This window comes from Bacillus sp. FJAT-29790 (assembly GCF_019039215.1).
Taxonomy (GTDB): domain Bacteria; phylum Bacillota; class Bacilli; order Bacillales; family Cytobacillaceae; genus Cytobacillus.
This window is the reverse complement of sequence record NZ_JAHNZZ010000006.1, coordinates 1-57671: the sequence shown is the minus strand read 5'-3', so window position 1 is coordinate 57671 and position 57671 is coordinate 1. Positions and strand designations below refer to the sequence as shown.

Annotated in this window: 47 protein-coding genes, 2 tRNA genes, 1 pseudogene and 1 riboswitch; of the genes and pseudogenes, 11 read left to right on the top strand and 39 right to left on the bottom strand. The window is 36.9% G+C overall.

The window, feature by feature from the left end; translation table 11 throughout:
• Window positions 1–7: 7 nt before the first annotated feature.
• The 7 genes from BGM26_RS20685 to acnA form a co-directional block, all read right to left on the bottom strand.
• Window positions 8–958: an ABC transporter permease gene (locus tag BGM26_RS20685; protein WP_217042180.1), complete on the bottom strand. Its 951-nt coding sequence runs from the start codon at window positions 956–958 to the stop codon at window positions 8–10.
• Between the two features lie 111 nt (window positions 959–1069).
• Window positions 1070–2632 (bottom strand): ABC transporter substrate-binding protein, encoded by a 1563-nt coding sequence (locus tag BGM26_RS20680; RefSeq protein WP_217042179.1) that lies wholly within the window; start codon window positions 2630–2632, stop codon window positions 1070–1072.
• A gap of 402 nt (window positions 2633–3034) precedes the next feature.
• Window positions 3035–3742, bottom strand: coding sequence for a response regulator (locus BGM26_RS20675; RefSeq protein WP_217042178.1), 708 nt, complete (start codon window positions 3740–3742; stop codon window positions 3035–3037).
• On the bottom strand, window positions 3730–5388 hold the full coding sequence (locus BGM26_RS20670; RefSeq protein ID WP_217042177.1) for an ATP-binding protein: 1659 nt from the start codon (window positions 5386–5388) through the stop codon (window positions 3730–3732). Before BGM26_RS20670 ends, BGM26_RS20675 begins: the two co-directional genes overlap by 13 nt.
• Before the next feature lie 383 nt (window positions 5389–5771).
• Window positions 5772–7103, bottom strand: coding sequence for an MFS transporter (locus BGM26_RS20665; RefSeq protein ID WP_217042176.1), 1332 nt, complete (start codon window positions 7101–7103; stop codon window positions 5772–5774).
• A 61-nt stretch (window positions 7104–7164) separates the two neighbouring features.
• Window positions 7165–8265 carry a lactonase family protein gene (locus BGM26_RS20660; protein ID WP_217042175.1) on the bottom strand — a complete coding sequence of 367 codons (1101 nt, stop codon included), beginning with the start codon at window positions 8263–8265 and terminating at the stop codon, window positions 7165–7167.
• Window positions 8266–8326: 61 nt separating this feature from the next.
• Window positions 8327–11029 (bottom strand): aconitate hydratase AcnA, encoded by a 2703-nt coding sequence (gene acnA / locus BGM26_RS20655; protein WP_217042174.1) that lies wholly within the window; start codon window positions 11027–11029, stop codon window positions 8327–8329.
• Between the two features lie 172 nt (window positions 11030–11201).
• Between acnA and BGM26_RS20650 the strand changes: the two genes are divergently transcribed.
• Complete coding sequence (locus BGM26_RS20650) at window positions 11202–12059, top strand: LysR family transcriptional regulator (protein ID WP_217042173.1); 858 nt, start codon at window positions 11202–11204, stop codon at window positions 12057–12059.
• A gap of 35 nt (window positions 12060–12094) precedes the next feature.
• Here the strand turns inward: BGM26_RS20650 and BGM26_RS20645 are convergent, their stop codons facing one another.
• Window positions 12095–12706 carry an RraA family protein gene (locus BGM26_RS20645; RefSeq protein ID WP_217042172.1) on the bottom strand — a complete coding sequence of 204 codons (612 nt, stop codon included), beginning with the start codon at window positions 12704–12706 and terminating at the stop codon, window positions 12095–12097.
• 370 nt (window positions 12707–13076) lie between these two features.
• Between BGM26_RS20645 and BGM26_RS20640 the strand changes: the two genes are divergently transcribed.
• On the top strand, window positions 13077–13463 hold the full coding sequence (locus tag BGM26_RS20640) for a BlaI/MecI/CopY family transcriptional regulator (protein ID WP_217042171.1): 387 nt from the start codon (window positions 13077–13079) through the stop codon (window positions 13461–13463).
• A gap of 17 nt (window positions 13464–13480) precedes the next feature.
• Window positions 13481–15313 (top strand): M56 family metallopeptidase, encoded by a 1833-nt coding sequence (locus tag BGM26_RS20635; protein ID WP_217042170.1) that lies wholly within the window; start codon window positions 13481–13483, stop codon window positions 15311–15313.
• A gap of 227 nt (window positions 15314–15540) precedes the next feature.
• On the opposite strand, the gene BGM26_RS20630 is transcribed toward BGM26_RS20635, so the two are convergent.
• From BGM26_RS20630 to BGM26_RS20610, 5 genes are all read right to left on the bottom strand, one after another.
• Window positions 15541–15828, bottom strand: a complete 288-nt coding sequence (locus BGM26_RS20630; RefSeq protein ID WP_217042169.1) for a hypothetical protein — start codon at window positions 15826–15828, stop codon at window positions 15541–15543.
• Between the two features lie 5 nt (window positions 15829–15833).
• Window positions 15834–16229, bottom strand: coding sequence for an SHOCT-like domain-containing protein (locus BGM26_RS20625; RefSeq protein ID WP_217042168.1), 396 nt, complete (start codon window positions 16227–16229; stop codon window positions 15834–15836).
• Between the two features lie 14 nt (window positions 16230–16243).
• The gene (locus BGM26_RS20620) at window positions 16244–16606 is read right to left on the bottom strand and encodes a DUF2089 domain-containing protein (RefSeq protein ID WP_217042167.1); all 363 of its coding nucleotides are present in this window, start codon (window positions 16604–16606) and stop codon (window positions 16244–16246) included.
• 461 nt (window positions 16607–17067) lie between these two features.
• Window positions 17068–18372, bottom strand: coding sequence for a sensor histidine kinase (locus BGM26_RS20615; protein ID WP_217042166.1), 1305 nt, complete (start codon window positions 18370–18372; stop codon window positions 17068–17070).
• 1 nt (window position 18373) lies between these two features.
• Window positions 18374–19060, bottom strand: a complete 687-nt coding sequence (locus BGM26_RS20610; protein WP_217042165.1) for a response regulator transcription factor — start codon at window positions 19058–19060, stop codon at window positions 18374–18376.
• Window positions 19061–19762: 702 nt separating this feature from the next.
• On the opposite strand from BGM26_RS20610, the gene BGM26_RS20605 reads away from it, so the two are divergent.
• Window positions 19763–19978: a hypothetical protein gene (locus BGM26_RS20605; protein ID WP_217042164.1), complete on the top strand. Its 216-nt coding sequence runs from the start codon at window positions 19763–19765 to the stop codon at window positions 19976–19978.
• Between the two features lie 92 nt (window positions 19979–20070).
• Here BGM26_RS20605 and BGM26_RS20600 read toward each other — a convergent pair whose 3' ends face one another.
• Complete coding sequence (locus BGM26_RS20600) at window positions 20071–20217, bottom strand: hypothetical protein (RefSeq protein WP_217042163.1); 147 nt, start codon at window positions 20215–20217, stop codon at window positions 20071–20073.
• A gap of 111 nt (window positions 20218–20328) precedes the next feature.
• Between BGM26_RS20600 and BGM26_RS20595 the strand changes: the two genes are divergently transcribed.
• Together BGM26_RS20595 and BGM26_RS20590 are read left to right on the top strand one after the other, a co-directional pair.
• Complete coding sequence (locus BGM26_RS20595; protein ID WP_217042162.1) at window positions 20329–20532, top strand: S-layer homology domain-containing protein; 204 nt, start codon at window positions 20329–20331, stop codon at window positions 20530–20532.
• A 24-nt stretch (window positions 20533–20556) separates the two neighbouring features.
• Window positions 20557–20958, top strand: a complete 402-nt coding sequence (locus BGM26_RS20590; RefSeq protein ID WP_217042161.1) for an S-layer homology domain-containing protein — start codon at window positions 20557–20559, stop codon at window positions 20956–20958.
• Window positions 20959–21366: 408 nt separating this feature from the next.
• Here the strand turns inward: BGM26_RS20590 and BGM26_RS20585 are convergent, their stop codons facing one another.
• From BGM26_RS20585 to BGM26_RS20550, 8 genes are all read right to left on the bottom strand, one after another.
• Window positions 21367–21813 (bottom strand): hypothetical protein, encoded by a 447-nt coding sequence (locus tag BGM26_RS20585; protein ID WP_217042160.1) that lies wholly within the window; start codon window positions 21811–21813, stop codon window positions 21367–21369.
• A 1661-nt stretch (window positions 21814–23474) separates the two neighbouring features.
• The gene (locus BGM26_RS20580) at window positions 23475–24182 is read right to left on the bottom strand and encodes a hypothetical protein (protein ID WP_217042159.1); all 708 of its coding nucleotides are present in this window, start codon (window positions 24180–24182) and stop codon (window positions 23475–23477) included.
• Between the two features lie 606 nt (window positions 24183–24788).
• A complete protein-coding gene (locus BGM26_RS20575; RefSeq protein ID WP_217042158.1) occupies window positions 24789–25748 on the bottom strand; it encodes an ABC transporter permease in 960 nt (319 codons plus the stop codon).
• Window positions 25748–26899 carry an ABC transporter permease gene (locus BGM26_RS20570; RefSeq protein WP_217042157.1) on the bottom strand — a complete coding sequence of 384 codons (1152 nt, stop codon included), beginning with the start codon at window positions 26897–26899 and terminating at the stop codon, window positions 25748–25750. The genes BGM26_RS20575 and BGM26_RS20570 overlap by 1 nt, the downstream gene beginning before the upstream one ends.
• Window positions 26892–28424, bottom strand: a complete 1533-nt coding sequence (locus BGM26_RS20565) for an ABC transporter ATP-binding protein (RefSeq protein ID WP_217042156.1) — start codon at window positions 28422–28424, stop codon at window positions 26892–26894. Before BGM26_RS20565 ends, BGM26_RS20570 begins: the two co-directional genes overlap by 8 nt.
• A 117-nt stretch (window positions 28425–28541) precedes the next feature.
• Entirely contained in the window at window positions 28542–29696 is a 1155-nt protein-coding gene (locus tag BGM26_RS20560) for a BMP family lipoprotein (RefSeq protein WP_217042155.1), read from the bottom strand.
• A gap of 126 nt (window positions 29697–29822) precedes the next feature.
• A riboswitch (purine riboswitch) is annotated at window positions 29823–29924 on the bottom strand.
• A gap of 333 nt (window positions 29925–30257) precedes the next feature.
• A complete protein-coding gene (locus BGM26_RS20555; protein WP_254119832.1) occupies window positions 30258–31169 on the bottom strand; it encodes an LCP family glycopolymer transferase in 912 nt (303 codons plus the stop codon).
• A gap of 64 nt (window positions 31170–31233) precedes the next feature.
• A complete protein-coding gene (locus tag BGM26_RS20550; protein ID WP_217042153.1) occupies window positions 31234–32733 on the bottom strand; it encodes a glycosyltransferase family 2 protein in 1500 nt (499 codons plus the stop codon).
• Between the two features lie 689 nt (window positions 32734–33422).
• Here BGM26_RS20550 and BGM26_RS20545 point away from each other — a divergent pair.
• A complete protein-coding gene (locus BGM26_RS20545) occupies window positions 33423–35339 on the top strand; it encodes a gamma-glutamyltransferase (protein ID WP_217042152.1) in 1917 nt (638 codons plus the stop codon).
• 347 nt (window positions 35340–35686) lie between these two features.
• Here the strand turns inward: BGM26_RS20545 and BGM26_RS20540 are convergent, their stop codons facing one another.
• The 3 genes from BGM26_RS20540 to BGM26_RS22085 form a co-directional block, all read right to left on the bottom strand.
• Window positions 35687–36340 carry a 4'-phosphopantetheinyl transferase family protein gene (locus tag BGM26_RS20540; RefSeq protein WP_217042151.1) on the bottom strand — a complete coding sequence of 218 codons (654 nt, stop codon included), beginning with the start codon at window positions 36338–36340 and terminating at the stop codon, window positions 35687–35689.
• A 29-nt stretch (window positions 36341–36369) separates the two neighbouring features.
• A complete protein-coding gene (locus BGM26_RS20535; protein WP_217042150.1) occupies window positions 36370–39918 on the bottom strand; it encodes a non-ribosomal peptide synthetase in 3549 nt (1182 codons plus the stop codon).
• 221 nt (window positions 39919–40139) lie between these two features.
• Entirely contained in the window at window positions 40140–40931 is a 792-nt protein-coding gene (locus tag BGM26_RS22085; protein WP_483297832.1) for a methyl-accepting chemotaxis protein, read from the bottom strand.
• Between the two features lie 1492 nt (window positions 40932–42423).
• On the opposite strand from BGM26_RS22085, the pseudogene BGM26_RS22080 reads away from it, so the two are divergent.
• Window positions 42424–42606: pseudogene (locus BGM26_RS22080) on the top strand (tyrosine-type recombinase/integrase); the annotation flags it as partial.
• Between the two features lie 363 nt (window positions 42607–42969).
• On the opposite strand, the gene BGM26_RS20525 reads toward BGM26_RS22080, so the two are convergent.
• The 6 genes from BGM26_RS20525 to groES all read right to left on the bottom strand — a co-directional run bounded on the left by BGM26_RS20525 (window position 42970) and on the right by groES (window position 49753).
• Window positions 42970–43248, bottom strand: coding sequence for a Rossmann-fold NAD(P)-binding domain-containing protein (locus BGM26_RS20525; RefSeq protein ID WP_367949378.1), 279 nt, complete (start codon window positions 43246–43248; stop codon window positions 42970–42972).
• Window positions 43249–43496: 248 nt separating this feature from the next.
• Entirely contained in the window at window positions 43497–44852 is a 1356-nt protein-coding gene (locus BGM26_RS20520) for a D-serine ammonia-lyase (protein ID WP_217042148.1), read from the bottom strand.
• Between the two features lie 49 nt (window positions 44853–44901).
• A complete protein-coding gene (locus BGM26_RS20515; protein ID WP_254119830.1) occupies window positions 44902–46251 on the bottom strand; it encodes a GntT/GntP/DsdX family permease in 1350 nt (449 codons plus the stop codon).
• A gap of 444 nt (window positions 46252–46695) precedes the next feature.
• The gene (locus BGM26_RS20510; protein ID WP_254119828.1) at window positions 46696–47253 is read right to left on the bottom strand and encodes a helix-turn-helix domain-containing protein; all 558 of its coding nucleotides are present in this window, start codon (window positions 47251–47253) and stop codon (window positions 46696–46698) included.
• A gap of 525 nt (window positions 47254–47778) precedes the next feature.
• Complete coding sequence (gene groL, locus BGM26_RS20505; protein ID WP_217042146.1) at window positions 47779–49407, bottom strand: chaperonin GroEL; 1629 nt, start codon at window positions 49405–49407, stop codon at window positions 47779–47781.
• Between the two features lie 61 nt (window positions 49408–49468).
• The gene (gene groES, locus BGM26_RS20500; RefSeq protein ID WP_217042145.1) at window positions 49469–49753 is read right to left on the bottom strand and encodes a co-chaperone GroES; all 285 of its coding nucleotides are present in this window, start codon (window positions 49751–49753) and stop codon (window positions 49469–49471) included.
• Between the two features lie 317 nt (window positions 49754–50070).
• On the opposite strand from groES, the gene BGM26_RS20495 reads away from it, so the two are divergent.
• On the top strand, window positions 50071–50796 hold the full coding sequence (locus tag BGM26_RS20495; protein WP_217042144.1) for a CPBP family intramembrane glutamic endopeptidase: 726 nt from the start codon (window positions 50071–50073) through the stop codon (window positions 50794–50796).
• Entirely contained in the window at window positions 50793–50999 is a 207-nt protein-coding gene (locus tag BGM26_RS20490) for a YdiK family protein (RefSeq protein WP_217042143.1), read from the top strand. Before BGM26_RS20495 ends, BGM26_RS20490 begins: the two co-directional genes overlap by 4 nt.
• Before the next feature lie 45 nt (window positions 51000–51044).
• Here BGM26_RS20490 and BGM26_RS20485 read toward each other — a convergent pair whose 3' ends face one another.
• Both BGM26_RS20485 and moaC read right to left on the bottom strand, forming a co-directional pair.
• Window positions 51045–51692, bottom strand: coding sequence for a redox-sensing transcriptional repressor Rex (locus BGM26_RS20485; RefSeq protein WP_217042142.1), 648 nt, complete (start codon window positions 51690–51692; stop codon window positions 51045–51047).
• A 30-nt stretch (window positions 51693–51722) separates the two neighbouring features.
• Entirely contained in the window at window positions 51723–52211 is a 489-nt protein-coding gene (moaC, locus tag BGM26_RS20480; protein WP_217042141.1) for a cyclic pyranopterin monophosphate synthase MoaC, read from the bottom strand.
• 120 nt (window positions 52212–52331) lie between these two features.
• Between moaC and BGM26_RS20475 the strand changes: the two genes are divergently transcribed.
• Entirely contained in the window at window positions 52332–54257 is a 1926-nt protein-coding gene (locus BGM26_RS20475) for an ABC-F family ATP-binding cassette domain-containing protein (protein WP_217042140.1), read from the top strand.
• A gap of 234 nt (window positions 54258–54491) precedes the next feature.
• On the opposite strand, the gene tsaD is transcribed toward BGM26_RS20475, so the two are convergent.
• The 6 genes from tsaD to BGM26_RS20445 form a co-directional block, all read right to left on the bottom strand.
• Window positions 54492–55514: a tRNA (adenosine(37)-N6)-threonylcarbamoyltransferase complex transferase subunit TsaD gene (gene tsaD / locus BGM26_RS20470; protein ID WP_217042222.1), complete on the bottom strand. Its 1023-nt coding sequence runs from the start codon at window positions 55512–55514 to the stop codon at window positions 54492–54494.
• On the bottom strand, window positions 55514–55963 hold the full coding sequence (gene rimI / locus BGM26_RS20465) for a ribosomal protein S18-alanine N-acetyltransferase (RefSeq protein ID WP_217042139.1): 450 nt from the start codon (window positions 55961–55963) through the stop codon (window positions 55514–55516). Before rimI ends, tsaD begins: the two co-directional genes overlap by 1 nt.
• A 115-nt stretch (window positions 55964–56078) precedes the next feature.
• On the bottom strand, window positions 56079–56780 hold the full coding sequence (gene tsaB, locus BGM26_RS20460) for a tRNA (adenosine(37)-N6)-threonylcarbamoyltransferase complex dimerization subunit type 1 TsaB (protein WP_217042138.1): 702 nt from the start codon (window positions 56778–56780) through the stop codon (window positions 56079–56081).
• A complete protein-coding gene (gene tsaE, locus BGM26_RS20455; RefSeq protein WP_217042137.1) occupies window positions 56777–57232 on the bottom strand; it encodes a tRNA (adenosine(37)-N6)-threonylcarbamoyltransferase complex ATPase subunit type 1 TsaE in 456 nt (151 codons plus the stop codon). The genes tsaB and tsaE overlap by 4 nt, the downstream gene beginning before the upstream one ends.
• A 195-nt stretch (window positions 57233–57427) precedes the next feature.
• Window positions 57428–57504, bottom strand: a tRNA-Asp gene (locus BGM26_RS20450).
• 3 nt (window positions 57505–57507) lie between these two features.
• A tRNA-Met gene (locus BGM26_RS20445) sits at window positions 57508–57581 on the bottom strand.
• Window positions 57582–57671 lie beyond the last annotated feature (90 nt).

The following is a 57671-nucleotide window of genomic DNA, read 5'->3' as shown; positions in this document are numbered from 1 at the left end:
TATGCGTTTATTTTTCTGCCAATCTAACACGTGGATCAATGATTCCATAAAGAATATCAATGACTAGGTTTAACATCACATACACAAATGTCACGAAAAGCACAATTCCCTGTATCACCGTATAATCTCGTTTTGAAACCGAATTAATGATTAGCGATCCAATACCAGGGATATTAAAAATGGTTTCTGTTACAACTGCTCCAGTTACTAAGCCACCAAAAGTAATACCGATAACTGTCAGAATCGGAAGAAAGGCATTCTGTAAAGCATGGTTGTATATGACTCTTCTTTCTACTACGCCTTTTGCTCTGGCCATTTTAATATAGTTCGTATTTAGTACTTCCAACATCGAAGATCTTGTCATTCGGGCAATCAAAGCGGCTTGAATGGAACCTAATGAAATGGCTGGCATGATTAAATACTTAAGGTGATTCCATATTCCACTCTCTAGTGGCCGGTATCCAGCTACAGGTAACCATTGTAGCTTTACGCCAATTAGTAATACTAAAAACAACGCGAGTAGAAAGCTAGGTATGGCCATTCCTAATAATGAGAACCCCATTACCGTTTGATCAGTAGCTGTACCTCTCTTAATTGCTGCAATAATTCCAAATGGAATAGCAATACACAGGGCAACTATTTCAGCTAGGATTGCGAGGGACAATGTTGGACCAATATGACTTATTATTGCTTCGTTAACTGACATATGCATATGATAAGATGAGCCTAAATCCCCCACCACAGCCTTTTTAATCCAGGTCCAATATTGCTCATAGACTGGTTTATCTAATCCAAGCTGTGTTCTAGCACTGGCAATTTGTTCTTCCGTTGCTTCCTCACCAAGCATATAGGTTGTTGGATCACCAGGGGTGAGATGGATAATAGAAAAGATGACAATTGATACAATAAATAATACTGGAATTAAGGAGAACAAGCGCTTTATAATATAAGACCACATGAGAGATTACCTCCTTTTAAACGTAATAACGGTGTGATGAATTTAATTAAAAAGATAACGCCATGTCTATTAAAATAAACGATAAACCTGGCGTTATCTTGTCCAGAATAATTATTTAGAATTTGAAACGTTCCAGAAAATAAGACCATCTACATCTTCTAAATGTGAGAGTGATTTACGTGATGCAAATAACATATCCCCATCCCCCATTTTAATAGCAGGTTTATAATCTAAGAACCAAGTCTGTAATTCATCATAATACCCTCGTGCTTCTTCTAGTGATGGCGCTTGACGAATCTTTGCAGTGATTGCTTCTAACTCCTCGCTATTTGTCCAGCCTACATAGTCTGGTCTTGTCCATACAAGAGAAGTCGGTTCTACTTTTCCTTTATTTGTAATTATCGTAATATCGAAGGCATCCGGATCATTTCGGCGTTCAGAAAATGTTGGCCAATCGTAAACTTCTAATTTTACGTTAACCCCAGCCTTTTTTAACTGCTCTTGTACAACAATAGAAGCATTATACATATGGTCATAGTCTCTTGATGTCATTAAACGAATTTCTTCGCCGTTGTAACCAGCTTCTTTAAATAACTTTTTTGAAAGTTCTACATCTTGGAAACCATAGTCATCTTTCCCAATGTCGGTATTCCATTGTGTTTCCTGATTAGCCAACATGACATGGTGATTCGTCTTATAATAGTCGGGATTGACGAAAGCTGCTTTTAACACGTCTTCTTTATTTACTGCTGCAGCCAATGCTTCCCGTGCTAGTTTATTTGTAAAAAGACCTTCTTTTTTATTGAAATATAATAGCAACAGTTCCCTTGGGACACTATTCAACTCAACATCCTTGCTGCTAAGGATCTGATCTACGTTATCAATCGGAAGCTCCATAACTGCATCATATTCTCCTGATAAAATCCCCGCAACACGAGTGGATGAATCAGGAACAAATAAAATATAAAGATCATCTACAAGTGCTTCTCTTTTTCCTGCTAAACCATCTCCAGCTTCTTCACGACTCGAGTAATCATCGAATTTCGTTAAATGAATTTGTTGATTTTGTTTCCATTCCTTAAATTGAAATGGACCTGTACCGATATACTCGGTTACTTTTTCTTTTTCATCTTTTCCTTCAAGAATTGCAGCAGGCATGATACTAGGAGATTCTCCCCCGGAATAAGCAAGAACTAGCGTTGCAGTTGATGTCGGCTGCGCCATTTCCAATTGAACTGTATACTCATCGATTTCTTTGAAATTTGCTCCTTTAAATGTTTCTTTTCCAGAACTAGAAACATTAATCCAACGATTCATTGAAGCAACAACATCGGCAGCTTTCATTTCTTCGCCATTATGAAATTTAACTCCCTTACGCAAGTTAAATTCGATTACTTTACCATCCTCTTTATACGATTCTACAAGCATCGGCTGAATTTCACCGTTAGAGTCAAAAGTAAGAAGGGTTTCAAAAATATTTCTTGCGATATTTGAAGATATTGTCGTTGTATTAACATGCGTATCCAATGTTGGTGGCTCTGAAGGTACTGCTACTCTCAATTCTCCGCCTTTTATTTCCTTTTCGGTTTTATCCCCAGCTGCCTCCTCACTCGAACACCCGATAAGAGCAATTAACATAACACTAAACAATAACGCGTATTTAAATAATTTCATTCTAGTTCCCCCTTTATCCATTTATTTTTCAGCTTACAGTTACTAAAATCAGCGTTTTAGCCTCAAGTACGGTATTGGTTACCTTTCCCGGTAATTCTATGAAACTAGTAAATTCACTTCAGATTAAGTAGGTTAATTCATGAAGGCGGTTACATTTTCTTCGCAAAAAGTCTTAGCATCAAAATAAAACATTTTTTATTAGACTTGTTGGTTTTCCAAAACAATAGGGGAAAAGTCTTATCGCACTCCTTTTTTGGTGTTCATTTACGGAAGACCACTCATAATCATCACACTCATCCCTCTATTCTGACATTTTTATATATTCAGTAATTTATCATTAGTTTGTTGGTTAAAAAAAGATTATATAATTAAAAACAGTAATGATCATTGTGATCGTTTTGTTCATTTTGTCCACTGCATATATCTTCGCTCTGGCCGTCCGATATCACCATATTTAAGTTGGGCTTCCGCTTCTTTTATTGATACTAAGTATTCTAAATATCGCCTAGCTGTCGAACGGCTAACACCTACTTCATTGCCAGCATTCAGGGCGGTCACTCCTGATTCGCCGCCCGCCCGCAAGATATTTTTTATTTTTTCTAATGTGAACTTGTCGATTCCTTTTGGGATCATTTCTTCTGAAGAAGCTTCCGTCTCCGGCAATGATTGTAATCCTGTCAGTCGGTCGATTTCTTCCTGTTCAAGTTCTTCTCTCGATGCTAGAAGCGTACGCTGTTCACTGAACCTCTCCAATGTCTGTTCAAAACGGACGAAATCTGCAGGTTTGACAATATAATCGAAAATGCCGCCTCGCAGTGTTTCGGCAATCGTCGCCACTTCCTTTGCCGCAGTTATCATGATGATATCAATTTCATTGAACTCTTTCCGTAGCTGCCAAAATAAATTCAATCCTTCTACGTCTGGAATATAGACATCCAATAAAATGAGGTGGGGTAAAGTCGTATTGTTCCGTAAATAGGCTAAAGCCTCTTCGCCCGTTTTCACTACATCTAGGACAGTAAATCCATTTATCCGATTAACAAACTGACGGTTAATATCAGCTATTCTAAAATCATCTTCCACAATTAACACTTGAATCATTTCACGCATTTCTGTGTCTCCTCCTTGGGTATAGAAACAACAAAGCAAGCTCCGTTAAGCTCTCCTTCCTCTAAATAGAGGGCTCCATTCACTTCGGAAATCAACTGTTTCGTCAAAGCGAGTCCGAAACCACGGTGAACACCTTCCTTTAAAGAAAACCCTTGTTCGAAGATTTTGTTTGAAATCTCTTCCGGTATTCCTTCCCCAGAATCCTCGATTTCAAAAATAATATCATTGCCGATATCCGTAAAAAAAATAGAAATTTTACGATTTAAGGCAGATCTATTTTTCACCGCATCCACCGCATTATCAATAAGGTTACCCACAGCGGTTAACAACGCTTTACTCTGTTTTTCACATAATTGACTTTCTAGGACGCTATCTGAATCGATTGATAAATCAATGCCGAGCTCATTTGCCTGATTTAACTTGCCTAATAAAAGACCACTCACCAACGGATCAGACACTTTCTGTATTAAAAGACGAATCCAATTTTTTTGTAAGTTACTTTCCTTTTGAATATAATCGATGACTTCCTCTCTCTTTCCTAACTGCAGTAAACCGAGTATTGTATATAACTTATTTGAAAATTCATGTGTTTGGGCACGTAAAGCATTTGCATACTGTTTAACCCGAGCCAATTCCTTCGACAACAACTCGATTTCGGCTTTATTCCGTAAAGTCGAGACAGTTCCTATAAACGTATGTTCAAAATAGATCGGAACTGAGTTGACAAAAACAATTTGATTGCCTATCATCATTTCCTTATTGGATTGCCCATTTATGTTATTCAGGTACTCGGCCAAATCGGTTGTTAGTGACACCTCTTGGATCGTTTTCCCCAAATAATTCTCAGGTGAAGTTTCCTCATTAAATAATAATTGCTGGGCAGCAGCATTCATCGTCGTAATGATCCCATATTGATTTAACGCAATGATCCCTTCATGAGCCGATTTTAGAATTGTTTCTTTTTGGAATAACAAATGTGCTATTTCCTCAGGTTCCATCCCGAATAACACTTTTTTAATATACGATGCAATGACAACTGCTCCGATGATTGCGACTCCGGCAATGAACAACAAGACAAACCATAACTGATTTTTGTAATTGCGAATTAAACTTTGTATATCAGCAGCTAAAAAACCGACTGAAACAACACCGACAATCTTTCCTTCCAAATAAACAGGCACTTTCGCCCTTAGGGAACTGCCTAACGAGCCTTCTGCTTTTGAAACATACGATTCACCGTAAACTAATGCCCTTACATTGTCTCCCCCTACCATTTTCTTTCCGATATGATCTGCCATCGGATGGGAGTACCGGATTTCTTCCATGTTTCCGACAACGATAAACTCAGCCCCCGTCGTTTCTTTGATTGGTGCAATGATTGGATCAATAATCGATGCAGGGTCCTCATCGGTAAATGCCTTAGCCAATTCAGGAATTCGCGCGACACTATTAGCAACGCCCAGAGCTCGGTCCCCCATTTGGGTTTCAAGCGAGTCAGATATGAAATAATCGACGAAAAGCCCGATAACAGCAACAATTGCAATAATTAAAATACCAATGAGCAGAATCATTTTCATTTTCAAATTAATGGTTACGTTAGGTTTGATATGAGGGTTCTTTATGTCACTCTTCTGAAAATTAATCATAGTGAAATATCTCCTTATATTTAAATCACTAGTGTAGCATTAAATAATGCGAGGAATTGAGCAATTACGAAATATTCACAATTTCGAAAATAGACTTTAAGTCTTTTTTCCACTTCGCATTATATTAAGTCTACTTTTAAATGATTAATTTTCCACTCTAAATCTTTCATTCTTTTAAATCTATGATCTAATTAATCCCATTCCACTTTGTGCATAATACCCCCATTTTGATAGCACGAACGGTGCCTGACACTATGTCTAGAAGGAAGCTTCATATAGTGTTTCATTGAAAGGAAAATAATTTGTCACTCCCCCTCCAATTCAGATTCAAGCTTGATTCGAATATCGAAAATCGGCCTCATCCGATTTTTGGGACAGCCCACTCAGACTTGCTTCTCAGCTGCTGCATGCACTTGTGCTTTCTTCTCTACCTTTATTTCATTCGTTTTCATAAAGAAAACCATCAGAAAAGATATTAGTAATAATGCACTTAAAAAAAATAACCCTATCTTTGCATCGCCCGTTCCATCTTTTATAAGACCAATCGTATAAGGCCCTACAAAACCGCCTAAATTCCCAATTGAATTGATAGAGGCTATAGCAATGGCCGCAGTAGACTGCGTTAAAAACAAAGACGGTAAAGCCCAAAACGGTGCTTTAAAACTATACATTCCTGTTAGTGAAACTGTGATCAACGCAATTGCCATGTATGGATTACTTGTAAGCCCGGCACCAACTAATCCAATTGCTGCTATAAAAAGCGGAATGGCCGAATGAAGCCGTCTTTCACCTTTACTGTCAGACCGGCGAGACCAATATAACATCCCAATAGTAGCCCCAATATAAGGGATCATAGCAATTAAGCCAATCTGCATATTCGTTGTAACACCTGAAAAACCTTTAATAATTTGAGGCATCCAGTATCCCACACCAAGACTGCCCGTTTGATAAACAAAATAAATAAATGAGAGAAAGAGCACCTTAGGATTGGTTATAGCTTTCAAAATACCAAGTTGTTTTACATTTTTTCTTGATTCCCTCTCCTTTTTTAACTCTCCTACTAACCACTCTTTTTCTTTGGTATTTAACCATTTCGCATTTTCTGGGCGCTCTGTTAAATAAAATAAAGTTATAATCCCAAGTACTACTGCTGGAAGCCCCTCCAATATAAACATCCAACGCCATCCAGCGAAATCCATCCAATGAATGTAATCCATAATCCAAGTAGAAAGCGGGGCCCCAATAATGTATGAAACTGGAATTGCCGCTGTAAATAACCCAATTGTCGTAGCCTGTTCTTTTGACCTAAACCAATACGTAAAATAAAGGATAATTCCCGGGAAGAACCCAGCTTCAGCTACGCCAAGTAAAAATCTCAAAATATACAAATGCATTGCATTTTGTACAAACCCCGTTGCAACTGCTAATATCCCCCATGTAATGAGAATTCTAGCAATCCAAACCCGGGCGCCAAAACGTTGCATCATGACGTTACTTGGTACCTCAAATAAGAAATACCCGATGAAAAAAATACCGGAAGCAAATCCAAATACTTTACTGCTTAGCGCCAAATCCGCATTCATTTCTAGTGCAGCATATCCCAGGTTTGCTCTATCAATATAGGAAATAATATAACAGATAAAAACAAACGGGATTATACGCCAAGTAACCTTTCGGATCGTTTTCTTTTCAATAAATATTTCTGCTTGGTTCATTCATTTCACTCCTTATTTTGTAGTAAGCGTTTACAAAAAAAAACGATAATATATCATAGACCTATAAGAGTAGAATGCACACCGGACTTCCCGTCCTTACTATATTTCCGGTAGGTATAAGTTTTCCGCTATTTTCATCTACTTTAAAATGCACGATCGTATCACTGTCTTCATTAGCAACGAAAAGGAATTGACCGAGTGAATCTATGGTAAAAAAGCGAGGGGTCTCGCCTAAAGTCGGTTCCCAGTTGACTAGGGAGAGTAGACCCGTTGTCTGATTTACACTGAAAATGGCTATATTGTCATGTCCGCGATTCGATACATAAACAAAGTTACCCGATGGTGCTACAACAACCTCAGCACATGTATTATCAATACTATCTTCCGGTACAGTCGATAGTATTTGTAAGGGTACTAGATGCCCTTTTTGCCTGTCAAAATGATACGTTGCAACAGTTGAATCTAGTTCATTCGCTAAATATACATAGGGTAAAGTTGGGTGGAAATCCACGTGTCTAGGCCCAGAACCTTTACGAGTATCCGCAAAAGTGGGATCATTTGCTATCAGTTTTCCATTAGCCGTATCAAGTGTATAAATATACAGTTTGTTGAATCCCAAGTCAGGTACGATAAAAAAGCGCCCCGTTGGATCCAAAGGGTTATGATGCGGGTGGGGTATACCTTGTTTGGCATATAGATTAGTCTCACTATCGTCCGGGCTGCCAGGAATTTCTACAAGATCACAAAATTCTGCTAGTGATCCGTCATCATTTATCGGGAGGACGGCTAATGTACCTGAAATATAATTTGAGACCACTATAAATTGATTAGTGGGATCTACAACTAAATGAACTGGATTTTTTCCGCCAGTGGATTGCTGATTGATAAAAACTAGCTCACCCGTTTTATTATTGATTTTATATGCACTTATCTTAGTGCAATCTCCATGAACTGTGTATAGAAAACTTCGATTGCGGTCAAAAGTTAAAAAGGAAGGATTAACAATATCCTTTAAGAGCTGAACATGGGTCCAAACCCCTGACTCTGGATTTATTCGAAATACGTTAATTCCTTCGCCCCGAGCATTGCGTTCCTTTGTTGTTCGACATCCCACGTAGGCAAATTTTACAGGACGTTCAGAATCAGAATTTCCGACAAACATTTTTCCACCCCATTTGGTTATCACTATTTGTTCTAATGAATATAACTCTTCCACTTTCTTATTAGGTACTCATCAATTGCCGTACCACTTTTTGCATAATACCCCCATTTTGATAGTATTCTACATCTACTACATTATCGAGACGTACAATGACATCGAAGGCAAACTGTGTTCCGTCCTCCCTTTCGGCTTTCATTTTGATCATCTCACCAGGCTGAATCTGATTAGACAAACCTGCCGTATGGAATATTTCTCTTCCTGTAATGCCTAAAGATTGTGCATTTTCTCCATTTGCAAATTGGAGCGGCAAAACGCCCATCCCTACTAAATTACTCCGATGAATTCGTTCAAAGCTTTCTGCGATGACCATTTTGACGCCGAGAAGCTGAACGCCTTTTGCAGCCCAGTCTCTTGAGCTTCCAGTTCCATATTCTTTTCCCGCAATAATTATGAGAGGCGTTCCATCCTCTTTATATCTAGAAGAAGCTTCATAGATCGATAGTGTTTCATTAGAAGGAAAATAATTCGTCACTCCCCCCTCCGAACCGGGTACAAGCTTGTTTCGAATACGGAGATTTGCCAATGCACCGCGAATCATGACATGATGATTACCGCGCCTTGATGGATAGGAGTTGAAATTTTTAGGATCGATCCCCTTTTCTCTCAAATAAACACCAGCCAAACTTTTCGCTGTGATAATACCCGATGGGGAAAGATGATCCGTTGTGACTGAGTCACCAAGAAAAGCCAATACCCTGGCCTTTTTAATATCTTTCATCGGGGAAGCTTTTTCAGTCAAGTCATGTAAAAAAGGTGGTTGCTGAATATATGTAGAAGAAGCTTCCCATTCAAATAACTGACCCTTAGGTATATGAATTTGATTCCAACTTTCATTTGCTTCATATACTTCTTGATAACGATTTTTAAAAAGTTCGGGACGAATAACATCTGCAATCCATTTTTGCACCTCGGCTGAAGAAGGCCAAATATCACGTAAATATACCGGTTTATATTGATGATCGATCCCAATCGGTTCAGCCGCAAAGTCAATATCAACTGTTCCTGCAAGTGCATAGGCAACGACAAGTGGGGGTGATGCCAAATAATTCGCCTTAATTTCCGGATGAACGCGCCCCTCAAAATTTCGATTTCCTGAAAGAATACTCGCTACGGTTAAATCATGTTGTTCAATCGCTTGGCTAGTCTCGGATGGAAGCGGGCCCGAATTGCCAATACACGTTGCACAACCATAACCCGCGATATAAAATCCTAGTTCTTCCAAGTAAGGTAACAGTCCCGATTCCTTTAAGTAATCTGTCACGACACGCGATCCAGGCGTTAATGAACTTTTAACGAATTGCGGATTTTTCAATCCTCTTTCTACTGCATTTTTTGCCAGTAGACCAGCCATCATTAAGACAGTTGGATTTGATGTATTTGTACAGCTTGTAATCGCCGCCAGTACAACAGATCCATTCGCAATATTGGTTTTTTCTCCATTTTCATGTACAACGGCTACTTCTTTTTTTAGCTGTTCATCGGAAAGTCCATAGCCCCCCTCTGAAATCGGCTTACGGACGATGTCGTGATAGGCTCTTTTCATATTCGTCAAGCCAATCCGGTCTTGGGGGCGTCTTGGCCCTGCGAGTGAAGTAGTGACTGTCGATAGATCTAGTTCAACAATTTCTGGATAATCGGGGGCCTGACTATTCTCCTCCATGAACATTCCTTGTGCCTTATAGTACGTTTCAATTACATTCAAATGTTCTTCACTTCGCCCAATCAGTTGCAAGTACCGGATCGTTTCACGATCAACTGGAAAGAATCCCATTGTCGCTCCATACTCGGGAGCCATATTCGCAACAGCCGCCCGGTCAGCTACGCTCATCGAATGAACGCCTGGTCCATAGAACTCCACAAACTTCCCAACTACGCCACGTTTTCGAAGCATATTCGTAATCGTTAACGCCAAATCTGTTGCTGTTACCCCTTCTGGTAGTGACCCGGTTAATTTAAACCCAAGTACTTCTGGAACAACGAAATACAAAGGTTGTCCTAGCATGGCAGCTTCCGCTTCGATTCCTCCCACTCCCCATGCAACAATTCCAAGACCATTAATCATCGTCGTATGTGAATCAGTTCCCACAAGAGAATCTGGATATAACATGGTTTGACCATCCATTTCTTTTGCAGTGACTACTGATGATAAATACTCCATATTAATTTGATGCATAATACCAGTTGCAGGTGGAACGACATGTAAATTATCAAACGCGTGCTGTGCCCAGCGAAGGAAACGAAACCTCTCCATATTTCGCTCCATGTTTAATTTTTCATTCAATTCCATCGCCTCTGGGCTTCCATGATAATCAACCGATACAGAATGATCTACAACAAGATCAACCGGAATTAACGGATTTACTTTTGAGACATCCCCGCCCTTATGGCTTATGGTCTCTCGCATTGCTGCAAGGTCCACTATAGCCGGAAGCCCCGTAGTGTCATGCAATAAAATACGGGCTGGTTTAAAAGGAACTTCTTCATTTTGATTGCGTTTAACCGTCCAATTAGCAAATTTTTCAATATGTTCTTCTGTAACAGTGCTCCCATCATATTTCCTAATAGCAGCTTCTAGCAGGACTTTTATTGAATAAGGCAACCTCTTTACCTTTCCACCGTCTTCCATTGTTTCAATTGGATAATATAGATATTCTTTTTCGTTAATCACTAATTTTGAAATTATATTTACTATATTTTTATTCACTTTGTTGTCCCCCCCCTAATTCGATGAAGTTTCTACAACTAGCTTAATGCATTTTCAATTTTTAGAAAAATAGTGTTATGGCATAGCTAATGATCCTCATTTTGAATGGACTTTTAGAAAATATTTCTATATGGTATATTGGGTGAAAATTCAATTATTAGGAGGAATGAATATGGATGAGAGGGATTGGCTTATTATTCATACTCTTTACCAAGAAAAAAACATTACGAACACCGGAAAAGCTTTATACATTTCCCAGCCAACGCTAACAAAGCGGTTACAACAAATTGAAACAGAATTAGGGGTAAAAGTTGTCAACCGCGGTGTAAAAGGGGTTCAATTCACACCCGAAGGCGAATATTTGGCAAAACGAGCAGCGGCACTTTTGGACACATTCCGTGAAATAAAGGAAGATGTCGACAATTTCAATCACTATATTGCTGGAACATTGCGCTTAGGGGTATCCAATTTTATCAGTAAATATAAACTTCCAGGATGGCTAACTGCATTTGAAAAACAATATCCAGACGTTGAGTTTCAAGTGGAAACCGGCTATAGCAAACAGATCAACCATCTAGCCTATAATCAAGATATTCATATTGGTTTTATAAGGGGTGATTATAATTGGCCTGAGGAAAAAGAGCTGTTATTTGAAGAATCTCTCTGCATCGCTTCTATTTACCCGATCGATCTAGAAGATCTGCCTAACCTACCAAGAATCGATTACCAAACTGACTTGCTTTATAAACATCTAACAGATAATTGGTGGGCAGAACGCTATTCACAGCCACCTCTGGTAAGAGTGACAATCGACCGCGGTGACACATGCAAAGAAATGGTCTTGAGTGGTCTCGGTTATGCCATACTGCCTTCTCTTTTTTTAAAGGATGTTCCGCATGTTTACCAAATCCCATTACAAACAAAAGAAGGCCTTCCCATCACACAAAAAACATGGATGATTTATCACAAAGATGCTGAAAAGCTTAATGTTGTGAAAGCATTTGTTGACTTTATAAAACATACAGCATAAGAAAAAGACAGGCATTTTCAAGGCCTGTCAATCTTTCACGATAAAAACTTATCTAAATATGCAATGACTTCTTCCTTATTTCCGGATACTTTCTCCGCTCTTTCACGATCTTTATCGACTTTTTCTAGCGACATTTTTAGTATTTTCTCTTCCATTGAACGAGGAATAACAACGACACCATCTGCATCGCCCACTACGATGTCGCCAGGTTGAACAGTTACACCGCCACAGGAAATGGGTATATTGATGGCACCTTCACCTGCTTTACCGCTTGCCGCAATTGTTGTCCCCTTGCAAAAAACAGGATAATTCAACATTTTTGCACCTATGATATCACGAATGACACCATCTACAATAACACCTTCAATGCCAAGTGTTTGCGCCATACCGAGAATAAAATCACCTGCAATAGCCCTGTAAGTATCCCCTTTTGCATCTATAACGAGTACATCGCCAGGCTGTGCTTCACGAATTGCTTTCAATACAACAAGGTTATCACCAACAGGCATTTTTACAGTTAATGCACGACCAGCTACCCGGTATTCTTCCTTTAAAGGTTTAATAGCTGCATCCATATTATCAAGACCATTTAATGCATCAGAAATACATGTTGTTGGAATCTCTTTGAACTGATCTACAATGCTCATTTTTTCTCTCCTCTATTACGGTTTTTTTTAGCCTCAAGTGCTTTTATTTGTATATTCATCTTACCAAGTATTCAACTCTATAAAAAATTGTAATAATTCATCGTTACCGATTCTAAATTTGAATAGTCTATTCCATTTAGTTATTTTTCATTTCCTAGTGGTAATTTGTAAAAATTCATACCTTGTTCAATACAAAAAAGACGGTGATTATAATAAATCCTCAAGGCCGGCTTGAACAAATTTTAGTATTATCTGTTGTTAATCAAACGTTTGATTAACAACTTAATATGTTAAAAAACAGTTGACAATCAGAGATTACATTTGTAATACTTAATATAAGATTACAAATGTAATATAGGAGAGACAATCAATGATGAAAGAGTTACCAAAAATATCTGAAGCTGAATTGGAAATCATGAAAGTTCTTTGGGCAAAATCCCCTCAAACAGCAAATGAAGTAATTGAAAAACTGGAGTCAACAATGGATTGGAATCCGAAAACAATTCGTACACTTATTAACAGATTAGTAAAAAAAGAAGCTGTTTCCTATCACCAAGATAAAGGGCGTATGTATGAATATTATCCTATCGTGTCGCAAGATCGATATTTACAAGTAGAAACAAAATCATTACTAAAACGTTTCAGTGGCGCGTCATTTAAACCTCTTCTTGTAAATTTTTTAAAAGAAGAAAAACTATCCTCAGAAGACATTAATGAGCTCAAACGCATTCTAGATGAGAAAGCTGAAGAAAATTAGAGGAAGGATAGGAAAAGATGATCGAGATTTTTGTAAACACTTATCTGCCTCGCTTTTTTGACTGGGTAGTAGAAACATCTATTATGGCAAGCATTCTCGTAGGTCTTATCATATTTGTTAAAGCCTTACTGAGAGACAAGCTAAACCCAAGGTGGCACTATCTATTATGGATGATTTTAATTGTGAGATTACTACTACCATGGTCACCAGATAGTTCCTATAGTATTTATTCAATCCTTTCATATGCTTATGAAACAACTGTTTCTGTTCAAGGTCCAACTGGTTCTACTTCAGAAAACGAACGCATGAAAGAAACAAATGGTATTTCTGAAGCAAAGATAATCACAGAAGAGGATAGGAACGCAGCTGTTAAGCTTCAAAAAACACTCAAGGGAAGTAATAGAGATGCAATTCGTATTGAGGAGCAAAAGAATAGATCCATTTCCTTTCATACTTTTGCTTTTTACATTTGGTTAGCGGGCGTTATTGTATTTGGCTTCGCAACCTATCTTGTAAATAGACGATTATACCGCTACATAAAGCGACAACCAGTTATGACGGATAGAAGGATTGCTAAAATTTTTGAGACCTGTAAAAAATCTATGTCAGTTCAGATGGATATCCCTCTGCTCCTAACTGGGGAAATATCGAGTCCAAAAGTTCATGGATGCTTTCGTCCAAGAATATTACTTTCAAGTGCGTATATCAGTCAGCTCACTGAGCAGCAGCTTCAACATATTTTTTATCATGAATTAGCCCACATTAAACGAAGGGATGTTGCTCTAAATTGGCTAATGCATAGTTTACTAATCTTAAACTGGTTTAACCCGATACTCTGGTATGCCTACTCTCGTATGCGGGAGGATCAGGAACTTGCATGTGATGCATTTGCTCTAACGTTTCTGGATGAAAAGGAACAAATTTCATATGGTCATACGATTATTAGCCTCTTAGAATACTACTCAAATCATTTCCAACTACCCAGTTTGGCGAATCTCAGTAGAAATAAAAAGACATTAAAGAGGAGAATTCTTATGATTAAAAAATTCCAAGAGAAATCGTATCGTTGGTCTGCAATTGGCCTCATTGCTGTAGTTGCTATTTCATTGCTATCCTTACCAAATGCACAGGCAGATAGATCAAATGAAAAACAAAAAGAACAAACGGCAGAAAAGGTAACAGTATCAAAAACCAAAAAAGCGGAAACAGAAGGACACAAAGTAGTAGTTGAGCCTTTATCTGATACTGATAAAGGTGAAGTGGCATCGGCAGCTTCTTTAGAATTGACTCAAGAACAAAAAGAAGAGTATTACAAGCAGTATGCAGAAATTATCGAGAAAGCAATAGATAAAAAAAGCGGTCTATCGACTGAATTAGTGCCGATCGAAGATTTTAAAGAATCAGATTGGCAGGAACCGCAAGCATTCGAAAAAAGGATTCAAGCAGGAGTGGAAGCGTTTTTAGCAACGGAACGAGAAACACTTGCCGCCGTGTCTACTGATTTAAAGCCTGCTGTAACCAATCCAAATGGCGAAACAACTAAAGCCAGGTATCTATATATTCCTGATATAGTAATTAAAATTGAAGTCACAGCAATATTTGATACACAGCTCGCTGAGGATAAGGGCCGTCAGTTATTCAGCAACGTGGATGCAATTTCGACAAAATTGGCTGGCAGTCTGGTTAACCGTGGCGCTAAGTGGGAGCAAACATTTCAGAAAGCTACAATACTAGACGGAGGACGAACATATCGCATCTACATTGAAGGAATTTTCGATTATAATGGCCTAACAACCGAAAAAGCTTTTACAATTGAATTCGACTGTGATGAATTTGGGAATATATATTGATAGTGTTTTTATTGAATGATCGGGTGCGTTCCTACAATAAGTGGGGACGCTTTTTAACTCAGCTAAAATGAAAAAAGACCTTCCACTAGTTTATTAAACTAATGAAAGACCTTCTTCTGAACTATTTTTTTAGTAGAAAAAGGGGATATCCAGCATACCAGTTAAATCCCGCTTTCTTGGCAGCCCCATTTTTAAATAGCCAATTCGCCTAGACTAACAATTTAGCTCTATAGCTTAACAACAATTTCAGTACCTTCTTTATCTTGAACTTCTACTATCGTCAGCCCTCTATATTGCTTTACAGCTTTAAGCAATGCCCTAATATCTTTACGATCAATAGATGTAGGAATCCAAGCCTTTTCTTTAACGTCCATATTGGATTTTTCGATCATTCGATGAATGAATGACCATATCATTCGTGAAGATATGACATAGACCCCTGTCCGCAATAGAAAATACGGTACCGGAACTGTTATTTGCTTATGATATTTTAGTTTGACCTTCACTTTGATCATCAGGCTCACTCAATTACAACTAACACTTTATCACCGTTTGCACTTGTAACATCAACGATTTGTCCAGATAATTCTTTTTCAATCGCTTCTAAAATCAGGTCAACATCTATGGTGTTAATATCCTTTACATACTTAGCGGATTCCGGAATGGCTGAAGCGATACTTAGTCCTGTTTTTAACGCTACTTTGATTAATCGTAGTGGCAGATTAACATTCACATTATCGCCTTTCTCAGATGAAACGCGAATTCTCAACATTCTATCCAAATAGTCCGTTTGCTTAGCCGTCGGTATAGCTGCTGCCTCTTTTTCTTTCAATACATGGATCAGTTCGGTTGCCTTTTCCGAGCCCAACTTCCCTTCTTGAACCATAGTCAATATTTTCGAAATATCTTCCTTCAAAACAAAGTCCCCCTTTACTCATCCTTTAAGATTTTTATTGCTTCCTCCGGAGTAATTTCACCCTTTTCAAGCATGGAGATGACTTTTCTCTCTTCTGTTTCGTTCTTCTTTTCTGTATACCCTAGAGCAGCGATGATGTCATTTAATTTTCCGCGTACAGTTGGATAAGAAATGCCTAACTCTTTTTCCACTTCCTTTATATTTCCGCGGCTTTTAAGGAATATTTCTATGAAGTAGTGCTGCTCTTTAGTGAGAGAAGCAAGTTTCGATAGTTCAAATTCGTTTTCAATCGTTGTATGACAATGTGTGCATTGCAATTTTGTAATTTTCAATGTATCGCTGCACACCGGACAAGTTGTAATTACCGGGTAAATCATAGCCCTCCCCCTTATTTATGTTATTTATATCATAATTAATAATTTTAAAATTGTAAACATATAAAGTTAAATATTTTAATTTCGATATTAAAAAGGTGAATTTTTATATATAAAAGTAATCAAACAACATTTTATTAAAAGGAAAGGCTGTTTTCGCGTATATTGTTGTTTTAACCTACAAAGTTTATCCGTTGATTTCCGCTACGGGCACTTGCTTTCCGCGTGGAGGGACGGGAGCCTCCTCGGCGTTACCGCCTGTGGGGTCTCCCGTTTCCTCTATTCCCGCAGGAGTCAAGTGCCCTCCGCTCCAATCAACTCAGATTATTAAATAAAAATCGCATTATTAAAGCAACAAACTTTACGAAAACAGCCCAAGGAAAAAAGAAGCTTCTCAAAAGTCTAAGACTAATGAGGAGCTCCCTTTTATTTGGTAACCCTATCAATTGATTTCTTTTTACTTATTAGAAAATGATCGTAAACGTAGTACTTTCATGTTCAATGCTTTCCGCGTAAATTTTGCCGCCCATTCTTTCAACAATGGCTTTTGCAATGGGCAATCCTAGACCATAGCCTCCGGAATCCTGAGTCCTCGCAGGGTCAGACCGATAAAAACGATCAAATACTTTGGCCAACATTTCTTTTGGTATTCCTTTGCCGCTATTTCGTATGGAAAACAGGGTTCGATTTTTCGATTTTTTTAAAACGATATCAATATGATGTTGTTCATCCGTATACTTAATTGCATTATCAAGTAAGATCATTATTACTTGTTTCCATTTTTCCGAATCGCCTTTGTATATCATATTCGATTCAACGGAATGGGCGAGCGTAATTCCTTTTTCAAATGCCACCGCTTCCATCATGACGATGACATCGTTAACGACATCACTCATATTAAAAGGAGTTGCTTCAATTTTTAAACTGGTATCCTCCGTTTTTGCTAATTCTAAAAGATGATTGACCAGCTTTCCCATTCGATCGGTTTCAATTTTAATATACTTCAACCATTTTCGTTGATGTTTAATCTTATCCTCTTGATGTTCTATTAGTACATCTGCATTCGCATTAATAATCGCAAGCGGAGTTTTAAATTCGTGGGATGCATCAGCTATAAATTGTTTTTGTTTATCCCAAGCTTCTGCAATTGGTTTGATTGCCCGATTGGCAAAATAAAGGCATATGGCGAAAATAATAAAAAGCATACCGATCCCAACAACTAAAAAAGTCATCAATAATTCCGAAAGCGTTTTAGCTGAATCGGTTACATCTAAAAAAGCCATTTGATAATTCGTTCCCGGTGTATTAATAATCGTTTTTTGGCCATTTTCACGAATAATAAAAGAACCCGTTAACGGTGTAATTTTATAAAGCCATTGCTTGCCCTCTAGCTTAATGACCGCATGATTTTTTTTATTTTGCCAAGCAAGTTCAGCAGCCTTTATATACGTGTCTTCTGTCATATCAATATAAGAAACGATTCTTAAAACGTTCCCTAGTGGATTCACAAGTATAGTAAAAGACAGGGAATATTCTGCTGGAATTCCCATAATAAGTTTTTCCTGTCGGATTGTATGATGTCCTTTAGGATCGGGTAAACTTAAAGATACACCACCAGGTCTTGAAGAAATAGATTGCAGTTTCGATTCATTTTCGATTTGAATTTTGTTGTATGTAGATACGTAAATAAATGTAAAAGCAGCGATCATTAACAACGAAATCATGGACATATTTAACAGAAGAAACCGATTTCGTAATGTTGTAAACATCTCATTTCACATCCTTCGCCATTTTTAACACATAGCCAACACCTCGTTTCGTTTGAATCATGACGTTTGAATGTAAATAATTCAATTTTTTTCGTAGAAACGAAATATACACTTCTACATGATTCGCTTCTGCTTCTGTATCATAGCCCCAAATTTTTTCAATGATTCGATCTTTTGAGCTAATATTCTCTTTTCTAATGAGCAACAATTCTAGAAGTTGACTTTCCTTTAATGTTAATTTGAGTTCCTTATTATTACATTCAAGGCTTAGCGTGTGGGGATTGAATGTAATGTCTCCATATTGCAAAATTCCGTCATTGACGAGTTTCAATTTCCTGCGGCCCAATGCCCGTAAACGAGCTAATAATTCTTCCGTCGGAAAAGGTTTAGCTACATAATCATCCGCACCACTATCTAGTCCCTGCACTTTATCTTCCGTTTCGCCTCTTGCCGTTAACAAGATAATCGGCGTTTCGATTTTATTTTTACGTAATTCTTTTAAAACACTAATCCCATCCATTTTAGGAAGCATAATATCTAGAATGATAATATCATAAATTCCCGTAAGTCCACAGTCGAGCCCCTCTTCTCCGTCATACACCACATCAACGCTATAATGATTTTTTTTCAACACTTGAGCGATTGCTTCCGCCATATATTTTTCATCTTCCACCATTAATATTCTCATTTGCTTGCATGCCTTCTTTTCTTTTTATCAATTTTGCGACTCTTTGGATTGAAACCTAAAAATCGTCTTCTGCTAAATGAAGAAAAATAAAGGAAAGGGAGCCAATAACAGCCCCCTATGCTCAATAAAATTTTGGTTCTTTTTTTATGCATCAACCGTTGGATTCATATTGCTCCAAGCTTCCCCGCCATCTGTTGAGAAATATTTTACTCCATCTTCTACCTTCACTAAGACACCATTTCCATCCGATAACGCTTCCCCATGCTTCATTAGAAATTTTCTACCTTTTTCCGGAAATTCCTGCAAACCTTCCGGGCGGGTTTCACTCCAAGTTTCGCCGCCGTCTGTGGAGTACAGTGGTGTGCCGTCTTCGATTTTCATTTGTACCTCTGTCCCATCATGAGTCTTAAATACTCCATCTTTAAAGTGAACATCTTTCAANAGTGTTGCCAAGAGTGAATAAAATGACTCATCTTTTTTACACAATTATACGGACTTAATCCTTCTATTGGACAGATTGCGGTGAAATATCATGGTCAAGGGCTTATTGAACGATGCAATTGGACCACTAACATTGAAATACTAAGTTCAACTGGGTCAATATGACAGAAATTGTGAAGTAATTGCTATAACACCAATACCCAAAGGAATGCGAGGTCATTCGGTGAAATGAAAGGACATTTTTTACAGAAGAGGTTGTACGTGCAAAAGGAAAAAATGCACTGTGGTTCCAAGTGGGCTTTTATCGTTGATATTGGACTGGATCCTGTAACCGGAAACAGAATGCAAAAGGTAAGTGAGGTTTTAAAACAAAGCAGGAAGCTGAAACAGCTGCTGCCCATTTTCATTCATGAGTTAAACCGAGGAACATATTTGGAAAAGGCAGATCACTCGTTTAGTGATTTCGCAAAAGAGTGACTTCCTATTTACATTGAAGCAAAAGTGTAAAGTCCGGAACGATTCGAATCCGTCTTCATGAGATCAATAAATTAATACTCTACTTTGCTGAGCTAAAACTTAAAGACAATACAGGAAAGAGCAGAGCTGCCTTTGACAAGTTTATGTAGTTGTTCCGCCACGTCGAATCCTTCTTTCATACTTACGTACTCAACTAGGATTCTATTAAAATCATGGTCTTCTAATTCACCTCTTAACATCTAATCCACTTATACGAATAGGAAGTTCTGAATCAATCTCAGCATACGATTCCTAATCAAGACCAGCTTTAACCCAATCAACAATAGGGACTCTCAAGGGGTATCGTAGGGTTGGAGCTGAGCCTGCAATCTTTAAGTGGTCAACTAGGGGATGGAACTTATCAACATAGTAATTTCCCAATCTATGTCAAATGGTCAAATGTTCATTCCAAAGATATTAATGATTCTCATTGGTCGATAAAGGAGATTTCTTATTTGGCTGATAAGGGAGTTATTCAAGGATATCCAGATGGGTATTTTAGACCAAACGACTAATTAACGAGATTGCAGGTTGCTTTAATGATTCAAAGAGAGAAGCAGTATAATACGAAAAACCGTCCTAATAGTAGGTTGCAAGACATTCCCGAAGAGCATCTAGCGCTCATAAACACACTAGTGGATGAAGGTATTTTTACCGACATCATTAAAAGCTCTAAATTTGAACCGTACAAGAAAGTTACAAGATCCGAAATGGCATCCATTCTGACCCGGGCCTACAATCTTACTGGGGTGACAAATAAGAACTTCACTGATGTTCCTTCGTCCCATTGGGCTCATCGTTATGTACAAGCTTTATTATTTAATGACATTACTACGGGGGTCAATCCAAAAGAATTCGCTCCAGATAAAGTGGTCACAAGAGAACAGTTTGCTGTTTTTATGGCGAGAATATTAGATTTTTCATTTCAATTGGAAAATTGAGAATAAGATAATAACCTTTTTTGAGGATAGTATTTCTGCTATCCTCTTTAAATTTACCGTTAAAGCGGTTCTCTTTTAAGTAAGCACCCAATCAAACAACGCATATGAACACGGGCACCTCCTAAAATTGATATATCAATTTTAGGAGGTACACCAAGAAATGAACACAATACCTTGTATCCCTTTTTTCCCCCGAAATTCCCTCCCAAAATCAGCCTTAATTTCACCTCATATTTTTGTTTCCCATTTTAAGATTTCATTGGAGCATGTATTTTGGTGAAGCCACTTATCAACACAGTCCTAAACCAAGCATTAGATAACGGGTACCAGGTACTCCTTGAATTCTGAATTGCGTTTGTACTTGGCACCCGACTTAAATTCATCATAAGAACCAATTCTACTTGATGATTACAACCAATATTTTTTATATTTCTTTGATTTAGTTTCCTTGGAGACAGCATTATAATCTGTAAGTATTGAAGGCAGCTTTTTCTTTTTTAAGTACTTTTCGTTAAGTATAATAACTTTCCCCTTCTCGTCGGTTGTATATTTTCGATAAACTGATTTATATTTTTCAAATGCAAAGTGACCTAATATATAAATGGGTAAGATAATGAACATAAGGATTACTAATTGTAGTAGCCAATTAACTTCATTCCCAATGATATAAATCGACATCACATAATGAACTACAAAAGAAACCATTAAGATAATAATCACATTACATATATGAAAAGCGAGCACATCTTTTTCTTCGCGAAACATTCGCTCTAGTTCATACTTGATAAAAAGTGTAATAAATACTGATATCACAATGGCAAAAAGGGAAACAAAATATGCAAGAACAGTGTACATTTTTTCCGCCCCTCGTTCTCATTAATGATTAAGACGCTTAAAGATCAACTCTTAGTTTTCGTTCCAATACAAAAATTATATTTTCATTGTAACACAAGAAACAAAAAAAGAGGCTTCCCACCAGTTAGATCAACCTATGAGAAGCACTCTTATATTTATCAGCCAGCAAAGTGAATATCTTTATACTGCTACACTAACCTTATTTTCAGCATCTTGACCCACTTGTACGAAAGAAATAAGAAAAAAGCTTCCCATAAGTTTTAAACTCATGAGAAACTTCACTTAAATCCTTTATGTCAGCAAAATGTTAGCATTTCAGTTTTCTTGTAAAGTAAACGCTTTCAAGTGGAGCTCGGACTAAAAACGCCACGTCCTAGTGAACAACTTCCTGTTGGCTTACATTATGCCGCCCATTTATCAAGGCATATAATATATGAAAACAGATTTAATAAAGATATTGATATTATAGTGTTTTCATCTTTTACTTAATATATTTCAAAACAGAAGATACTAAAGCTATGAGCAAAATTATAAGCATTAAGAATTTTAATTCTATATATAGTATGTCTACTTTCTTATTAGCAAAACAAATGGTTATTCAAATGCTGCTAATTTTTGTCGATATCTACTCATAATTTGTAGATATTTCCCGGGAATTTGTTGAAATTTGAAAAATAGTGTTTTCTTTTAATTTATTGGGGTAGAGAAGTGAATTTCAAATGTATCAGGTAACGCTATGAGCGGTACGATATCTGATTGAACAAAGATTCACGGATTGCCCTTTTTTAAGAACCTATATTCTTTTCACTCTAAAATGTGGCCATACTCTTGAACAGTGGGTGTTGCATTCCCACTTCCTTGGAAAAGAATGCTTGTTCATTAGATGTATATCATGTCGCATATCAGACTTCCTTTTCTTAAAGATGAAGGTTCTGGGGATTTAATTGCAAGGTATAGCGCCCAGCGATACGAATCAAAAAAAGAGCTTTCCAGCCCCCTTCTCGAGGAACACTATTAAGGACATGATGAACTGTTGGAGCCAGGAAACCTTTGTTTTTAACTGACACATATCGTTTATCCGTTGGATATCACTTCACACGTGGCACGAGTTCATTGGTTAATTCTAATCTTTCTTTTTGTTGATTCACAAGGTCTGTAGCTGTATTGCCAGCGACTTGTCAGTATCGGGTAACACTATAAGCACTACGATGTCGAATTGATCAAAGATACACGGATTACTCTCTTATAAGTACTTATATCCATTTCACTCTAAAATGTGACCATACTTTTGAACAGTGGGTGTTGCATTCCCACTTCCTTGGAAGAGAATGCCGTTCATCAGATGTATATCATGTCGCATATCAGACTTCCTTTTCATAAAGATGAGGGTTCTGGGGATTTAATTGCAAGGTATAGCGCCCAGCGATACGAAACAAAAAAAAAGAGCCGATCAACCCTTTCTTGAGGAACTCTATTAGGGATGACTCATGTTTTTATTGAGGTACTTAACCGCCTCAACTCCCATTTTATTCAATCAGTCTTTTTTTCTTGCTTCAAGTTGTGTATATTGTTTAGATGCATATCGCTTAAATTTTCTTCATCAAAAATCCCCTTCCACAAATCTTTACACAGCTAAGCATAAAAAACCTTAAACAGACACCTTATTTTCGGAATATGGAGAAAAGCCCTCCCCATTTTTCTTTAGGTTTTTGTATCGCTTCTTCTAAACGTTTATTAAAATCATTTTGTGAACTCCATTCTTTTTTCTGTTCGTCCCGCATATTTTGTATTTCTTTTTGTAAGAGTTCACTTTTTTGTTTTTCTTGTTGTAGCAATGTTTCGTAATGGATATTTTGTAGTTCAGTTAATTTTTCAATTTTAGCATTAGTTTTTTGCGCTGAATTTCCAATACTAGAACTTATAACATGATGATCTTGCTGGAGTCGGGAAACCTTTGTTTTAAGCTCTGACATATCGTTTGTCAGTTGGACATTCATTTCACGAGTGGCTGCGAGTTCATTGACTAGAAACATTAAGACCTCTTTTAATTGATTGGGGTCATGAGGTATATTTCTATATGTATCGATTATCGCAATCTCATTTTCATTGGATCCTTCTAATCTTTCTTTTTGTTGATTCACAAGGTCTTTTGCTGTATCGTCTAAGGACTTGTCCGTATCACGTAACGCTATAAGCGCTCCGATATCAGATTGAACAAAGATACGTCGATCGCCATCTTTTAAAAACTCATATCCATTCCGCTCTAAGATTTGGCCATACTTTCGAACAGTGGGAGTTGCAATCCCTACTTCTTCTGCAACTTCCTTGGAAGAGAAAGCTCGTTCATTCGATTGTATATCACGTCGCATATCGTACCTCCTTTTCTATTAAATATGAAGGTTTTTAGATTTGTTTGCAAGTTATATCGCCCAGCGATACGAAACAAAAAAAGAGCCGATCAGCACCCTTCTTGAGGAATTCTATTGAATGGGCTGTTAATATTGAACCTATAGAAAATATTCAATCCCCAAAGTAACAAGTAAAAGTAGAATAGATTAAAATTTTTGGAAGAAGAGGCTGATTCCGACAGCCATTATCACAACCATGAAACCATAAATACTCATATCACGGCAAACATGAAAGAAAAGGCCTCCCACCAGTTTAGTAAACCGATGAAAGACCTTCTCTAATAATTGGGGTTTTCATTTGAAAAATGACGTTATTAATCTCATGTATGAGCATTTTCCTTTTATCAACTCAAGAACGCCTTATATTACGCGGTTCGGCGCTTACATCATGCCGCCCCTAAGGTGAGAATTTGTAATATCTTTAACGATAAGTGCAGAAAGTGCGGTATATCAAGGTTTTTCGGAATCTGAGATGTAACATCTTTAACGATATTTTACCGTTGTTCATGAGATTGCGTTAGCAAAATGTTAACATTTTATACGGTGGGAACTACTTAGAAAAATTATTTATCTCTTTCCTTTGTCATAAATTTCACCTAATGCTCTCGGAGCGCGATTTGATTTTGAGAAAAAGATTAATAACAATAAAGTAATTACATACGGTAAAATCATGAATAAATCAGTGAAACTACTTGGTAATGCCATTGACTGAGCAATAAACGCTCCTCCAGATTTTGCAAAACCAAATAAAAGACAAGCGGCTAAAGTAGGGAGAATCCTCCAATTACCAAAAATCAATGCAGCAATAGCTAAGAATCCATATCCCATATAAATATTTGAAGAAAAGTTCGCTGAAATGGAATAGGCAAAACACATGCCACCTAGACCTGATAATAGCCCCGATATTAAAACCGCAGAAAACCTAATTTTCAATACATTTACACCTGCTGCATCAACCGAATGAGGATTTTCCCCGCTCGCTCTTAAGCGCATGCCAAATTTTGTTTTATATAAAAGATACCAAGCAAAAAGGGCAATCACTATAATAATCACTTCGAACGGATACACATTCGTAAAGACTGCACCAATCACTGGTATATTGGCTAAACCTTCAATCGTAAACCGATCCGATACACCTAATCGAAACTTGTCCGAAGCCGTTCCAAATACAAGTGCATTTATTTGTGTCGTTAAGAAAGTCGTTAGTGCTAACGCCAAAATATTAATCACGACACCACTGATAACTTGATTTGCCTTAAATTTAATACATAGTACAGCATGAATAATGGAAAACATCATCCCGCCAATCATCGAAAATATTAACGCCACGTAGAATAGATTTTGAACATCTATGCCAGAAGTATTTGCGATTAAAACAGCTGACAGCGCTCCGATGAATGCACCAAAACCTTGAAAACCTTCAAGTGCTAAATTAGTAATACCACTCTTTTCACTGTATATTCCGCCTATTGCTATAATAAAAAGAGGCAGAGCAAAGGATAATCCATCAATAATTATTGTATCCATTATGATTCACGCTCCTTTCGTTCCACTTCTTTTTCCTTCAGGCGGCTGACTTTATATTTCAAGTATTCACCACATGCACTAAACAATAGGATTAACCCAATGATAACAGAAGAAATTTCTTGTCTAATTCCAGCCTGTGAACTCATATACGTGCTTCCTTGATCAATAATAGATACTAAAAATGATGAAAAAATAACACCAATTGGATGAGAGTTTCCTAATAGTGATACAGCAATGGAGTCAAAACCGATACTTGATAATACTTTTGGTTGTATGGAAGAAAAATAACCTAAATAATAAGTGACACCTGCAAGACCAGCCAAACCTCCTGAAATAACCATGGCTAAGACTGTGTTTCTTCCGACATTAATTCCTGCATATTTTGCTGCATTACGGTTGGAACCTACCGCTTTTAACTCAAAACCCACTACTGTTTTGTCCATGACAAACTTTACTAAAATAGCGGTAATGATGGCTAAAATAAAGCCCAATGGAATATCCATTTTCAAATTGGCTATTTCAACATTTACTAAAGTTAATCTTGCTGCTTCTGAAATATATTTGGATTGTCTTGAAACAGGATCAATATAATACATTTGAATAAAAAAGCTTATGACATATTGAGCAATATAATTTAACATAATCGTAGTTACAACTTCATTAATGTTAAATTTATATTTTAGCCATCCTACTAATCCTCCTATTAACCCTCCAGCGACCATTCCGACTAACAGCACAAGCGGCTTTGCGATTATGGCATCTAAACCACTATAACCAACTATAATCGTCGCTAAAAAACCAGAGACAAGCATCTGACCGGAAACCCCAATATTAAATAGACCCGCTTTAAAAGCAACAGCAACTGCCAGGCTGGCAAACACTAATGGGGTCATGGCATTTAGCAAAATCAAAAAATCAGTCAACATGCTCTTATAGCCAGCATAAGTAGGCTTAGGTAAGATTCCTGCCCCTTGGAATAAGTTATAAAATGCCTGTAATGGATTTTTCCCAATTAATAGTATAACAACAGCCGCAGCAATAAAACTTATTAAAATAGATACTATTGGAATGGAGATAGGTTGCCATTTCTCATTACTTATTGGTCGAATAAGACTATAACTTAAGATATTTTTCTTTTTATCTTTACTCATGCTTTGCCCCCATCATATATTCGCCGACTTCATTCGTCGTTAATGATTCACTACTAGCAATTTTTTGAAGTTGGCCATTATATATAACTCCAATGGTATCCGCTACATTCATAATTTCATCTAACTCTAATGAAATAAGTAAGATCGCTTTTCCTTTATCTCGTTCTTGAATCATCATTTTATGAATATTTTCAATCGCACCAATATCAACTCCCCGTGTTGGCTGAACGAAAATCATAAGCGGCGATTGTAATTCGATTTCGCGAGCAATAATTGCTTTTTGCTGATTACCGCCACTCATCGAACGAACTTGCGTCTTAATACCTTGTCCACTTCTAATATCATATTTATCAATCATGTTACTGCCAAATTGCTCAAATTCCTCTTTATTTAAGATTCCCTTACTAGAAAAGGGCTCCCTATAGTACTGCTTTAATGCTAAATTAGTAGATAAATCAAAATCCAAAACTAGTCCAAAGCTTTGTCTATCTTCTGGTATATAAGATATTCCAGTTTCTGTTCTGTTTCTTATACTTTCACTCGTAATGTCCTTACCCTCAAGGAGGATTTTTCCACCACTAACCTTTGTTAAACCAGCAATGGCATCCGCTATTTCAACTTGACCATTATCTGCGACTCCAGCAATAGCAAATATTTCGCCACTGTGTATGGTAAAGGAAACATCTTTAACTACTTCAAATCCATCTTCATTTTTAACTGTTAGATGTTCTACCTTCAATACTTCCTCTTTAAACTGAGCAGGTACTTTTTCAGATTCAAAACTTACCTCTCTACCTACCATTAATTGAGCCATAAGATTAACCGGTGTTTTCTTTACATCTAACACATCAACTAATTTACCTTTGTTCAATACAGCACATCGATCGGCCACTTTCTTAATTTCTTCTAGCTTATGTGTAATTAATATGATTGTTTTTCCACCGTTTCGTAGACCTTCAATAATATCGAGCAAGAATTCAATTTCTTGTGGCGTTAAGACTGCAGTTGGTTCGTCAAAAATAAGGATTTCTGCTTCACGATAAAGCACCTTTAAAATTTCCACACGTTGCTGCATCGAAACAGTAAGATCAGCTATTTTTTTCGTAGGATCCACTTCTAAGCCGAAGTTTTTAGATAACTCTTCAATTTTACGATTCGCACTTCGAATATCCACGTATGGAAAGAGACCTGCAAATTTTTTGATTGGCTCAACTCCTAAGGTAATATTCTCTGAAATCGTATAATCAGAAACTAATTTAAAATGCTGATGGACCATTCCAATGTTAAGCTTTGCCGCATGGTTAGGTGAGCTAATTTGCACTTTATCTCCCCGAATATAAATTTCTCCCTCATCCGGTTCATACATACCACCAAGAATACTCATCAAAGTTGATTTACCTGCACCATTTTCTCCAAGTAAAGCGAAAATTTCTCCTTTTTTAATACCAATGGATACATCATTATTCGCCACTATTCCAGGAAATCGTTTGGTTATATGTTTCATTTCTACAATATAATCAGACATCTTTCGTCTCCTTTATATAGGAAAAGTAATTTAAAAGAAGTTCATCATTCCCTAGTGATTCTTATATAGGGGAAAATGATAAACTTCTATTTGTTCATTTCATTATTCTGTATCTATTTATTTTAACCCTGGAAACTTATCTGGAGTATGGCCATTAAAGTTAGATGCAGGTACGATTGTACCGTTTTTAACTAACTCGTAAGCTTCATTCATTTTACTAAGTGTATCTTGAGATAATTGATGACGCCCTTCTTCTTTAATAAAACCGGTTGAATCTGTATCTGCTTGAAGAACGACATTTCCGCCTTTAAAGCTTCCATCAACAACAGAATTTAATACCTTTTCAATATTCATACTCATGAATTTTACTCCAGATGTTAATACGATATTTTCAGAACCATTTACACCCTCATCATATTGGTCAACATCCACACCAATTACTTTTACATCGCCTTTAGCTTCCTTAACTGCTGTGAATACCCCATTACCAGTACCACCTGCTGCAACAAAGACGATATCTACACCTTTTTTAATTAACGCATTTCCGATCACTTTACCAGTTGCCTCATCTGCAAAAGATCCTGCATAGTTCCCACCAACATCAGCACCCGTTACATCCGTTCCTGCATAACCTGATAATTCAACAGTTTCAACATCTTTTCCATATACTGCATTTACATAATTTACACCAGATTCAAAGCCAAATTGGTAGTTTACATTTGAAGGATAAGCGATTCCATTTACAACCGCTACTTTATTTGATTTTGTTTCAAGTGCTGCAGCCATTCCTGCAAAAAAGCCACTTTCTTGTTCAGCGAAATTCATGGCATATACATTATCGAATTCTTTTTGGTCACCTACAGGTGCGGGCTCAGAGTCATTTAAAATAAATATTTTATCAGGATTTTCTACAGCAATACTAGAAACTCCAGCAAATTGAAACCCAGGTGTGATAATAACATCATAATCTGCCACAATATCAGCAACAGCTTGTACAGCCGCAGCAGGATCACCAGTTTCTTCCCTAACAGCCTTTACTGTTGCTGTTGGATTCTTTTCAATAAAGCTCAAAATACCTTTATAGTTATCTTCATTAAAGTTTCCATCATCCACGCCTGAAGGGCTTGTTACAATGGCAATTTTTAATCCTTCTTCACCTGTTCTAGACTTAGCTTCATTTTTATTAGCTGAGTCATTTCCGCATGCTGCCATAACAACAGTCATTAAAGCAATGAATAATGTCATCACTATTTTCTTTGTACTTCTATTCATTGAGATGATCCTCCTCTGTTAATCATGTTGAATTGTCGTTTGTGTAAAAAATAAAAAGCACCGAGTTACACCGGTGCTTGACTTTAGGAAGGTAGATAATAGAAATAAAGAATAAATTTATCGCCATATTTATATACACAACCTCGTAGTCAAGCTATTTATGGTAGCTTGGTAGAAACTTTCGGGCCATATCCCCAATATTATACGAGAATAATATTTAATTTTTACTAACCCATAGTAACATCAGAGGTTCCAATCCGTCAATAAAAAATACGAACACTTTTTCAAAAAAATCAATTAACATTCGGAGTTTAGTGGTAATAACTTTGAAATATTCAAATAAAATGAACCTTTGGTAAAATATCCTAACATTATGATTTAATAATGAAGATGGCATTTAAAATAATTCAAGACTAACAAAAAAAAGAGGCTTCTCAAAAGTTTGGACAACTAATGAGAAGCCTACAATAATATTCAATAGCAAAATATTAGCATTCCACTCGACGCGGGATCTCGAAAATCCTGAATACATCCTATTAATACTTTTGAATAGATAGAAAGTTATTGCTTGTCAATCTCAAGGTGTTTTTTCAATTCATTGGAAAGTTCATCGAGCTTTTCTTTGTCTGGTATAAATATGTAGGATTTATTTATTTTCGAATCTTTTCCATCAATTTGGTGCTGTACTATGTTTTGAAGGGACTCTTTATAATTGGATTGAATTTCCCACATATCATTGAAAGTCAAGTTTGTTTTCACGTTGTTTTCAACAACTTTAAAAATATCATCAAATTTCGTAACAGAGGATAAGTGGGATCCCTTATTAATCACAGCTTTAATTACTTGGCGTTGTCGAAGTTGTCGACCAAAGTCCCCCCGTGGATCGTCTTTTCTCATTCGGGAGTAACCCAGGGCCTCTTGACCATTCAAATTGATCATGCCTATCGGATAATGAACACCATAAATAGTAAAATCTAAATCATTATCTACTTTCACTCCTCCTACTGCATCAACAATATCTACAAAACTTTCCATATCAGCCTTTATAAAATAATCAACAGGAATATCTAAGAACTTTTCTACAGTACGTATGGCCATTCCAGAACCACCCAGTGCATGAGAATGGTTAATCTTATCTTTTGTTCCTTTCCCAATTATCTTAGTATATGAATCACGAGGAATGCTTACCACGTGCATGGATTGACTATGGGGATTAATCGTTAATAAGATTAATGCATCAGCCCTTCCGTGTAGTTGTCGACCTTCGGGATCATCAATTCCCATTAGTAAAACCGAAATGGGATCCCCTTCTTTAAGGTCAATCTTTTCTAGTCGTTCTTTAGATTCGTATTTTACTTGAATACTTGCTACAGTTGACGTTACCATAGACCATAAATAATATGCGTAGCTACCTGCCCCTAAAAGTAAAATAACAATTGTGGTTAATATAATAAGTAATATTTTTTTTCGCATTGTATACCTCACTTTAATAAATCCAATGGATTATAGATTATAAGTTACTCTCTTAATTATTGGACTATGCTACAGATTTAGAATCAGTTTGATAGTCTCGTCCTGTTCGATTTACTTTATTCCAGTCCTTGTTGAAGAAATAAGCAATACTTCCATACATTACAAGGTACATAATAATAAAGCGATAAATAAAAATATCTAGGAGAATAGTAAAGAATAAGCGAAATGTATCTTTCTTTTGAAATCCAAATCCGTAATACTTACCCACTCCAATTGCCACCAAATTATACATAAAATGAAATAATATAATGTAAAGCAAATTGGTAATAGTATGTAAAATACCAGAAGAAAATGGATTAAAGATACTATTTATCACAAATAAACTTGTCATAATATAAGCGGTAATGGTTCTACCTATAAAAGATTCAAATATATAGAAAAACGAGACGGCTTTAGTAAATAAAGTTTTACAAAAAAACGAACGGAAATGGATGACACAGTCTATAAATGCCTTTTGCCAGCGTACGCGTTGTTTAAAAAAGTCCTTCCAGTTTTCAGGTAATTCTGTATAAGCAACAGCTTCTGAAATTAGCGCAATCTTCTTATTTTTATGTTTGGAGACGTACCTATGGATGCGTAGTGTTATGTCAATGTCTTCTCCTATAGTTGAACGATAACCTCCTACATTAAGAAGTGCTTGCTTCTTAAAAATACCAAATGCACCTGATATGACGGCTAAAGCTTGAAAACGTGCAAGAGATAATTTTGTAACATAGAAAGCTTTTAAAAAATCCAATGTTTGGAGACGTACTAGCATATTTGCATGAAGTAAAGACAAATAGCTCAAAGGTTTAGATGTTTTTGTTTGTAGAACGTGCACTACTCCGCCTGCAGCAACGACGTCCTTATCTTCAAAAGTTTTGTTAATCATTGATAAGGCCTGATCCGTCAAGATGGTGTCTGCATCTAATGTGATAACTAAACCTTGACTCGAATATTCAATGCCTGCATTTAAGGCATCAGCTTTTCCACCGTTCGTTTTATCTAAAACGTATATATGAGGGTAAAGCTTGGATTGATAAACATTTTTTACTTTTTTATGGGACAGCTTTCTGAGTGGAGATCTAGAACATGGTGTTAATTTTAGAAACTTATTCAATATAGAAAGTGTTTCATCCGTTGATCCGTCATTGATATAAATTACCTCAAACTGTGAATAAGATAATGATTTCATACTGCTAATCGAAGTTCCAATAATCCCCTGTTCATTGTAACAAGGGACTATTATACTAATCCCTTTTTCTTTTTCTATTTCTACATTACGATTAACGTCTTCGCTTTTTTCTCGAAACCAAGGTAAACAATGGAGTAAATGAAGCACGGGGAAAGCATTACCTAAAAAGAACAAAAATACGAGAATATCATCCCAAAAAACAATCGAACTTATAAAATCAATAATCGAAGGAGCTTTATCTTGCTCACTTGATATTGAATTGGCGTATGCCACTTCCTTAAAAATAAAATCATTTAGAAAAAGAAATAATAATGATATTTTCTTTAACAATGATCCGTTCACCACCTCACTAAATTGTTATACTATCAGAAAATATGGAATAGAAATTATTTCTATTGGAAATTTAGAATAAATTAATAAGAGTAATTTTGTTGTTATAAATGAAAAATTATAAAAATTAAATATGGATAAAAGTGGATGATAATGAAGGCTTTTATACTATTAAGTAATGCGAGGTTTGTGTAGTAGTCAAATTAAAATCCGAAATAAGCTTTAATAGATATTAAATAGGCATATAATCTGGATCTTAATACATGTAAAATATGTTTTCTTTGAAATCCAAATGAAATATTCAATTCTATCAAGAATCTCGTTCTTCACTTATCTAGTTGTAGAATAAAATCAATACTAGCAACTGAAATTAGTGAAAATTACTATACAAAATAATGCCGAAATTCACATCCTATCCCCTAATTTTTATAATTCCATGGATTCGCAGACCTTTATACCAGTAAATGGCGGAATTGGTAAAGTATAATCTCAATGTTCAATTTTTTATGATTCTTTCCTAACGGTGTAAGAGATTTATAGTTATCCTTTTTTTTACTTTTTTAACTCCTTTTACAATTGCAACAGCAATATTAAATTCCGTGAATTTTCGATTAAATCAGTTTCCCCTTCTTTATTTTCTGGTAATATGAATCTTGTTTTGAAAAATTAGTGAGGTGGTGCACGGAACTTTGTTAAAGAAATTAATATCATTAGGTCTTTTTCTAAATCTTATTATTTCGGGGGGAGTGGTACACGCCAATTCGGTATCAAGTGAACAAGATAGTACGCCTTCAGTTACTGATCTCATAGGTTCACAAGAAATTTATGGTGTGAGTGCCTCTCATCCCCTCGCAGTCGAAGTGGGGATGAAAGTGCTTGAAAATGGAGGGAATGCCGCTGATGCTGCCATTGCTGTTTCCTACACGCTTTCAGTTGTTGAGCCATTTGGGTCAGGGATTGGCGGCGGTGGTCAAATGCTACTTATACCGCCGAAGAAAAATAAACCTGTTGTTTATGATTATCGAGTACAAGCCCCATCTGATGAGAAATTGGGTAGTAAAACATCAGGTGTCCCCGGTTTCGTTAAAGGGATGGATATGATACATAGAGATTATGGGTCAAAACCATTTGCTGAACTGATTTCTCCTGCAATTGACTTCGCAGAGAAAGGAGTTGAAGTCCATCAACTAGTATCGGAACGTCTTACAGGCGCCGCTGCCCGGATGCCGGTAAAGGACTTGCCGCATTTCTATCCTAATATGAAACCCTTAAAACCGGGGGAAACGTTAAAACAAACGGAGTTGGCGAAAACTCTAACTAAAATCAAAGAAAACGGTCCAAACGCTTTTTATAAAGGTGAAATAGGTGAGAATTTTATAAAAGCTGTTCCATACGTAGATAAGAAAGATTTGGAAGACTATGAAATTCAGAAACCAGAACCTGTGAAAGGAAAACTGAATGAATGGACCGTTTATTCTGCCAGTCCTCCTCTTACAGGAGTATCGTTTGTTCAGTCGTTAAAACTCGCTGAAAAAATGAATATAGCTGAAACAAAAGGTGACGAGGGTCGATTCATACATTTAATGACAGAAATCTCAAGAGTCACAAACAATGATAAAATAAAAGAAATCGGTGATCCTACATTCAATAAAATAGATGTGGATAAACTAGTCAGTGATGCTCATATCCAAAAACTTGCTGATAATATTTCTCCTAACAAGATCTCAACAGTAAGAGAGGATGACGGGGAAAAGGTTGATAATTCCCATACAGATACGACACATTTTGTCATTGTCGATAAAGAAGGAATGATGATATCTGCAACTAATACATTGAGCAATTTTTTCGGATCAGGAAAATATACGGATGGTTACTTTATCAATAATGCCATTGAATATCATTTTAGCACTAAAAAAGATTCACCAAACCGTTATGAACCTAATAAGCGCCCAAGAAGTTATTCTACTCCGTCAATTTTGATAAATGGAGAAAGAGCTATTGGGATTGGACTCCCTGGAGGAGCAAGAATTCCGTCTATAATGGCAGAAGTGTTAGCCAGATATTTTTATCTGGATCAATCATTGGAAGAGGCTGTGAGAGCTAAAAAGTTTTATGGTACAGATGAATATCTATATGTAGAAGATGGTTTTCCTGAAGAGTTAAAAGTAGACATGAGAAACCGAGGATATAAGGTTCAAGGAAAACATGTAGCCATCTACTTCGGTGGAATTCAAGCGCTTGAAGTGAACAAAAAAGAAGGTACCATTCATGGAATTGCTGATTTACGACGAGGCGGAACATGGGATGCCAAGGGTAAAAGCGCTTATATAGTTCAAAAAGGGGATTCCCTTTGGATAATTGCTAATAAGTATCAAACATCGATAGATAAGATAGTAAATCTAAATAAATTGCAGTCTACTGACCTTTATCCAGGTCAACAATTAAAAATTCCTGTACAGAAGAATACATACACAGTTGTTTCAGGGGACACATACTATGAAATTTCACGTAAACTAGATATTCCGATGTCTGAGTTAGAACAAGTCAACCCGGAAATTGAAAATCCTTATTGGATTTATCCAGGCCAAAAATTAAATCTTCCATAAAGGGGTACAACAGGAATGACTTTTATGGATAATTCTAATAAGAAAAGAAGCGCCCCAATTTGTAGACCACAATACGGGAGCTTGCGCTTTTGTTCTTGCTGAAAAAAGCGGATGATTTATAATAGGAGAAATTGAAAGGTACAATAAAAGTAATTGAATGACTATAAACACAGATTCTGCGTTTAAGCTAAATCTGTGTTTTTTTCGTTTTAATGTAAACGTCAAATGGAACATGTGAACCATTTTTTATCGAAAAATGGATTTTTTCAGAAGTGGTTTGTTCTTCATTGAAAAACTAGAATTAGCATAAAAAAATAGTCCCCTTTATTGATAGGAGACTATTTCACTTAATCATACATTAGGATGTTTAGTTGCTGTAATAATCTTTCTTCTGAAATTACTCGAATATCTACCTCTTTACTTTCCGATACCACTGATAGTGTCATATTGTCAGGTAATATTTGAGTTTGAGTATGCATAGCGCAATCATCGATTTTCCAATAACCATCTTCCAACTGACATGTTATGTTAGTTGGATCGGTAAAGAAACCTACACCCTGTGATTTGGTGTAAGCTTCCTTTAATGTCCATATAACTGTTAATATATCTGTATTCCATTTACCCCTAAAGGCTGTAAGTTCCTTTTTTGACAAGAATAACTCTTTATCCATTGAATAGAGCTTCTTCTCTATATCGACCCCTATTTTATAAGACGAGACTGATGTTATTACCCACCCGTTACTGTGAGCAATCGATATCCTACCATTATACCCCTTTAAATAAGGCTGACCGTTTGTCGTATGACATAGGCTTTGTAATAGACTTACTTTGGCTAGAACTTTCACTGCTATAAGACCAAGGAGGGAATCGTACCGGTTGTTTTCATTTCTGTATCGATTAAGATACAATTTTTCTTCATGTGTTGTTAAATCGTAAAGGTTACGATAGACTTCTTTATCATAACTCACTTTTATACAACAAACTCTTGTCTTTCCATCCAATACGATCACCTGCACTTAGACTTGATACATTAATTATGAACTACTACTTTACTTGGTTCTTTTAAATAACCCTCTTTGATTGCACGTTGAAGCATACGACCAATAAATGCTTTATCAGATACAGGTATTTCTACTCCGTTAGCAATTAATAGCTCTAACGTATTAGGACATAGGAATGTTAGAGGAGAATCTTTTGCACCATCTCCTTCTAATCCTGCCATTGCTAACTCTAACCCTTCTTTATTTTTTTCAATATCCGAATATAGGTAGTTAATGTACTCTTCCTGAGATAATAAATTAATACCATAACCATAGTCTCTCAAAACCTGAATAAATTCCTTATACGAAACACTTTTAGGGTTACAGATGTTATATACACCACCTATTGAGTCATCTGACATAGCAACAGTTGTGATCGCTTTACTTGCATAATCCACCATAATAAAATCCATGTTGTAATCTACATCAGGTGCAACTCCTAAAAGGATGAAGCTCTTTAACATACGATATACTGCATTGGAATCGATATTCCTTTGAAATAAACCTGTTTCGTATTGACAAGAAATATTTCCCGGTCTGTAAATCGTTACTGGTACTCCTTTTTTATAATATCTTTCTACTAACTTTTCAGACTCTAACTTACTATCAGAATAAAGATTGCTTAAATGTGGTGCATCGGAAATATTATCAGTTTCTATGAATGCATCCCAATACCCCTCTACTGCTAGATCCTCGGGAATACCTAATGTTGAAACATAATGGAATCTTACATTTGATAGTGTGGTAGCTAATTCTAATAGATTATGAGTACTGTTGATATTGGTTTTGACAAACTCAGCTTTAGCACCAAAGTGACGTACATCTGCTCCACAGTGTATGATAGAGTTGATATTATTTAGTACTAATTCTTTATCTGAATCTGATAAACCTAAACCGGACTCCGTAAAATCGCCCGATAATACGACTACTCTTTCCTGTAAATTATAGCTATTATAAAAATCATTTGATGCATAGTAAGCTAATGTTGACTTTAATCGATCTAATGCTTCTTTCTTAGACTTAGAACGAATTAATGTGTATATGGTTGCATCTGTATCTCTTATTAAATCCATTAGGATATGAGAACCTAAATAACCAGTTACGCCCGTAAGGAGGATTCCTGTTTGATTTACAGCCTTATACTCTACATCAGAACTTAATCTTTTTGGATGCTCGAATAGTTCCGTCACACCCAAACTCAACAAACCATTCCCTCCCTCTCCCTCACTACCGCTGACAATCTTTTGAGCTAAGGATTCAATGGTTGGATGATTAAAAAAGTCGTTGATTTTTAGGGTTGGGAAGTCTTTCTTTAGCTTTGTTAAAGTTGCTAGTACCTTTAATGAATGACCACCAATTTCAAAGAAATTCTCGTCTACCCCTACCGTTTCAAGATTCAATACTTCCTTCCATGCTTGTGCTAACTTCTCTTCAATTTCATTTGTAGGAAGTTTCTTATTCGTATCTGAACTACTAATTAAAGGCAATGACGCTAATTTTTTACGATCAATCTTACCATTCGGAAGTAAAGGCATTTCTTTTAATTCGATAATGTAAGATGGTATCATATATTTTGGCAATCTTTCTGATAATATATTCAATACCTCTTTTGAAGAACCTGTTTCCCCATCTTTTAGTGTGTAGTAAGCTACTAACATGTTATCATCATTAATACTTTTCACTACTGTTACCCCAACCTCTACAAACGGTATTTGGAGTAACTTATCCTCAATTTCACCTATCTCTACTCGGTAACCTCTTATTTTTATTTGATTATCCTTTCGACCAATGAACTCAATTGTCCCATCTTCTAGTAGTTTGGCACTGTCGCCTGTCCGATAAACTAAACGATCTATTAATTGAGTTTGGACGAAGGTGCTTGCTGTATTCTTAGGAAGGTTTAGATACCCCTCAGATAATCCATCTGTTGCAATAAGAAGCTCGCCTTCTACACCGATTGGATTTAAATGATTATGCTTATTTACGATGTAGTATGAGTAGTTATTTAATGGTTTCCCAATTGGTACACTTGTTCTATGATTAGGGAATGTACCTTCTATCTTATGTACTGATGATGCAACTGTGCACTCAGTCGGTCCGTAAATGTTCACTAAAGGAATACTTGGAAACTTTTGTTGAAACAATCGAGCAATTTCTCCTGTTAAAGTTTCACCACCAACGCCATGTACTTTTAATGATCTGTAAGCTTGGACTTCTTTTTCTGTTGCATACAAAGAGAATTGTTTTAATACACTCACAGGAAAAGCAGTGATAAACGTGATATTTTCTCTTTCTAAAGCCTCTGCAAAGGAGGTTACATCAACCCGTTCTGCTTCGGTTAACATATAAAGTCTCGCTCCTGTGAATAGCATAGGACACACCTCTAAGAAAGATGCATCAAAGGTTAAAGTGTAAAACTGCGTCAAGACATCCTCGGATGTGATAGGGAAAGCATCTAACATAGAGTATCCGAATGCTACAATACTTTTATGCCTGATTTTAACTCCTTTTGGATTACCCGTGGAACCCGAAGTGTAGATGATATAAGCAATATCTTCTTCCGATACTTTAACATTTGGATTTTCTGAACTTGAATGAATATCTTCTATATTCATGAATGGTGTGTTACTATCGAGGAACCCCATTAAGAGTTTATTATACTGTTTGCTAGTGATAATACACTTCGTTTGCGTATCTGCTAAAATAAATGCATTTCTTTCTTTTGGGTTATCAGGACTTAAAGGAACATATACTGCCCCTGCTTTCATTACTCCTAACATGGTGATTAGCATATCTGAACTTCTATCCATATAGACTGAAACGTAATCCCCTACATGCACTCCTTTAGATAGAAGATAATTGGCAACCCTATTCGATTGAGACTCTATAGAAGAAAATGTTACCTCACCCTGATCGCAAGTAATCGCTATTTTCTCTTTATACTGCATAGCCGTTTTAGAGAATATGGCATTTAAAGTATTCCCTTTTGGATACTCTTTACTATTGTTATTTACTGATCTCCAAAGAGACAATTCTTCAACTGTAAGCATATTTAGGTCTAAAACATGCTTTTTGCTATTATTTTTAAGGTCAAGTGCTAATAGGTTATAGGAACTTAAGTAGCGTGTCTCATAACTGCTATTTAATATATATTCTTTGCCTGAAAAATGATAGAAATTTTTATTTGCTATTAATTCTAGCAATGCCTCATTATGCGCTTTCGCTGAACCGTCGCTAAATATTAAATCACTCGAAGAATTATTTGACCCCTCCATCCGCAAAGCCTCTTCAACTAATTTCAGTAAAAAACTTCCTGTTACTTCACCTTTAAATTCTACTTTAACAGGATAATATACCCCGCCTTTAAGAAGATTAATCACTATTTTTTCTTCACTCGTCATTCTATAGACCCAAGCTATAAACGATGACGCTAAATAATTATACTCTTGATAAGGTAACTCTTTTACACTACTGTGATAAATTTTTTTACTGCCTTTTAAATCTGACTTGATTGGAAAATTTAATAATGTTTTTTTCATGTTGCCCTCCATTAAATAGGTTTCCTAGGGCATACTAGGAAACCTTTTTAGTAGAAACTTAAATTAGTATAAGTTTTAATCCAAAATCATTTTAATAAAAATGTATCCCGATTTATGTGGGGAATTTTAGTGGGAATGCTAGTATGTTCTATAAATTCTTCATACTATACCCCCCTTATTCTTAGACCCCTAAATGATATACATATTAGCCAATAAATCTATTATCTATTTAATGTTGTAACGATATCATCCAAATTCGTTACAACCCTGTTCATAGACTCAGTTGACCTAATAATATCGTCAAAGGAATTTTGCTGATTATTTATATTTCGACTGATTGCTTCAGCCGTATCGTTATTTTGATTAGAGAGCATAGTTAACTGCTCAAATGTGGCTGTTACTTCTTGATTTTCCGCTGACATTTCCTCCGTTGCGGCAGATACCTCTGAAATCCGCATCGCTACTTCTTGCGTTGCTGTTACAATATCAGAGAAGCTTTCTCCCGCGACATGAACTAGATTAACTCCTTCATCTATATAATGTGTACCATCCTTAATGGAATGAACAGTCTCTTCAATTTCATTCTGAATTTCAAGTATTACATGTGCAATATCTTCAGCGGACAGTCTAGACTGTTCAGCTAATTTCTTAACTTCATTGGCAACAACCGCGAAACCTTTTCCTTGTTCTCCCGCTCTTGCTGCTTCAATCGATGCATTTAACGCTAATAGGTTAGTTTGATCCGCAATATCCGTAATTAAATTTACAATGTCATTAACTTTGTTAGATCGAGTTTTTAAATTTGTAATCACTTGCTCAGAACTTTGCGATGACTGAGCGATTAATTGCATTTGTTGTTTTACCTTATTAATAGACTCATTCCCTCTTTTGGCCTTTTCCTCAGTAGCTACTGATAATTCATTTACATCTGCGGTGTTTTTAGTCACAGAACCAATCCCTAGTGATAACTCTTGTAAAGAAGTTAATAATTCTTTTGTAGATTCTGTCTGCATTCTGAAACGTTCAGCCATAGCATTTACATCATTCGTTACTTCATTCATATTTTCTCCTGCTATTTCCACTGTATTATATAAAGATTTCGAATGTGATGCTGTTTCTTCGGAAGCAGATTTAACCGAGTTTAATAAACTATTGATTTTTGAAAGCATTTCGTTAAATTTAGATACAACTACCCCTAAATCTCCTTTGTGCTCCTTGAGGGTAATATCGTAATTTCCTCTTGTTACTTTTTCGATCCCTGCTACTAATTCTTCTATAGGCTTAAACGATCTTGTTACAAAAAAGTATTGTATTGCACTCACTAAAATTAGGATTCCAATTAAGATAATTGAAATAACTAATAATAAATGCTTTTTACCATCCACATATGACTTAGCGTCAAAGTCTACCCCGTAATACGCAACTACCTCACCTTGACTATTAAAGTATGGTTTAGCCACCGTTAACCATGTACCAACATCATCTGTGTATGTTTCAGAAACTACCATCACTTTTGTTTCTTTCATTTTCTCAATTAAATTAACCACAAGATCTGGCTGAGTGTAAAAGTCCCCTATACCTAAACCAGCTTCTTCAATGAATTCCATGATAAAATCAGGTCCCGAAATGATCCGAGTATCTGTTCCATTTTCTAGCTCAGCCCCAAATAGATAACCTTGAGCCACTTGAGGTTGATATTTAGATAAATCATTAAAGTGCTGTTGTAACTTCTTTGCTGTTTCACTATTTGGATCTTTTGTTTCCAATACCTCTAGAACCTCATCTGTTGATACATCGGATGACCATGCTTCAACTGTTTTTGTTGAATCGGAAGCTAACTGTTTTAGAATAAAGTTTAAATCCATATAGTAACTTACCGCTGTTAATATGACCCCTACTAATACAGTGTTGATACAAGCAAATAAAATGTTTTTTACTTTCAAGGATAACTTTTTCATTATTTTGACACCTCATATTTTACTATGTATTACTTTATCTACCCACTTCTACCTAAAAAACTATATAACAGAAAGTAACTATACCTTTGACACTGCCCCTATATCATTTTCAACACCAAAGCCGATTCTCGTTTAAAAGCAAAGAACCTATTCAGATTGGTTTGGGATGCATGAATAGGCGTTTTATGAGTGCGAATCAAGTGCGTTCCCCCCTTTCTACTCTCCTAGATCCTTCACTGATTCGCTGAGAGAGTTTATGTCTTCTGACATAAAAAAACGCCATTCATCCCCTACTTACTACGCTGTCACTTCGTAGAAGAAGGGGACTTCTGACTAAATTCGTTAAAAAACTATCTATTCCCATCCACGCCATACCCCTAAAACGATACTATTAACCCATTACTTAAGTATCATACAGTAAGAACTATGTATCAATAGTTCTTTGTAATCATAAAATGGGAATTGCGCCCTTATTTATACTAAAACATGTTAAATAATAGCTCAAAAAGTTATGGATAACAAGATAAGATCTACATTTTCTCCATCATCACCGCATAGTCTAAGACACACCCATACATCACTTCTTACCGCGGCTCATGTATCACTCGAATAAATCATGGACAGGCTTGGCCATACCGATAATCAGATTACGAAAAATGTGTACCTTCAAGTTACGCAAGAAATGAAAAAAGAAGCTTCCCAAAAGTTCAGTGAACTAATGAGAAGCCTCCGTTACTATCCTCAATGTCAGCAAAATGTTAGCAAACCACTCTCATCTAACTTACAAATCCAGTCATATCAAGGGTTGGAGGCACTTATTACATCATGCCGCCCGTAAGATGAGAGTGTGTAATATCTTTAACAATGAGTGCAAAAAGTGCGGTATATCAAGATTTTTGACAAAAGGGATTGTAACATCTTTAACGATTATTAATCGTTTATTAAGGGATTACGTTAACCTTTTATTTGGTTATTTTCAATAATGGGATTAGAATAACCATTTCTTGCTACCTCAATTATGGCTTTTCCCAATTGTTCAGATGTAATGACACTGTTCAATTTCAATAGCAATGAATTCAAAGGCTTCATTACATCATAAAAAAATTGGTACAATTTTGTTTTTGATTTCACACCATGATAGTGGAATGATGACACTTGGACGAAACATATAGGCAGCCTTAAACGGAAGATGCAATAAAGCATTCACGGTTTTCCCCTTCACTCTTGCCCACATTGATCGCCCTTTTTCGGAACTGTCTGTCCCACTTCCTGAAACATAAATAAATGTGGTTTGAGGATTCAATCTTGCTAAGGTTTTGGCAACTGATAGCGTGATATCATACGTTATTCTTGTATATTCCTCCTCTCTCATAAATGATAAGATCACCGAAGAACATATCAACGAACTGAAGAGACACTGCGAATCTCACTGTATTCGAATACCAAAAACGTAATTATTCATTCTTTTCGACAATAAATAATTAATACTAATGGCTTTGACAAGACTCCCTTGGAATTTGAAGTCCCCGCGTTAGGTGCTTATAAAAAGAAGGAGACTATCTCTTGCTAATTTGAGATAGCCCCTTTCATGAAAGTGAACTTTTAATTATATCAGGGTAGCTATGCCTCTTTTCCCTTTTTATAATAGGTTTCCATTACATCTTTTGGAACCATACTACCACCTGTTGCCCAAGCGATATGTGAAGTATTTTTTATTTTATCTTTTAAGTTGTTACTTTCTATATACTCTTGTCCATATTCATCTCTGAATAATTGAATTGGGCCATGGACTCCAGCTAATGCAGAAGGTTCTAATTGAATATTTTCTGAGTCGGATAACATACTTAAGAGGATATATAACTGTTCATCTTTTACAGTATATGATCCACTTATTAAATTTTCTAATGTTTTTCCTACGAAACCTGAAGCTCTACCAACAGCGAGTCCATCTGCATCAGTAATATTGTCGATGCCAAAATCTTGTACCGATACTTTATCATGCATCCCTGTTATTAATCCGATAACCATACATGGAGAATGTGTTGGTTCGGCAAAGAAGCAATGTACATGATCCTTGAAAACTAGCTTTAGCCCAAATGCCACTCCACCAGGTCCGCCACCAACTCCACATGGTAGATAAACAAATAATGGATGATCTTCATCTACAACTACATTCATTTCTTCTAATTGCTTTTTTAACCTATAAGCTGCTACAGCATATCCTAAAAACAAGTTAGTCGAATTTTCATCATCAACAAAGTACATATTTGGATCAGCTTCTGCTTGTTTTCTACCTTCCTCTACTGCCTTACTATAATCTGATTCATACTCAATTACTGTAACACCTTTGCTTCTAAGGAGGTCTTTCTTCCATTGTTTTGCGTCAGCTGACATATGAACATAAACCTTAAAACCTAATTGCGCACTCATTATTCCAATACTAAGTCCTAGGTTTCCAGTTGATCCTACTGCAATCGAATACTTAGAGAAGAACTCTCTAAATTTATCACTAGCGATAATTGAATAATCATCTTCTATTGTTAGCATGTTATTCTCAATAGCTAAATCTTCTGCATGTTTTAAAATCTCATAAATACCGCCTCTTGCTTTAATTGATCCCGAAATAGCAAGATGGCTATCACATTTGAGCAATAATTGACCTAAAATTTCTTGATTATATGTCTCTTCCATCTTACTTTGCATAGAAGGAATTGGAACAATAGGTGATTCAATAATCCCATTCGTTTTTTCTGTTTCTGGAAAAACTTTAGCGATATATGGAGCAAATCGATTTAATCTTTCCGCTGCCTCTTCTACATCCTTCTCTGATAAAGATATCTTTTTAATAGCATCTTCAAATTTTTCATATTTTGAATTTGTCCAAAACACTTCTTCAGTTGAAATAATCTTACTCATTAGAGGATAATTCTCTTCCCATTCCTTTATGGTTTTTCCTTGGATTATCTTATTCTCCATATTAACCTATCTTCCTTTCAGATTTTCTTCATATTCGTTCCTATTTTTTTTATACAAATTGCGCTAAAAGCAACACCCCTCCAAGCGCAACAATCGATGCAATAACAGTTGCAGCAGTGAAGCTCTTAAACGCATCTGGTAATGATAATCCCAAATATTCTTTTACAAGCCAGAAAGCAGAATCATTAACATGACAAAATCCAATAGCTCCAGCACCAATAGCTAGAACTGCAATTTCTGGACTCAAAGTTGGATAAATGGCCAACAAAGGACTGACTATACCCGCAGCGCTAAGCATGGCTACTGTAACCGATCCAATAGCAAGATGCAAAATTATAGCTACTAGCCAAGCCAGAATAATTGGGTTCATATTTAATGATTGCATAATATTCGATAATTCATTTCCTAACCCACTATCAACTAAAAAGGCATTATAGGCACCGCCACCACCAATTATCAACAAAATGGCTGCAATTGACTTAAATCCTTCCTCAGTATGAGACAATAGCTTTTTCATCTTTAGACCACGCGAGAGTCCTAGTGAATAATAAGCTACAAATACTGAAATAAGTAAAGCGATAATTGGATTTCCTAAAAATCTAACAAGATTGTAAGAAAAGGAACCTTCTGTAAGATATAAATCACTTACTGTTTTTCCTACCATTATTAATAAAGGTAAAAGAATCGTAAATAAGGTATTTCCGAAACCAGGAAGCTTCTCATCTGGCGTTGGGGCTTTTACTTCTAATTCATTCAATTCTTCAGTCTTAAGCTTACGACTAATGAACTTAGCCCAGATTGGACCAGCAATGATTGAAGTTGGCAATCCTATAAGAAGTGCATATAAAATAACTTTCCCAACATCAGCTTCTAGCATCTCGGTAATAGCAAATGCCGCCGGATGCGGAGGTACCATGGCGTGTACGACCATCAGAGATACAGCTAAAGGAATTCCAATCCTTAGTAGCGACATCTTAGCTTGTCTAGCAACAATGAAAATGATTGGAAAAAGTAAAACAAAACCTACTTCAAAGAATACTGGAATTCCAGCAATTAAGCCAATAAGTGACATAACCCAAGGTGCACGTTTTTCTCCAAAAGCATTTAGCATTGTTCGTGCTAAGCGCTCAGCACCACCAGATATCTCCAACATCTTACCTAAGATCGTCCCGAAACCGATTACAACAGCTAGTGACCCAAGCGTTCCACCTACTCCACTTTCAATGGAAGTAATAATTTGGGATAGTGGCATGCCTGTAGCTACTCCAATAAAAATCCCCGCCAAAATCAAAGAAATAAACGGATGTATTTTAAATTTAAGTATTAGAAATATAAGTAATATTATAGATAAAAATAATATCAGCATCATCATTGCGCCTGTTTGCATTTTTATATTCATTCCTTTGCTTCGTTTAAGGTAGAAAACGTTATTAAGCACTTGTCTAAAGCGATATTTTGATGAATCTAAAGCCGTAGAGATAACAATTAACTACAAATCACGCAGAGATGAGTGGGCTACTCTAATTGTGAAGCGGATACCGTAGAAATGCTTTCATAACACCATCCTTTCATGATATAATTCCAGAGGTCAGAATTGTCAATTTATTTAGTGTAATTTAATTTATTTAATACAATTTAATGATAGCGCCTTCATTTTATAAAATCAAGAATAAAATTAAATATGATTTAATAAATTAAATATAATTTAATTTAACTTGTACTTTTAAAAAAATCTCGATTCACAAAAATAACCGCTTCATATCTCATGTTAGTGCATACGCAACACACTATTACACGAGCTATTGAACGGTCTAAGAAATCATCACTTTATATATCATATTTTCTAAAATGTGGGAGGCGTAACAGCAAAAATTATAGTTGCTTCTTTATCTGTAATATTTTCCCACTTATGTTGTACGCCAGATGGTATTTTTACACTGTCCCCAGTATTTAAAGTCTCGATTTCATCTCCAATATGTAATACTATGCTACCTTCTAACACATATGCAACTTCTTCCCCAATGTGAACCATAGGATTTTCGGCTGACTGAGACACAGGCGGTATTTTCATTAAGACCATCTCAATTGAGCCGTTCAAATCTGGTGATAACAACATATACTCTAAATTTTGCGGTGGCGGAAATACGATTTTTTTTCTGGCATCTGCTCTGGTTATTAGATCCTTACTTCTTTCGGATTTGGTAAAAAAACTAAGCAAAGGCACATCTAATGCAGCTGCAATAACCCGCAGAGTATTTAGTGATGGATTGGAAAGCCCTCTTTCTATTTGGCTTAGCATTGATGAAGAGACATTAGTTTTTTCTGCTAATTGTTTAATATTGTAATTCCTTTTTATACGAAATTTTGCAATTACTTTCCCTAATTCTAGATTATCCAACATTCATCATGCCTTTCATAAAATACCTCAAGAAAATTAATATTTCATTACTTAAATTTTATCATCTTTTCAAAAATATAGCATTCATTTTCCTATGTGGATATTTTGAATAATAGCTGTGAAAGTTTTGCATTTGGCATCTTTAAATGCTCCTCCATTTTCTACCGCTTAAGCAACTGAATGGTTGTGTTGATTAAGGAACCGTATCATGCAATCTAAACAAGTTAAAGTCACATAATTGTAGTTTGAACCATTATAGAAATATAAACTTTACTTCAACAAAAAAGTACTTTAATCCTCATTGGATCAGAGCGATTAGGTCACAAGAATGAAGACACAACAAAAAATGTTTATTTGCATATGACTAAAGAGATGAAAAAAGAGGCTTCCCAAAAGTTCAAAGAACTCATGGAAAACCTCTAATTCAGACCCTTATTCAAGAAAATGTTACCCTTTTGTTACCCTTCAGGTACTTCCAGAGCATATAAGGTCTAAAAACCCCATTTTCACTGGGTTTCAAGGGGCAGATTACATCATGCCGCCCATTCCACCCATGCCGCTCATATCAGGCATTGCAGGTGCATTTTCTTCTGGCTTATCAGCGATTACCGCTTCTGTTGTTAAGAACATAGCAGCAACGGATCCAGCGTTTTGAAGAGCTGAACGAGTTACTTTTGTTGGGTCAACGATACCAGCTTCGATCATGTTTACCCACTCGCCAGTAGCAGCGTTGAAGCCTGTTCCAACTGCTTCGCGCTTTAAGCGGTCAACGATTACAGAACCTTCAAGGCCTGCGTTGTGAGCGATTTGGCGTACAGGCTCTTCCATCGCACGTAATACGATGTTGATACCAGTTGCAATATCGCCTTCTGCTTGAAGTGCAGCCACTTTATTGTATACGTTAAGAAGAGCAACCCCACCACCAGATACGATTCCTTCTTCAACAGCCGCACGGGTAGCGTTTAGAGCATCTTCAATACGAAGCTTGCGCTCTTTCAATTCAGTTTCAGTAGCAGCACCAACTTTAACAACTGCTACACCACCAGCTAATTTAGCTAGGCGCTCTTGTAATTTTTCTTTGTCAAATTCAGAAGTTGTTTCTTCTAATTGAACACGGATTTGGTTTACACGAGCAGCGATTTGTGCACTGTCTCCAGCACCTTCAACGATTGTTGTGTTTTCTTTTGATACAACGACTTTAGAAGCGCGGCCTAAAGATTCGATTGTAGCAGATTTAAGGTCACGGCCTAATTCTTCAGTGATTACTTCACCACCTGTTAGGATAGCGATGTCTTCAAGCATAGCTTTACGACGGTCACCGAAACCAGGAGCTTTAACAGCTACTGCATTGAATGTTCCGCGAAGCTTGTTCACTACTAATGTAGCAAGTGCTTCACCTTCAACATCTTCAGCAACAAGCAATAATGGTTTGCCTTGTTGAACCACTTGCTCAAGAACTGGTAGAATTTCTTGGATGCTAGCGATTTTCTTATCTGTAATTAAGATATATGGATTTTCTAAAATAGCTTCCATTTTATCAGAATCAGTTACCATGTATGGAGATGCATATCCACGGTCGAATTGCATACCTTCCACAACGTCTAGCTCAGTCGTAAATCCTTTAGACTCTTCAATTGTGATAACACCGTCGTTGCCAACGCGCTCCATTGCTTCAGCGATTAATTGGCCTACTTCTGCATCATCTGAAGAAATAGAAGCAACCTGTGCGATTGAATCTTTTCCTTCGATTGGCTTAGAAACAGATTTTAGCTCTTCTACAGCTGTAGCAACCGCTTTTTCGATTCCTTTGCGGATACCCATTGGGTTTGCACCAGCAGTTACGTTTTTCAGACCTTCACGGATCATTGCTTGAGCAAGAACCGTTGCAGTTGTCGTACCGTCACCAGCTACATCGTTTGTTTTGCTTGCAACTTCAGCAACAAGCTTAGCACCCATGTTTTCGAAAGCATCTTCTAATTCGATTTCTTTCGCGATTGTTACACCGTCATTTGTAATTAACGGAGAACCGAATTTTTTCTCAAGAACCACGTTGCGTCCTTTTGGTCCAAGAGTTACTTTTACTGCATTTGCAAGAGCATCTACTCCGCGAAGCATCGCACGGCGAGCGTCTTCACTAAATTTAATCTCTTTTGCCATTTGTAAAAACCTCCTCAAGATTATTTAATAATATGGTTATTTTCTCTGGTCTGTTCAGCTATTAGCTAATAACAGCAAGAATATCGTTTTCACGTAAAATTAAGTACTCTTTGCCTTCGTACTTTACTTCAGTACCGGCATATTTTGAGAAGATAATGCGATTGCCTTCAGCAACTTCAAGGGCTACACGCTCACCATTCTCAAGAACGCGGCCAGTTCCAACAGCAACAACATTGCCTTCTTGAGGCTTCTCTTTAGCTGTGTCCGGTAAAACGATACCGCTTGCAGTTTTTTCTTCAGTTTCAACAAGCTCGATAATAACTCGATCACCTAGTGGCTTTAACAAGTGAAACAACCTCCTCATAAATATGTAAGTTTTTTATTTATTAGCACTCTCTCTAGTCGAGTGCTAACACAACTATAATATTAAAGAATCTGAAATCTTTTTGCAAGAGTGAAGCTCAATTTTTTGTAAAAAATATTTTATGAGGCTCTTTTCGCATTGTTTGTTGCTTTTGGCTTTAAAAGTTTGCGGCATTTTTCCAATTTCATTCAATCTATTCTGAAATCGCTTATTCAACGCTTCTATTTGAAACATTCGCCTTTTTAAGAGTAAAATGGAGTTTAGTGTACAAATTTTAACCAACATAAGGAGAGAATACATTGAAAAAGGAATACTGGATTATTCTCATTGCCTATATAGGGATGCAATTTTCAAGTTTAATTGGCGTTCCTCTGCTTTCTTTTGCCGGTGCTTTTTTTGGAAAAAGCATGGGGAATACTCAAATTGTTGCTTACTGGCTTGTCATTAGCTTTACGATTACATTACTCATCGCTTTGACTCTCTTGCGGAAAGAGATGAGAGAAAGGGATTTGATGAGAGATGCACCAACTGCTGGTACTTCAGTTGCTTGGGCCATTGGCGGGGTTTTCCTTGCGATTACTGCCCAAGCCGTAGCTGCTAGCATCGAAAATATGCTGGGAATTGAAATGGGATCTGAAAACACGCAGACAATTATTCGAATTATTCAAGCCTCTCCTATCGTCGTGATCGTCAGCTCAATCATCGGGCCTATCTTAGAGGAGATTGTGTTTCGGAAAATCATTTTCGGCTCACTCCATAAGCGGATCAATTTCTTTTTTTCTGCGTTAATTAGTTCTGTTATTTTTGCCCTTGCTCATTTTGAATTTGAACATATTCTTTTATACTCTGCAATGGGCTTCACGTTTGCTTTTCTTTATGTAAAAACAAAACGGATCATCGTACCCATTTTTGCCCACGTCACGATGAATACATTTGTCGTCATTTTACAGCTTAATCAGGGCAGAATTGAAAACTGGCTTAAGGAAATGGAAAAAATTCAAGCGTTTATTGGAGGATTTTTATGAGAAGGTCACCGTTGGTTTCAGGCATCATTTATATGGTCCTTGGACTGCTCTTTATTTATATTGCGATCCAAAATATCCAAAGAGAGCAAACCTGGGGAATGTTTACTTACTTTTTAATTATCATCGCTACTTTTGATTTTGGCAGCGGCTTGCGCATGATCGCCATCCATTTTAAAAACAAAAAATTAATGAACAAAAAATGAGCCCTCGTTTGAGAGGCTCATTCTTCGTTTAGTTACAATATTCGATTACTCTGTTTCTGTCGGATAATGCTTTAGAAAGTAGATAAGCGATTGCAGTTCAACCGCAAGATCAATATGGTGAATTCTAATTGTAGAAGGTACGGAAAGACGTGCTGGTGTAAAATTGAGAATTCCGTTTACACTGCCCTGTACAATTCGGTCCGCAATTGACTGAGCGGCTGGTGCGGGAACTGTTAATATCGCTACTTGAATATTATGTTCCTCGATGACCTTTTCAAGATCGTCCATTTTGAATACAGGAACATCACCAATTTTTGTACCAACCTTATCCTCATCTACATCAAAAGCCACTTCAATTTTCGTATTATTATTTTTAAGAAAGTTATAATTTAAAAAGGCCGTCCCTAAATTCCCTACCCCTATGAGTGCAACTTTTGTCAGCTCATCCTGATCCAATGTTTTCCGAAAAAAGGTCAGCAAATAATTGACATTATATCCATAGCCCTTTTTCCCTAATGCCCCAAAGTAGGAAAAGTCTCGGCGAATGGTTGCAGAGTCTACCTTTACTGCCTCACTTAACTCCGCAGACGAAACCCTTTGCTTGCCGGAAGCATGCAAGTTTTTCAGAAAACGATAATACAAAGGGAGGCGTTTTGCAGTTGCTTGCGGAATTTTCATTGTTTCATTCGTCATACGTTCATCCCCTATTCCCAAATAGCGTTATTAAATAAGTTCCCTTTTAAAATCGCCATTTTTCCCGCCGGTTTTTTCTACTAAATATGTTCGGCCGATAACCATTCCTTTATCGACTGCTTTACACATATCATATACGGTCAACGCACAAACAGAGGCAGCCGTTAGCGCTTCCATCTCTACTCCAGTATTCCCTTTTGTTTTTACTGAAGCGGTAATCAATAGGACATATTCTTCCTGTTCCATTTCCCATGCGAATGAGATATCCACACCTGTTAATGGAATCGGGTGGCACATCGGGATGATTTCCCAGGTTTTCTTGCAGGCCATTACGCCAGCGACCTGAGCTACCGCAAGAACATCCCCTTTTTTCATTTTATTCACTGTAATCTTTTCATATATGTCTTTATTCACTGTGATGCTTGAGTGAGCAATTGCCGTTCGGGCCGTTTCAGGCTTATCACTAACATCGACCATTTTTGCTCTGCCCTCATGATTAAAATGAGTAAAATCCGTCATTTACAAACACCTCTCAACAAAATGATACACTATTTTTATCCATCTGTGTGAGCTTTGTACGCTTCTTCACAAATTTTCAAGCATGGGTTACACTATCTCTATACTATAGAGGTGAAAAAAATGATTTTATTACAGGTAAATCAATTAGAAAAAAACTTTGGCGCTGATCTTATTTTATCGAATATAAAGCTAGAATTACAAACTCGAGACCGTATTGCCCTTGTAGGCCGCAATGGAGCTGGAAAATCCACACTGTTAAAAATAATTGCCGGACAAATGTCATATGACTCTGGCGATATTATTAAGCCTAAGGGCGTAACGATAGGCTACCTTGCACAAAATACTGGCCTCGAATCTGATCTTACGATTTGGGACGAAATGTTGGCCGTGTTTGCACATCTTCAAAAACAGGAAAAAGAATTGCGCCGGCTTGAAGGGCAGATGTCTGATCCGGCTGCGATGAAAAACCATGACGAATATGAACGAATTTTAAGAGAATATGACAATCTTCAAGTTCAATTTAAGGAACAAGGCGGCTATCAATATGAAGCAGACATCCGCTCCGTCCTACACGGGTTGAATTTCCAATCATTCAGTTATGATACAAAGATATCAACATTAAGCGGGGGGCAGAAAACAAGGCTTGCCCTCGGAAAGCTATTATTAACAAAACCTGATATGTTAATCTTGGATGAGCCTACGAACCATTTAGATATCGACACTTTGTCCTGGCTTGAGCAATATTTACAAGGATATGATGGGGCTATTTTAATTGTCTCACATGATCGGTATTTTTTAGATAAAGTTGTGTCACAAGTTTATGAAATTTCAAGGCATCAAATTAGGAAATACCCCGGGAATTATAGTGCATATCTTGATCAAAAAGCAGCCAATTTTGAGCGGGAAATGAAGCAATATGAAAAACAGCAAGAAGAAGTTTCAAAGCTTCAAGATTTCATTCAACGGAATCTTGCCCGAGCCTCCACCACAAAAAGAGCTCAAAGCCGCAGAAAGCAGCTTGAACGAATGGAACTGATGGATCGCCCTTTAGGTGATGAAAAATCAGCTTCTTTTGGGTTTCATATTGAAAGGCAAACAGGGAACGAAGTATTAAATGCAGATTCACTTGCCATTGGATACAAAGGAGAGGAAGTTTCTCGAAACATTTCCTTCCGAATTACAAGAGGGGAAAGTATTGCGCTAGTTGGACCAAATGGGATCGGAAAGTCGACACTTTTAAAAACAATTATTCACAAGCTTCCTCCAATTACGGGTAATTTTCTGCCTGGTTCCAATGTGTTAATCGGATACTATGACCAGCAACAAGCTGAACTATCATCAAATAAACGGGTATTGAACGAATTATGGGATGAATATCCTTTAAAAACAGAAAAGGAAATTCGAACAGTTTTAGGAAACTTTCTTTTCTCTGGTGACGATGTATTAAAAATAGTTTCCACATTAAGCGGTGGTGAAAAGGCTCGTTTAGCATTAGCAAAGCTAATGCTGCAAAATGCAAATTTTTTAATCTTGGACGAGCCTACAAATCACTTGGATCTAGATAGTAAGGAAATTTTGGAGAATGCTTTAATTGACTATCCTGGGACGATTCTATTTGTCTCCCATGACCGCTACTTTATTAATCGAATCACAACAAAGGTGCTCGAGCTTTCTAAGGATGGGGCTACTGAATATCTTGGCGATTACGACTATTTTGTTGAAAAAAAGCAGGAGCAAGAAGAACTAAGAGCATTAGACTTAGCAGAAAAGGCCTCTTCCACTCGGCCTGCTACCCAAGAAAAAAACAATTATCAGCTTGATAAAGAAGCAAAAAAGATCGAAAGACAGCGGCAAAGAAGATTGGAAGAAATCGAAAAACAAATTGAAACATTGGAAGCTCAAATTGAGGAATATGCGGAGCTTTTATGCGATCCGGAAATTTATCAGAACCATGAAAAGGTAATGGAGATTACTCAAAAAAGTGATAAGGCTAAAGTAGATTTAGATGAATTGGTAGAGGAATGGACCGATTTGGCAGATGAATAGAATTATTAATTACCTAATAATTGGGACCGGGAGTTTAGACACTCCTGGTTTTTCCCTTATCCACATTTATACCCACAATAGATAAGTTGAATTCAAAGACTTCCACAGACTTTTCCACACTATCCACAATTAATTGGTTTTTCATCCACATTATCCACAAGATTTCAGATAGTTATCCCCATATCCACAAAAAAAGTCCCCAATGAAGATGGGGACTTTTACCTGTAACACTTATCAGTTGTGGATAGCTATATCCAGTCCTGGATTAGCATTCAATGCCATCGTTGATCGAATTCCTTTTTCGAATAAAACACTGCCTACAGCTGCAATCATAGCTGCATTATCTGTACACAGAGACAAAGGCGGGATAATTAATTTTACATCGTTGATTTTTTCGAATGCCTCTTGCAATGCAGCACGCAATCCTTTATTAGCCGCAACTCCACCAGCTAATAATACTTGATTAACCTTGAACTCCTCTGTAGCATTGATTGTCTTTGTTACTAGTACATCAATGACGCTTTGCTGGAAGCTAGCAGCCAGATCTTCTGGTGCAAGTTTTTCCCCACGCTGTTCCGCATTGTGGACAGTGTTGATAACTGCTGATTTCAATCCACTGAAACTAAAATCATAAGAACCCTCTTCTAGCCACGCTCTTGGTAAAGGAATAGATGGATCCCCATCCGCAGCTAACCTATCAATATGAGGTCCTCCCGGATAAGGTAAGTTTAATGTCCTTGCCACTTTGTCATAAGCCTCTCCTGCAGCGTCATCTCTTGTTTCGCCAATTACTTCAAAGTGACCATGTTCTTTCATATAGACAAGTTCTGTATGTCCTCCTGAAACAACTAGGGATAGCAAAGGAAATTCCATCTCTGTGACAAGCCGGTTTGCATAAATATGACCAGCAATATGATGTACCCCTACTAAAGGGATGCCATGTGCAAATGCAATTGCTTTTGCTGCATTCACGCCAATTAGAAGTGCTCCAACAAGCCCTGGTCCTTCCGTTACTGCAATCGCACTTAAATCTGTATAACTAATATTGGCCTGCTTTAACGCTTCTTCTAATACAATTGTTATTTGTTCGACATGATGGCGAGAAGCAATCTCAGGGACCACTCCCCCGAATCTTTTATGACTTTCAATTTGGGATGCTACAACATTTGCAGCAATCTCCCGCCCATTTTTAACAATAGCAACAGCTGTTTCATCACAGCTTGTCTCAATTCCCATGATCCACTGGTCTTTTTTCATCATAAGTTCACCCACATTACTAAAGCATCCTCTTGATTATCCGTATAATAATTTTTTCTTATTGCACCATTCTGAAAACCAAGCTTGCGATATAGAGATTGGGCTACGACGTTAGAGAGGCGAACCTCAAGTGTCATCGACTTTGCTCCCTTTCGCGATGATACTTCCATTACTTCCCGCATTAAAGCTTCGCCTAGCTTCTTTCCACGGTATTGTGGTAAGAGTGCAACATTGGTTATATGCGCCTCATCAATGACGATCCACACACCGCAATAACCAATAACAATTCCATCCTCTTCTAACCCAACATAAACCGCAAATTGGTTTTTAGTTAATTCATTTTGGAAAGCTTCTCTACTCCATGGAGCCGTAAACGATTCATGCTCAATTTCATGAATTGCATCAACATCTTTTTCATTTAAAAGGCGAAAAGTTAAAGACTTGTTCATACTTTTACTTCCTTATCATTATAAAGTGAAACTTCTATTAGTTAGATCCTTTGCCACATAAGATGTTCTAGGCCGACACTTCAAACTTAGTCATCCTGCCTGTAAGTCTGTAATATTACTTACTCTCTTTATTTGCTTTTATCCAATTGGCTTCTGCCTCTGCTAAGCGAATATAATTAGGCACGAAAGAATGGATCTCTTCCGCTTCTTTTTCCCGACCTAATAAAGCAAGTTCTGCAGGCCGAGGGTTTTGCTCTGTTATTTCAGCAAAAACAGCTTGATCCCCAAGTATCTCCTTGAGAATTGATTGATGAAGGGGCAAATCATTGCCGATAAAAAGGACCTTTTCTCTTTGTCCTTTCAGTTCTGCCGCCCAATCTTTAGATAATAAAAGCAAGTCTTTCTTTATTGTATATATTTTTCCCTGCCTGAACTGATATAACCCTGTATAAATTTGTCCTCTGCGGGCATCAAACAAAGGTGAAATAACACCCTCGAAATAGCGGCCGGCGGTTGCAGCTGACACCTCTAAACTTGATACACCTGCTAGGGGGATATTTAGTGTCCATGCTAATGTTTTCGCGATCGTGACGCCAATGCGAACACCCGTATATGAACCGGGGCCTTTTGCGACAACAATTTTGGAGAGATCCGCAGGTGTAATATCACAGTCGCTCATCAAGGTCTCAATGGCGGGCATCACACGTACAGAATGATTCTTTTTGATATTTGTAATATATTCACCAATCACTTGATCTCCGTCTATCAGGGCAATACCTAACGTATAATTGGACGTGTCGATCGATAAAACCTTCATAATAATATCTCCTTACATATCTCCTCATATCGCTTACCATGAGGTTCTAAAACTAATCTTCTTGAACCATTTTCACCTAAATACAAAGAAATGGTTAATAACTCCTCAGGGAGCTGCTCAGCAATTAAATGGGCCCATTCAACAACTGTTACTCCATCACCTTCAAAATATTCATCAAACCCAAGGTCCTCAAACGAATCCTCGACTCGATATACATCCATATGATAAAGAGGCAATCTTCCGTGATATTCTTTGATAATGGTAAAGGTAGGGCTATTAACAGTCTTTCTAATCTCCAGCCCGAGAGCCAATCCTTTTGTAAATGTTGTTTTACCTGCACCAAGGTCTCCTTCAAGCGCAATTACATCACCCGGCTGCAGCAACTGGCCAAGATGCTTAGAAAAATCCATGGTCTCTTCTGATTTATTCGAGATAAACTCAAATTGTTTCATATTGATTAATCACCTTTTAGTGTTAAATTCAATTACTTTCGTCTTAACAAAAAAACATTAGGATGAATCCTAAGGAATATATTCTATATGTAGTGTACATTATTTTATATCTTCGAGCAAAAAATGAATAACTAAGGAAAATGAACATAAAAAAAGACGAAACAATGTTTCGTTCTGTTAATCTAGCATATATAATGGCGGTCCGGACGGGACTCGAACCCGCGACCTCCTGCGTGACAGGCAGGCATTCTAACCAACTGAACTACCGGACCATATTGCGGGGACAGGATTTGAACCTGCGACCTTCGGGTTATGAGCCCGACGAGCTACCGAACTGCTCCACCCCGCGACAATAATATTGAAATATAAGTAAATACAAGCTTGGCGACGTCCTACTCTCACAGGGGGAGAGCCCCCAACTACCATCGGCGCTGAGAAG

What these genes read in the sequence shown, in the direction of transcription:
- BGM26_RS20620 (WP_217042167.1), bottom strand. Translation starts at nt 16,606, where the DNA reads ATGATTTACCCGGTAATTACAACTTGTCCGGTGTGCAGCGATACATTG.
- BGM26_RS20490 (WP_217042143.1), top strand. Translation starts at nt 50,793, where the DNA reads ATGAGAAGGTCACCGTTGGTTTCAGGCATCATTTATATGGTCCTTGGA.
- tsaE (WP_217042137.1), bottom strand. Translation starts at nt 57,232, where the DNA reads ATGAAACAATTTGAGTTTATCTCGAATAAATCAGAAGAGACCATGGAT.
- moaC (WP_217042141.1), bottom strand. Translation starts at nt 52,211, where the DNA reads ATGACGGATTTTACTCATTTTAATCATGAGGGCAGAGCAAAAATGGTC.
- BGM26_RS20560 (WP_217042155.1), bottom strand. Translation starts at nt 29,696, where the DNA reads ATGAATAGAAGTACAAAGAAAATAGTGATGACATTATTCATTGCTTTA.
- BGM26_RS20635 (WP_217042170.1), top strand. Translation starts at nt 13,481, where the DNA reads ATGATCGAGATTTTTGTAAACACTTATCTGCCTCGCTTTTTTGACTGG.
- BGM26_RS20535 (WP_217042150.1), bottom strand. Translation starts at nt 39,918, where the DNA reads ATGAAAAAAACATTATTAAATTTTCCAATCAAGTCAGATTTAAAAGGC.
- BGM26_RS20580 (WP_217042159.1), bottom strand. Translation starts at nt 24,182, where the DNA reads ATGCGACGTGATATACAATCGAATGAACGAGCTTTCTCTTCCAAGGAA.
- BGM26_RS20610 (WP_217042165.1), bottom strand. Translation starts at nt 19,060, where the DNA reads ATGAGAATATTAATGGTGGAAGATGAAAAATATATGGCGGAAGCAATC.
- rimI (WP_217042139.1), bottom strand. Translation starts at nt 55,963, where the DNA reads ATGAACAAGTCTTTAACTTTTCGCCTTTTAAATGAAAAAGATGTTGAT.
- BGM26_RS20515 (WP_254119830.1), bottom strand. Translation starts at nt 46,251, where the DNA reads ATGAATATAAAAATGCAAACAGGCGCAATGATGATGCTGATATTATTT.
- BGM26_RS20585 (WP_217042160.1), bottom strand. Translation starts at nt 21,813, where the DNA reads ATGTACACTGTTCTTGCATATTTTGTTTCCCTTTTTGCCATTGTGATA.
- BGM26_RS20520 (WP_217042148.1), bottom strand. Translation starts at nt 44,852, where the DNA reads ATGGAGAATAAGATAATCCAAGGAAAAACCATAAAGGAATGGGAAGAG.
- BGM26_RS20475 (WP_217042140.1), top strand. Translation starts at nt 52,332, where the DNA reads ATGATTTTATTACAGGTAAATCAATTAGAAAAAAACTTTGGCGCTGAT.
- BGM26_RS20565 (WP_217042156.1), bottom strand. Translation starts at nt 28,424, where the DNA reads ATGTCTGATTATATTGTAGAAATGAAACATATAACCAAACGATTTCCT.
- BGM26_RS22085 (WP_483297832.1), bottom strand. Translation starts at nt 40,931, where the DNA reads ATGCAGACAGAATCTACAAAAGAATTATTAACTTCTTTACAAGAGTTA.
- BGM26_RS20650 (WP_217042173.1), top strand. Translation starts at nt 11,202, where the DNA reads ATGGATGAGAGGGATTGGCTTATTATTCATACTCTTTACCAAGAAAAA.
- tsaB (WP_217042138.1), bottom strand. Translation starts at nt 56,780, where the DNA reads ATGAAGGTTTTATCGATCGACACGTCCAATTATACGTTAGGTATTGCC.
- BGM26_RS20575 (WP_217042158.1), bottom strand. Translation starts at nt 25,748, where the DNA reads ATGGATACAATAATTATTGATGGATTATCCTTTGCTCTGCCTCTTTTT.
- BGM26_RS20485 (WP_217042142.1), bottom strand. Translation starts at nt 51,692, where the DNA reads ATGACGAATGAAACAATGAAAATTCCGCAAGCAACTGCAAAACGCCTC.
- BGM26_RS20630 (WP_217042169.1), bottom strand. Translation starts at nt 15,828, where the DNA reads ATGATCAAAGTGAAGGTCAAACTAAAATATCATAAGCAAATAACAGTT.
- BGM26_RS20555 (WP_254119832.1), bottom strand. Translation starts at nt 31,169, where the DNA reads ATGCGAAAAAAAATATTACTTATTATATTAACCACAATTGTTATTTTA.
- BGM26_RS20670 (WP_217042177.1), bottom strand. Translation starts at nt 5,388, where the DNA reads ATGATTAATTTTCAGAAGAGTGACATAAAGAACCCTCATATCAAACCT.
- BGM26_RS20645 (WP_217042172.1), bottom strand. Translation starts at nt 12,706, where the DNA reads ATGAGCATTGTAGATCAGTTCAAAGAGATTCCAACAACATGTATTTCT.
- BGM26_RS20510 (WP_254119828.1), bottom strand. Translation starts at nt 47,253, where the DNA reads ATGTTGGATAATCTAGAATTAGGGAAAGTAATTGCAAAATTTCGTATA.
- BGM26_RS20640 (WP_217042171.1), top strand. Translation starts at nt 13,077, where the DNA reads ATGATGAAAGAGTTACCAAAAATATCTGAAGCTGAATTGGAAATCATG.
- BGM26_RS20660 (WP_217042175.1), bottom strand. Translation starts at nt 8,265, where the DNA reads ATGTTTGTCGGAAATTCTGATTCTGAACGTCCTGTAAAATTTGCCTAC.
- BGM26_RS20685 (WP_217042180.1), bottom strand. Translation starts at nt 958, where the DNA reads ATGTGGTCTTATATTATAAAGCGCTTGTTCTCCTTAATTCCAGTATTA.
- tsaD (WP_217042222.1), bottom strand. Translation starts at nt 55,514, where the DNA reads ATGAAAAAAGACCAGTGGATCATGGGAATTGAGACAAGCTGTGATGAA.
- BGM26_RS20675 (WP_217042178.1), bottom strand. Translation starts at nt 3,742, where the DNA reads ATGCGTGAAATGATTCAAGTGTTAATTGTGGAAGATGATTTTAGAATA.
- BGM26_RS20615 (WP_217042166.1), bottom strand. Translation starts at nt 18,372, where the DNA reads ATGTTTACAACATTACGAAATCGGTTTCTTCTGTTAAATATGTCCATG.
- BGM26_RS20600 (WP_217042163.1), bottom strand. Translation starts at nt 20,217, where the DNA reads ATGTTAAGAGGTGAATTAGAAGACCATGATTTTAATAGAATCCTAGTT.
- BGM26_RS20590 (WP_217042161.1), top strand. Translation starts at nt 20,557, where the DNA reads ATGATTCAAAGAGAGAAGCAGTATAATACGAAAAACCGTCCTAATAGT.
- BGM26_RS20665 (WP_217042176.1), bottom strand. Translation starts at nt 7,103, where the DNA reads ATGAACCAAGCAGAAATATTTATTGAAAAGAAAACGATCCGAAAGGTT.
- BGM26_RS20570 (WP_217042157.1), bottom strand. Translation starts at nt 26,899, where the DNA reads ATGAGTAAAGATAAAAAGAAAAATATCTTAAGTTATAGTCTTATTCGA.
- BGM26_RS20680 (WP_217042179.1), bottom strand. Translation starts at nt 2,632, where the DNA reads ATGAAATTATTTAAATACGCGTTATTGTTTAGTGTTATGTTAATTGCT.
- BGM26_RS20525 (WP_367949378.1), bottom strand. Translation starts at nt 43,248, where the DNA reads ATGAGAGAGGAGGAATATACAAGAATAACGTATGATATCACGCTATCA.
- groL (WP_217042146.1), bottom strand. Translation starts at nt 49,407, where the DNA reads ATGGCAAAAGAGATTAAATTTAGTGAAGACGCTCGCCGTGCGATGCTT.